Consider the following 46,804-nt stretch of genomic DNA (forward strand, 5'->3'; position numbering starts at 1 on the left):
ATATGTATATATTTTTCCAGCACACCGCTTTCCTCATTAAAAAATACTGGTCGCCATGAGCGAAATATGGGTTGCTAACGGGTCAATATCGACCAAAATACTGTATATAAATACAGACCATGTTTGGCCGCAAAGGATTGCACGATGGACGACATCCCCATTCCCCTACCTACCCGCCCGAGCCGGTTTATGGATCGCTTCAGGGCTTTTATACGCTCACGTCATATGGCTTACAAAACGGAACAGACGTACTGCTTTTGGGTGAAGGACTTTATCCGCTTTAGCGGTATGCAGCGCCCTGAAGACTTGGGCAAGGTGCAGGTCGATGAATGGCTAGGCCATTTGGCTAATCGCCGCTCAGTTTCTATCAACACCCAGAAAACAGCTCTCAATGCTGTTGTATTTTTATACAAAAAATTTCTGAATATTGATCTGGGTGATCTTCAGTTTGAGAGAACCAGTAAAGGGCGGCGTCTTCCTGTAGTGTTTACGCACCAGGAGGCAATGGAGGTTATTGAAAACATGCAGGGCCATCACAAGTTGGCGGCCAGCCTTATGTACGGTTCTGGCTTGCGGGTGATGGAGGCGGTCAGGTTGCGCGTTCAGGATGTGGATTTCGGCCATCAATGCCTGTTTGTTCGTGAAAGCAAAGGGGAGAAGTGGCGTCGAACCCTGTTGCCGCGTTCGCTTTTGCAGCCACTGCAGGCTCAAGTGGAATTTGCACTGGCCTTGCACCGGCGTGATCTGGAGGAAGGTTATGGCGAGGTGTATTTGCCCGGCGCGCTCGCGAAGAAGTATCCCCGAGCGGCGACAAGCCCCGGCTGGCAGTATGTGTTTCCAGCTCCGGAGAGAGCTACGGATCCACGCAGTGATGTAATTCGTCGCCACCATATCGGAGAGCAGCAGGTACGCAGGGCGGTGGCAAATGCATTGCGTGTTACCGGCATTCGCAAGAAGGCGAGTTGCCATACGTTCCGCCACTCGTTTGCCACAAATCTGCTGGCAAAAGGTACCGACATACGTAACATCCAGGAGCTTTTGGGGCATACCGACGTCAATACCACCATGATTTACACCCATGTGGTCGGCGTGCATGAGCGCGGCGTGGTCAGCCCACTGGATTGAGGCAATAAAAAACCCCGCAGTGCGGGGTTTTTTATTGGTTTGGCTGGAGGCCGGCTTACATCATGCCGCCCATGCCACCCATACCGCCCATGCCGCCCATATCAGGCATTGCGGGCTTGTCTTCCGGGATGTCAGCAACCATGGCTTCGGTGGTGATCATCAGGCCGGCGATGGAGGCAGCCGCCTGCAGCGCAGAGCGGGTTACCTTGGCCGGGTCCAGGATACCCATTTCCAGCATGTCGCCGTAAACACCGGTAGCAGCGTTGTAGCCGAAGTTGCCTTCGCCCTGCTTCACCTTGTCTACGACTACGGAAGCTTCTTCACCAGCGTTGGCAACGATCTGACGCAGCGGCATTTCCATCGCGCGCAGAGCAGCGGCAATACCGTGGTTCTGGTCTTCGTTGTCGCCGACAACCTTGATCGCCTGAGTTGCGCGCACCAGAGCGGTACCACCGCCAGGAACAACGCCTTCTTCTACCGCTGCGCGGGTTGCGTGCAGGGCGTCTTCAACGCGGGCTTTCTTCTCTTTCATCTCGACTTCGGTGGCAGCGCCAACCTTGATCACTGCAACACCGCCAGCCAGTTTGGCTACGCGCTCTTGCAGTTTCTCTTTGTCGTAATCGGAAGAGGATTCTTCGATCTGGGCGCGGATCTGCTTAACGCGCGCTTCGATGTCGCTAACAACGCCAGCGCCGTCAACGATCACGGTGTTTTCCTTGGACAGGGTTACACGCTTGGCGGTACCCAGGTGCTCAAGGGTGGCGCTTTCCAGCTCCAGGCCAACTTCTTCGGAGATCACAGTGCCGCCGGTCAGGATGGCGATGTCCTGCAGCATGGCCTTGCGACGATCGCCGAAGCCCGGGGCTTTGGCAGCGGCTACTTTCACGATACCGCGCATGCTGTTCACAACCAGAGTTGCCAGCGCTTCGCCTTCCACGTCTTCAGCGATGATCAGCAGCGGCTTGGAAGCCTTGGCCACCTGCTCCAGCAGCGGCAGCAGATCACGGATGTTGGAGATTTTCTTGTCTACCAGCAGGATGAACGGGTTATCCAGCTCGGCAGTCATGTTTTCCTGGTTGGTGATGAAGTACGGGGACAGGTAGCCGCGATCGAACTGCATACCTTCAACCACGTCCAGCTCGTTCTCGAGGCCAGAACCTTCTTCAACGGTGATTACGCCTTCTTTGCCCACTTTTTCCATCGCTTCAGCGATGATGGTGCCGACGTTCTCGTCGCTGTTGGCGGAGATGGTACCTACCTGGGCGATGGACTTGGTGTCTTCACAGGGAGTAGCCAGGCTGGCAATGTGCTCAACCGCTGCAGCAACAGCCTTGTCGATGCCGCGCTTCAGGTCCATCGGGTTGAAGCCTGCTGCTACAGATTTCAGACCTTCGGTCACGATGGCCTGGGCCAGTACGGTAGCGGTGGTGGTGCCGTCACCAGCGGTGTCGGAAGCCTTGGAGGCAACTTCCTTCACCATCTGTGCGCCCATGTTCTCGAACTTGTCTTTCAGTTCGATTTCCTTGGCTACGGAAACGCCGTCTTTGGTTACGGTCGGAGCGCCGAAGGATTTGTCCAGTACCACGTTACGGCCTTTCGGACCCAGGGTGGTTTTTACTGCGTTGGCCAGGATGTTTACGCCGTTCAGCATTTTCTGACGGGCGTCATCACCGAATTTTACGTCTTTAGCTGCCATGATCTTATTTCCTCAATTCTGTGTGCGATGGAGGTTCGGGGGCTTATCAGCCTTCCAGAACGCCGTAGATGTCGCTTTCGCTCATGATGATCAGCTCTTCGCCGTCCACCTTGAGGGTGTTGCTGTCGGCGTAACGGCCGAACACTACGATGTCACCCACCTTTACGGACAGCGCGCGTACGTCGCCGTTGTCCAGCAGCTTGCCTGCACCCACGGCAACCACTTCGCCCTGATTCGGCTTCTCTTTTGCAGCGCCCGGCAGAACGATACCGCCGGCAGATTTGGCTTCTTCTTCCTTACGGCGCACTACGACGCGGTCGTGTAAAGGACGAATTTTCATGGATTGGCTCTCCATTGAGTTATTTGAGGTTGCAATAACAAGCGGCACCACGCCCTCTCTGGCCGTGGGACCAGCCTCGCTGCAGAGACTGCAGCGGGGCAAAAACTTGAGGTGCAGGCTATTTGAGGGCGGGCGAAGGGATTTCAACAGCGACAGGAAAAAAACTGGGAAAAAATCTTTGGTTGGTACCGATGATCGGCCATTTTGAACAAAAAACAACCAAAAAAGCTGTCAGCGATCGTCCTTGGAGGAGTCATCGCGCGATTCTTTGCGCGGGTTTCGATCTTGGGTTTCGCGCTGATAGTCTCCTTCAATGACGTTACCGCCACCCTGCTCCTGCCGCCCCGCTCCGGGGCCGTAACCCGGATGCACCACAACGATGCGGCTGAGCAGCTTACCGAGCACCAGCTGACGCAATCCGGGTATCAGACAAATAAACCCCAATGCATCGGTGATAAATCCGGGGGTGAGCAACAGGGCCCCTCCCACTGCCAGGAATATGCCTTCGGCCATCTCCCGTGCCGGAACTTCGCCGGCGCGCATTTTTTCCTGCGCGCGCATAAGGGTCGAAATGCCCTGGCGCCGCAATAGCGCCACCCCCACCACTGCAGTTAACAGCACCAGGCCGATGGTAGGCAGCGCGCCGATTTTCTCGCCGACGGTAATCAGCAGCCACATTTCCAGGATGGGCAGGACGATAAACAATACGAGGAACGGACGCATGGTCTTGAACTCCCCCGGGCACACCGCCGCACCACACGGCCCCGGACTATGAATGCCGGCGAATCCCGGCATTTCTAATATGCTTAAATGGAAAAAGCGCAGATCCCGCGAAATCCGGGAAATCGGCGCAAGTCATTGGGTTCGCAGTGTAGCCACTCTCCAGTATGACGCGCAAATGCGCACTGCCAGGCCCATTCCACCACGACACGGATTCAGCCAGCGGCTGGTCGGCACAGCGACGGGATATTCGGCAAGATGGAAAGTGACACCGCCACCAACAATCCGGAAAAAGATATCCGCAGCAAAAGCGCCGCGGTGACGAGTTCTCCCGGGTCACACCTGCTGGCAGAACTATTGCGAGCGGCCGATATCCGCATCAATGGCGACCGCCCCTGGGATATGCAACTGCACCGGACCCAGGCACTGGACGAGATTGTCGCCCGCCACAGCCTGGGCCTGGGTGAAACCTATATGCGCGGCGACTGGTCCTGCGCAGCCCTGGACCAGTTTTTCTGCCGACTGCTACGGGCAAACCTGCAAAACCAGGTCAAACCGTTTCGCCACCTTTGGCGAGTCGCGCGCAGCTACTTCATCAACTTGCAGAGCCAGCGCCGGGCATTCCAGGTGGGAGAACACCACTACGATCTGGGCAACGATTTTTACCGCACAATGCTGGACAGTCGCATGACCTACAGCTGTGGCTACTGGAAGGACGCGGAAAATCTGGAGCAGGCACAGGCGGCGAAGCTCGACCTGATCTGCCGCAAACTCGGCCTGCGACCAGGGATGCGCCTGCTGGATATCGGCTGCGGATGGGGCAGCCTGGTGGGCTACGCGGCGGAGCATTACGGTGTTGAATGCGTGGGGGTTACGGTTTCCCGCGAGCAGAAACAGTTTGTCGACGAGCACTACGCCGAGCGGCCTATTCGCGTCGAGCTGATGGACTACCGCAAGCTCACCGGCAAATTCGATCGCATCGCCAGCGTCGGTATGTTTGAGCACGTGGGCCGCCGCAACCATCGCACCTTTATGCAGGTGGCAAAACGCTGCCTGAATCCCGATGGCCTATTGCTGCTGCACACCATCGGCAAGAACCGGCGCCATTCCACCTGTGACCCCTGGATCGAAAAATACATCTTCCCCAACGGCGATCTTCCCAGTAATGGCCAGATCTGCGATGCCGCGGAAAATCTGCTGCTGGTGGAAGACCTGCACAATTTCGGCTGCGATTACGACAAAACCCTGATGGCCTGGCACGAGAACTTTGAAAATAGTTGGCAACAGTTTGCGGATCGCTTCGGCATGGAGTTTTACCGTATGTGGCGCTACTACCTGCTGTCCTGCGCCGGTGCCTTCCGCGCGCGCCATATCCAGTTGTGGCAATGGCTGCTATCTGACAAGCGCGACGGTGGCGTCGCCAGGGTGAGTTGAATCCCGCAGTTACACGGGATTCAACAGAGGGGAAAGTATGTGCGGACAGATTACATTCTGGCGCCGCCATCTACCTCGATAACTCGGCCGCTGATGTAATCGTTGTCAATGATAAACGCGACGGTACTGGCGATTTCTGCCGGCTCGCCAATACGGCGCAACGGAACCTGCTTCACCAGGCCGTCCAGAATTTCCGGGCGCATCTGCGCCACCATATCGGTGCCGATAAACCCGGGGGCGATGGCGGCAACCCGCACACCGTAGCGGGCCAGTTCCCGCGCCCAGGTCACGGTCATGGTGGCGACACCCGCCTTGGACGCAGAGTAATTGGTCTGCCCCATATTGCCGGCGCGGGACACACTGGAAATATTGACGATCACACCACCCTCGCCCCGCTCCGCCATAATGCCAGCGGCCGCGCGGGTGCAGAGAAATACCCCGGTCAGGTTCACGTCGATCACCGACTGCCACTGCGCCAGTGACATGCGCTCGGTGACCTTGCCGTCCTTCACTTTGAGCAGCATACCGTCGCGCATGATGCCGGCGTTGTTCACCAGTACATTCAGCCCGCCAAAATCCCCGGCAATGGCCGCGAAGGTGCGATCGACCGCGTCCTCATTAGCCACATCCACCACATAGCTGCGCGCTTCCGCACCCAGCGCGACACAGGCGGCAACACTCTCATCGAGACCGGCCTGATTCACATCCAGCAGCGCGAGCCGCGCACCGCGCTCGGCGAGATAAACCGCCATGGACCGACCGAGACCCTGACCGGCTCCGGTAATGGCAATAACACTGTTTGCAACCTGCATAGCAACCTCTAAATTCAGTTGTCGTGGGGCTTTCGGCAGTTCCCTGGACGGGTTACCAGGAATAGCCCACTCCGACGGTCATTTTTGTATCTTCTTTTTCACTTTCCAGCGACGGCGTATTGTCATACTGCCAGGCGTATTTCACTTCCATCAGAATGCCTTTCACCAGTGGAGTACGCACGCCAATTTCCGCATTGCTCTGGTAGTCGGCGCTGCGATCCAGCGACTGCAGCAGCTCCTGGTTGTAATACACCTCGGGGCCAAGCTCGAATTTATAGCGGAAATCCCATGCGGTACGGCCCGCCGCGTAACGCTTGTCGGAAGTTTCACTCAATGTGGGGTCGATGAACTCGTCTTTTACGCTACTCATACCACCCTGAATGGAAAATGCGGCCTTGTCCGTATCGAAAAACAGGTAACCCAGACCGAGACCGACGGTGGTACTGAGATCCAGGTTACGCGCTTCTTCGTGCAGGAAGGCGCTGTTGCCCGCGGCGAACCACTTCTCGGAGAAGATCCAGCGCAGGTCGTAATTGAGGCGATATTTCTCCAGGTTCTCGACTTCGGTGCTGTTCTGGTTCTGGTACTGGGTGACGACCAGGTGGTGGAAGTCACCATTGCGCACATCGAAATTCGCGTTGATATCCCAGTCCTCGCGCTCGCGGTTGCCGTCCTCGAACACACCGGACGCCGCCACGTTGCCGCGGAAAATAATTGGGTCACCAACAAAATTGATATAGGGTTCGGCGTGATCAATCGCGGGGAAGTCCATCACCCAGCCGTCGCCCTCGTCGCAGTACAGTTCCCACTGCTCGCGACGGTGACCCGCCAGTGCGCAGGGTTCATCCCGGCCGGCAATTTTCAGGTCCTTATCGGTTTCCAGCGACAGGATTTTGCCTTTCTCTACGGTAATATCTCCGAAGGTTTCCGACCGCCACACCACGTGATCGCGCTCCACCACCACCAGTTCGCCCTGAATCCGGTCTCCGTTGGCCAGGCTCAGCACACCTGCGCGGGTATTCGGAGCAACGGCGATCAGCAGAGTCATCGTCAGTACTGCAGAAAGCGGGCCGGAAACAGCGGAAAGAAAGCGTAAAGTTCTGGAAACAGCAGAATGCACGAAACAACCTATAGATAGCCTGGAGTTATTAGCTAAAAGTGCGCAATAAATCTGGAAATGAAAAAAATAAAACTTCAGGAACCAGCGGAACGCGGAAAATCAAAAACGAGCCCAATGATGCCACAACTCGCATCTGCCTTGCACTTGCGCAAGTCCCAATGGGACGTGTGGTCACCTATGGAAGTCTGGCGGAATTGGCCGGGTTGCCGAGGGCGGCTCGCCTGGTGGGACAGACGCTGCGCAAGCTGCCAAAAGACACCCGCTTGCCGTGGTACCGGGTGTTGAACGCGCAGGGAAAAATTTCGCTGCCGGAGCCCGGCGCCCAGCGGCAGAAAGAACGGCTGGAAGCCGAGGGCGTGACCTTGATAAACGGCAAGGTGGATCTGGGGATTTACCTCTGGCCCAAAGCGGGAGAACTCTAGTTTATTGACGAGTGTCTACGTAAATACCTTAAACACAGCTAGCTTTGCACTCTCTCCGCTTTTTCGGCAAAGCTTGCAGCCTCCTCATCCTTGTTGCGATACCAGATATAAATCGCAAGCAGCACGGCGGGAATGCCGAGAATCGCCACCAGGATAAAGAAATACGGGTACCCCTCAGCATCCACGACAATACCGGAAAAGCCGCTGATAAATTTGCCCGGCAGCGTCATCAGGGAACTGAACAGCGCGTATTGCGTCGCCGTGTAGGACTGGTTGACCAGGCTCGATAGGAAGGCAATAAATACCGAGTTGGAAATGCCCGCGCTGATATTGTCTGCGCTGATTGCGATCGCCAACCACGTCTTATCCGCGCCCAATGTGGCCAGGTGTGCAAACAAAAGATTCGTAGAGGCCACCATTACCGCGCCGAGTATCAGCGGGCGCAGGATACCGAATCGAACAACCATGGCCCCACCGAGAAAGGCGCCAATCATGGTGCAGACAAAACCAAACAATTTGCCGATCTGAGCGATATCGTCTTTGCTGAAACCGAGGTCCAGATAGAAGGGGTTAGCCATAACCCCCATGGCGATATCACTGACCCGGTAAATGCCAATAAACAGCAGTAACACAATCGCAAACCGGCCATTGCGCTCGAAGAATTCAATAAATGGGCAAGCCACAGAGCGCACGAACCACTCGCTGAGGCGGCTGTGTTTACCACTGCCAAGCACGCGGTCCACCCATTCGTGCTGAAATTCCACCCCCTGGGCGCGAACCTTCTGGTGGTCGGGCTCTGATACCAGCAGTGTGGTGATAATACCGACGGCCATCAGCGCCGCCATGGACATATAGGCGATGCTCCAGTTGGTATATTCGGCAATGAACAGCGCCCCCGCGCCCGCGATCAGCAGCGCCACCCGGTAGCCGAACACGTACATGGCCGCCATGGCGCCCTGGTATTGCTTGTCCACCGCTTCGATGCGGTACGCATCGATCACCACGTCCTGCGATGCCGAGCAGAACGCCACCAGTACGCCGAAACCGAAAATTGCCGGTAGACCGAGTTGTGGGTTGATCTGACTCATGGCGAAGAGCCCGGCGGCTACGCCGATCTGCGACACCAGCATCCAGCTGCGCCGTTTGCCCATGAGATTGGTGAGGAAGGGAATACGCAGGGAATCGATAATCGGCGCCCAGGCGAACTTGATGGAGAAGGTGATGCCAATCCAGGCCGCAAAACCGATGGTGGTACGGCTGACACCGTAATCGCGCAGCCAGGCAGTGAGGGTGGAAAACACCAGCAGCAGCGGAAGCCCTGCGGAAATTCCCAAAAAAAACATTGCCAGCACTTTCGGCCGTGAATAGACCTTGAGCGCCTCTCCCCAAGTCATTTTATTTTGCTGCATGGGCGAGCTCTGTATCCTTCTTGTTTGTGGCTTACAGCCAGCGGCGCGCCGCTCCGCGGAATTCTGACGGCGATCGAGCAGAAAATCAGATGAACCGCAGATCAGCGCCCGTAAATGACTTCCAGTTGTGCTTCCGCCAGTTTATTGGCATTGATGTGATCTGCCACCATCTCCGCGGGGGTGCTTTCATCCAGCGGTAACAGGTCTACCTTGAGTGCGTAAATCCGGAACTGGTAGCGGTGACCATCGCCGCCCTCCGGTGGACAGGCACCACTGTAGCCGTGACCGCGGAAATCTGTGCGCCCCTGGATCGCTTCGGGGATCAGCCCGGATTTGGGCTCACCCGCACCTTCCGGCAGGGACATCAACTCCGCTGGAATATTGAATACTACCCAGTGCCAGCGGCCACTACCGGAGACGGCATCCGGGTCGAACATGGTCAGGGCAAAGCTGCGGGTACCTTGCGGGGCGTCCCGCCAATGCAACTCCGGCGAAATATTCTCACCACTGCAGCCGGTTCCCATATACAACCGCGCCGACGCTATCCGATCCCCATTACCGACAACACTGGACGCCAGGGTAAACACTTCCGCGCCAGCCTGTGCTGCAGGCAACAATAACAGCAACCCCAGCGACGAAAGCCAAAGTGCCACTGCGCGACGGCGCAAAACTGCCAACAGTGTAGCAGCAGACGTATTCAACCATGGCGCCGCGCTTACTCGCATAATCGGCGCGCCCGCTGGCAGCCTACCAGGGTATTGCATACAACACTCCGAGCAATTTTTTGCAGGCTTCCCTTCATTTACCGGTCGGCCAGCAAGCCCGCCACGGCAGCGAAATCCATATTGCCGCCACTCAACACCACTACCACACGCTTGTTGCGAAAGCGCGCGCCGTGTTCCATTACCGCCGCCAGCCCCACTGCGGCGGAGGGCTCCGCCAGCTGTTTGGTGCGGCGCCACAGCAGTTCCAGTGCCGACAGGATACCCGCTTCGGATACCGTCACTATATCGCTGACGCGTTCGCGGATTACCGCAAAATTACGCGCTCCCAGTGTGGTGCGCAGGCCATCGGCAATGGTCTCCGGCACCTGTTCCGTTACCCGCGTGCCGCTGCGGAATGAGCGCTGTGCGTCGTCCGCTCCCGCGGGTTCGGCGCCAAGTACCCTGATATCCGGCGCCAGCGCAGACATCGCCAGCGCGACGCCCGCGAGCAATCCGCCACCGCCCACCGGCGCCACCACCAGATCGGGAGTAAAGCCCAGCTCGCGGCACTGGCCTACAATTTCCTGCGCCACCGTACCCTGCCCTGCAATGATGCGGGCATCGTCAAACGGCGGTACCACATGGGCGCCAGTTTTCGTCACCAGTTCCGCCAGAGTGGCTTCCCGCGCCGCCAGCGTGGGGGCGCAATACAGAATTTCCGCGCCGTAGGCAGCCACCGCGGTTTTCTTTGCCGCCGGGGCATTTTCCGGCATGACCACGGTGCAACGGACGCCCTGTTGCGCAGCCGCCCAGGCCAGCGCCGCGCCGTGATTTCCAGAGGAGTGGGTAGCAACCATCTCTGTTCCCGGCGGCAACTGCAGCACCGCATTGGCCGCGCCGCGCGCCTTGAAGGCACCCACTTTCTGCAGGTGCTCGCACTTGAAATGGACCTCTGCTCCCAACAGCTGGTTGAGGCTTGCGGATGTCATCAGTGGTGTGCGATGAATGTGCCCGTGCAAGCGTTCGGCGGCGGCAAATACATCCGCAGCCGTTGGCAGGTCAGGCGCCTGAATATTCGTATCGATCACGTCTTCCCCAGTGTGCAGGTGTCAGGTAAAACAAAAAACATCCGCAGTATTGTGAGCTTAGCTGCCAAACAGCACATATAGCGCCATGATCGTAAGCCACATCAGCAGTGCGCGGGACAACACGCCCTGCATGGCTTCGAGCTCCGCGCCACACAAGCGCTCACCTTCACTGACCATAGCGCCGGCACTGCATTCACTGCTGTCGATCCCACCCAGGGCGCCCTCAAGATAGCGCTCCATAATGTCTTCGGTACGACTCTCCCGGCAGGTCAGGTGTTCCCGCCAGACTCGATAGCAACCGGCGAAATTGCCGACGATTGCCAGGGTGAACCCCACTACCCGCACCGGCAGCCACTCGATCAGCCACAACCAGCGCGCCGCCAGATCCCGGTCCGCCAAGATGGCGGGCGTCGATTGCCCCTCATCTTCGCTGTGCGCCAGTGCATCGGCGGCAAGCTGGCTCAGGCGATACAGCACCGCACCGGGAATGCCCAGCAGCAGGAACCAGAACAACACCGCGAAAATACGTTCGAATGCACGGTAGGCGGCAGCGCGAAAAACCAGTAAATGCAACGCCTGAGGGTCGGCTAACGATGCCTCCATGGCATCCTCGGGTTTCAATAGCGGTTTAGCCGCGGCCCTCGCCGCTACCATATCCCCCTGGTACCAGCCCCGCAGATATCCGGACATTGCCTCGTTGAAGTTGCCGCGGCCGAAGCTGTACAGTAGTGCCGGCACGCTCACCAGCAATACGCCGAGGCCGCCGAGTGCCGACTCCGCCAGTGCCAGCAGCAGTGCCACCAGCAGCGCCGGGACCAGCACCAGCAGGCCGAAACCGACCCCCTGCCTGTCGCGTACCAGAGTGCGCCGGTAAATAAATTGCTGCCAGTTCGCGAACCAGCCGTCGCGCTGGATGGGTCCGCCAGACCCCCAGATCTGTACCAGTCCCAATGCCAACAGCACGATTAAAAGCGCCATAGCACCCCCACGTCAGTTTCTGATTATCGTTTGGCCGATGAGTCGACCATGTATCTAGCGTCCGTTACCCGTTGACGGAGTTCAGCCCTCGCCCAACCCATCCAGTTTCTCGAAATACAGCGCCCAGTCGAACCCGGGGCCCGGGTCCAGCTTGCGCCCCGGCGCAATATCCGAGTGGCCGGTAATACGCGATTTGTCGATCATCGGATAGGCATCCATGATCGCCAGTGTCACCTCCGCGAGTGACTCGTACTGTGCCGGGGTAAAAATGTCACTATCCAGCCCCTCGAGTTCGATGCCGATGGAGAAATCATTGCAGTTTTCCCGCCCGCAGAATGCCGACTGCCCCGCATGCCACGCGCGCCCGGAAAGCGGCACATACTGGGTAACGCGGCCATTGCGGTCGATCAGCAGGTGCGCTGATACCTGCAGGTTGGCAATTTCGGAAAAGTAGGGATGCGCATCGATATCCAGATGCCCGAGGAAGAACTCATCGATATAGGCGCCGCCGTACTGCCCGGGCGGCAGGCTGATGCTGTGAATGACCAGCAAATCCACTTCCGCACTGTCCGGGCGGCTATTGCAATGCGGACTCGGCACCCGGCGTACGCCAGACAACCAGCCTGATTGGACCTGGTATTTCACAAACACGACTCCACTGGAAATGGGCAGAGGACATTTTATGGAAGCAACGAAGCAACTGCCACTAGCCGTGCCCGATTCTGCAGCGCCATCCCCTGGGGCATCCGCCGGCAGATACCCCAAAATGAAAAGGCCGGAGTAAATCCGGCCTTTTCATTGTGCAAACAGGGCACCTGACACCGCGGCATCCGCCGCAGTTTGGCATCAGACGCTGATCGCCAGCTTGCTTTCACCGCAATTGCCCACCACATGCTGCAGTGCGCGTTCAAACAGCGGCCCCTGCTCCAGCGGCATCAGCTCCTCGTTACGCAACGCGTGCGCGAGTTCCAGGCGCGAGTAAACGCCAACCTTGGCACCCTGGCGATTGACGAACATAAACTGATCAAGATCACTGATGATGGCGGCCAGACGACAGCGCATCGGCAGTTTTTCCGGATGCCGCAACAGGAACCAGCTGTCCTTGAGGTGGTAGGTCTGCTGCCAGTGGTCGTCGCTCTGCGGCAGCACCTTCAGATCGGCGGGCTTAGCGGGACTGGCCTGGGTGACCACCTGCTGGATCTCCTCCACTTCGGGCAGCGCCCTCTGGGTCGGCGGCAGCTCCCGCACGTCGTCGAGCACCACATCCGCCGCGACCGCGATCTCCTGCACCGGTTGCGCAGACATCACCTCATCGGCCACCGGGATCGACAGTACGCTGTCAGCCTCCCGCCGTAGTTCCTGTACCAGGCGCTCGCGAATACGGCGCTCGCGCTCGGATTCCACGCGCTCCCCGAGCTTCTGCCGCTCCCGGTACAGCGCCTCGAGACCGCCGAGCAGCCGCTGGCAATCAGCCCCGCTCAGTGACAGTGACTGCGCGCCCTCTTCCAGGCGCTTTTTCAAGTCCGGCAACAACTGGCGCATCTTGGCACTGCTTTCCGGCATCGGTGCCACCACACTCCAGATAAGGTCGCGGGCGGTCAACACATGCTGGCGCCAGGAACCACTATCGGTGCCCTCTTTCAGGCAGGTGCGGAACAGCACGCTACTCCACACCCGATTCAGCCATTCGTGCACAATTTTGGGCAGTTTGCGCTCTGCGGTCAGCGCTTCGAAGACGGCCGCCACCCGCGCCTTGGCCGCCTCTACCCGGGCCGTACCCTGGGCTTCATCGATGGTGCGCCGTTCCATGACCGCGGCGCGCTTGCGCTCGCGCTTTGAGAATTCGCGGAAGGACTCCAGCAGGCGCACGAAGATCTGCTCGTCCTGGTCGTACTCAGCCAGCACCCCATCCACGATGGCGGATATTTCGCGATACAGCGGGTCGTTGAGGTAGTTTTCTCCCGGCTGCCAGCCGATCGCGGCATCTGCCAGTTCGTTGAGCAGGCGCCGCGCCGGGTGTCCGCCCTTACTGAAAAATGCCTTGTCTGCCACCGCCAGTTTGAGCATCGGCAGCTGCAGGCGAATCAACTGGACCTTGATGGGTTCCGCCAGATTACGGTCCTCGAGCATGAACGAGAACAGCATGTCCACCAGGCGGATAACTTCGCTATCCAGCTCGTGCAGTGACGCACTCTGCTTGCTGGCAATCAGATGTTGCTGTAACAACTCAGTGACATTGACCAGATGCCCGGTGGCACCGGACTGCACCGGCAGAGTCATCTGGAACTGCCCGAGATGTTGCAACAGCGTCGGCGTCGCCATGGGCACAGCGCCAGAGCCGAGCGGCATCAGACCCGGCGTATAACTGCCGGTGCCGGAACCTGCCCCGCCATCGACTGCGCCGCCATAACCCATATCTGGGTAACCCGGCGCAAACCCGGCGGCGGAGAAACCGGCGGGCGCCATACCCTCCGCTCCCTGCGGCCCAGATGGCAATTGGCCGAAAGCCTGTGTTCCGGCTTCAGACAGCGCGCCGGGAGGCAATTGGGTGCGGCGCTGGGGACGGGCCTGCTGGCGAGCCTGGCGGCGCAGCGGGTCTTCAATCGTGGGCAGCACGCCCTGTTCGATCAACAGGCGGTTGCAGGCCTCATACAGTTCGCCCAGGCGATTGACCAGCTGCAGCTCAAACTTTTTGAATACAGTCATGCGCGCGCGCAGCGAAATTTCCACGTCTTCCAGCGCCTCGGCGAAGGCGGCGCAGATGGCGCTCGGGCCGAGGGGCATATTCTCGTCGTAGATTTTGTTTGGCAGCAGCGTATCCAGGCGTAAAGACAGCGCTGCGATGGACTCCGCGTGATCCCGCCTTACGTTAGCCACCATGGTGCGAATGGCAACCTGCTGTTCCAGGTCGTCATTATTCAGCAGCGACAGGGCCTTCAGTGTGCCGGAAGAATTGAGGGACGCATCTTCCCCGGGGTTGTCGTTGCGCGGGGAGTGGAATCGCTCCTCTATACCATCGCAGAAACCATCCAGCAGGTTGCTGTGCTCCACGCGAATAGCGCGGATGGCCTGGAACAGGCGATCCTGTTCATCCTGCAGGTGGGCTTTTTCCGCCATGGTAAACAGTGAATCATCCACCTGGGCGAGGACTTCTTCCGCCCGGGCCTGCAGCCACTGCACCGCTTTCTGATTGACGAGGTTCACGTTTTTCGACAACTGCCGAGGTGTGGAATGGCGGGAACCAGCGCGGGTTCTCTCATAGCCGCCGAAGTCTCTCTTGTCTCCATTCGGAGCACCGCCAGTGATGACAAACAGTTCTTTATTGTTTCTTTCCATATCTTCCATGCTCACCCCAGTTGCCCTCCTGGCAATGGTTTTGAGTGTACCAACCGCAGGGGCCTTTACGGCATCCCCATACCCTGCGGAGGGCGAATGTTTTACAGCATATCGGGCAACTGGTTCTGGTTTTGAAAACCACATCAGTTGTCCAGTACCGGTGGGACGGCGCAGCAATCTGCTCAACCGATCACCCACCTAATTGGCACTAGTTACCAATAAAAATGGAACTTTCGCTCAATATCCTGCAAACATAAACGACACGCAAGTCCCAAAAAGGACCATTATTGGACAATTGGCTTGTATAAAGTTGGATTTTGGAGACTAGACAGGAAAGTCAAGCGCACAATGTGTCAAAAGGCGACGAATATTCGATATTCGCCGCCACACAAACACTCTATGTGGCTAAAACGACGGCCATATGACGAGGCCGTCGGAATGGTTGTTGCACCAAGCTGGGACGCCCCTGCAGATCAGTGCATTTCTCCGCGGGATTTGCGCACGGTACCGATTACGGACTGCAGTGCCCGTTCAAACAACATGCCGTCATCCAGTGGCATCAATTGCGCAGCCCGCAGTGCCTGCGCCAGTTCGATGCGGGTGAATTCCGCCACCTTGGCACCATTGCGATTGACGAAAATGAACTGGTCGATATCTCTGATCACTGCCGCCAGGCGACAGCGGAACTGCTCCTCATCACCGCGCTTCAACTCGAACCAGCTGCCCTGGGCAAGGCGGAAAGTCTGCTGCCAGTGGGGATCATCCTCTGATATTTCCTCGGTTTCCGCCTTTTGCCCCTTGCGCTCGACTTCGGCGACCACCTGCTCGAGATCTTCCATCTGCGGAAGTTCGACGACCTTCTCGATCTCCTCCACCACGCTTTGAGAGGCGACGCGAACTTCCTCACGTACCTCGTCACGCACCTGTTCAAGCACTTCGTCGCGCGCCTCTTGGGCCTTGCGACTGCGCTCTTCGGCGATACGCTGCGCCAGTGCAAAACGCTCGCGGTAAACCTCTTTGAGCCCCGCAAACATGCGCCGCGCTTCAAAGGAGTTGAGCGACACCGCTTCCACCCCCGCTTTCAATCGCTCTTGTAGCGCGGGCAGTAATCCCAGCAACTGCTTGCGGCTGTCCGGCATCGGCGCGTGCACACTCCACACCAGGTCCCTGGCGGTACGCACATCGCGGGCCCAGCTCTCGCTGTCGGTGCCCTCCTTGATACAACTGAGGAACAACATGTTGGCCCAGACCTTATCCAGCCACTCGCTAACCACGGGCGGCAGATCCCGCTCCGCGACCAACGCATCCATCACCGCCGCAACCCGCGCACGGGCAGCCTGGGTCTTGGCGCGACCATCGGCTTCGTCGACGATGCGCTGCTCCAGCTTCTGTGCACGCTTGCGCTCGCGTTCGATGAACTCCCGGAAGGATTCCAGAAGCACGGAGAAGACATTGATGTCCTGATCGAACTCTGCCAGGACCTGCGCGACCACTTCGCTGACTTTTTTGAACAGCGGATCGGATTCGTGTTTGTCTTTTGCCTGCCACCCGGTGCAGGCATCCGCCAGTTCGTTTAGCAGCTTGCGCGCCGGATGTCCGCCCTTGCTGAAAAAAGACTTGTCGGCAATCGCCACTTTGAGCAGTGGCAACTGCAGGCGCCCCAACTGGGTTTTGATTGGTTCGGCGAGGTTGCGGTCTTCGAGGATGAACGAAAACAACATCTCCACCAGTTTGATGATGTCGCTGTCGACCTTGGTCAGCGCCGCGGCCTCGCGCACATCGACCAGGCGCTCCTGAAGCAAGCTGTTGACATTCAGCAGCTGGATTCCGCCATCGCTGTAGCTGCCCGGCAGGTGGCTCTGCAGCGCACCGAGGTGAGACAGCAGGTCCTGAGCCGCCATCGGTGCAATACCCGAATTCACCGGCAACAGGCCATAGCCGGCCGCAGGTACGCTGGCCCCCATGGCCGCGTGGGCTACAGGTTGCGGCCCCGGTTGCGGTGCCGGGCCGCGCGCGGCCGGACGCTGTTGCTGGCGCGCGGCGCGGCGCTGCTGTTTGAGCGAGGGCAATACCCCGTGTTCCACAAACAGGTCATTGCACTGGTCGTAAACGGCTTCCAGATTGAGCATGACAACCTGCTCGAACTTCTTCAGCAGGGTCAGGCGGGCGCGGATATGCATACTCAGCGGGCGCGCCGCCTCGATAAATGCATCACAGATGGCGTCCGGACCGATGGGGTTATTCTTGTCGTAAATTTTGACGGACAACAGGGTATTGAGGCGTAGGGAAATTTCCGCCAGCGGCTCGGCAAAATCCCGCTTGGCGTTGGCAACCATGGTATCTACTGCCACCAGTTGCTCAAGATCGTCGTTGTGTACCAGCGACAGATTGTCAGCGGAGTAGAGTTCATCGGCGCCGTCGGAGGATTCGCGCACCTGGAAGGCTCGCGCCACATTGTCGGCAAAACGCTCCACCACCTTGCGCCGTTCAACCCGCAACAGTCGCAGCGCCTGGAACAAGCCATCCTGCTCCTCCTGGCCGTGCGCCTTCTCCGCCATGGCAAACAGCGAGTCATCCACTTTGGCAAAAACAAGCTTGGCCTGCTCTGCGAACAGTTCACTGGCCTTGTCCCGCACGGCGGCTACCGGCACCGGAAGGTTGGCACCTCTTTTGCTGTCGCGCTGCTCCCGTTGTAAACCCTGGATGGATACCACGTTATCGGAGTCTTTCATTGCCAATTAACCTCGGCCGGCGGCCCCGTCGGGTAGCCGGGTGGTGCAACCGCAGTGGGTCTGGGAACCCATCCGCGAACCTGTTGTTATGTTATGTCGCCGCTGTTGCTGGTCTTGCAACCGCCCGGGAACTGCAACTGGTAAGGTTACAGGAGAGCGAAACAACAGCGTGGTATGACCAAAAATAGTTAATGGTCGATTCTACGGAGTTACGCGCCACTAGCACAACAGCCTCATAATCGGCGCGAATGTTTTTGCGACAGTGGTCACAGCCCCATTTGTACCCGGCGGCAGATGAGATCTGTCAGGGAAGCGACCATTTACCTTCAGGCCCACCCTGTGAATTTGCTAGTATTGCCAGCCACGATATCCGGCCACTTTTCACGCCGGGCCTAATTTACCGAGGTTCCCCATGACACCCGCCGACGCCGCCATCCCCAATTTGCAGCAGGATATCCAGCGCGCCGTAACACATGCGCTGGCGGAAGACATTGGCGATGGCGACATCACTGCACAACTGATTCCGGCCGACCGCCAGGCGCGCGCGCGGGTAATTACCCGCGAGGATTGCGTCTTCTGTGGCAAAGCCTGGGTTGATGAAGTGTTTCGCCAGCTGGACCCGGAGCTGCAAGTGCTCTGGCATGTGGCGGATGGCGACAGGGTCGAGGCGGACAGTACCCTGTTTGAACTGAGCGGCAACGCGCGCACGATACTGACCGGCGAGCGCTGTGCGCTCAACTTTGTACAGACGCTTTCTGGCACCGCCACGACGGCATCGGAGTATGCTGCCCTCGCCGAAGGCTCTGAAATTCGTATTCTCGATACCCGTAAAACCATCCCGGGCCTGCGCACTGCGCAGAAATACGCGGTGCTCTGCGGCGGCTGTCACAACCATCGCATCGGCCTTTACGATGCCTTCCTGATCAAGGAAAACCACATCGCTGCTGCGGGTGGAATCGACAAGGCGGTCAGCCAGGCGCACCAGATCAAGCCCGGTGCACTGGTAGAAGTGGAAGTGGAAAGTTTGCAGGAACTGCAGCAGGCGCTGGACGCCGGCGCCGACGTGATCATGCTCGACGAGTTCACGGATGAGATGACGGCAGAAGCACTGAAGCTCGCCCGCGGCCGCGCAAAAATCGAAATCTCCGGCAGCGTAAACGAGGCGCGCCTGAAGCAGTTGTCCGGGCTGGCCGTCGACTACATATCCTCCGGCAGCCTGACCAAGCACCTGCGCGCCATCGACCTGTCCTTGCGGTTGCTGTCTGATTAACCTGGAAAGTGGAACCCGCGTGTCAGCGGCCGGGTTGGTTGGCCAGCGCTTCGTCGCGGGCCACCCCGCCCGGGTAGCGCACCTGCGGATACCCCGGCATTAAACGGCCTGCCTGCGGGCCTGCCATCGGCTCGACACCGACCACCTCGCGCAAATGGAACCGCGGCCGGCGCTTCACCTCTTCGTAGATTTTCCCCAGATACTCGCCGATCACCCCCAGGCAGAGCAGCTGTACGCTGCCGATAAACAGCACCGGCACCATAATGGACGCCCAGCCGGGCACCACGGAATTGGAAAAGAGCTTCACGAACAACACCCAGACAATCAGCCCCAGCGCCAGGCCGCCGGAGACCAACCCGAGCAGGGTAATGGCTCTGAGCGGTGCAATGGAAAATGCCGTTACCCCCTTCCACGCCAGCGACAGCATCCGCCGCAGCGGATATTTGCTCTCGCCCGCCAGGCGCGGCCTGCGGGAATAGAGCACGCTGGTGGAGCGGAAACCGAGCTCACGCACCATGCCGCGCAGAAACAGGTTGGTCTCCGGGTACTCCAGCAGGGTGTCCACCGCGCGCCGCGACATCAGGCGGAAATCCGCATGATTGAATACCAGATCCACACCGAGATTCTGCATCAGCCGGTAATAGCCCTCCGCGGTCATACGCTTGAACCAGGTGTCAGAACCCCGCTCTTCACGCACCCCGAATACCACCTCAAACCCGGCGCGATAGGCATCCACCATCGCGGCGATATTTTCCGGCCCATCCTGCAGATCCGCATCGATACTTACCACCATATCCTCCCGGGTCAGGGAGAGACCGGCGTACAGCGCATTCTGGTGGCCGCGATTGCATGACAGTGCTACGGCCACGATACGGTCGTTTTCACTGGCGAGCTGTTCCAGTAGCGGCCAGGTGGTATCGCGACTGCCGTCGTCCACGTAATAGATTTTTGAGTCCGAGGCGATACGCCCGCCGACCTCCAGTTCCGTCAGTGTCGCCAGCAATTCTGCGGTGGTCTCCGCAATCACCGCCTCCTCGTTGTAACAGGGGACGACAATGGCCAGGGATGGCGCCGGCGTGCGTGCCGCAGGCTCAGTTACGGATTCCATTGTGGCTCCCGGTAGATCCAGAGTTGATGCAGGAGAAAATTGCCGACCAGCGTGACCAGTGTGGCGATCACCTGCGCCAGCAGGTAGGGCAACAGCGGCAGCGCCAGGGAAAAGCACAGGGTATTGGTGGCAAGCCCGATCACGGCCACCACAACAAACTTCGGCAGGGCCTGTAGATGGCGCGCGCCGCCACCAAAAGTGAAATGGAAGTTCAGCAGGTAATTGAAGACAGCGGCAAATCCAAATGCCAGCGCAGAAGAAGCCACCTCCCCCGCCGCCGCCAGTTCGACCAGCGCCACCAACAGCAGATACTGGATGGCGGTGGCGACACCGCCCACCGCGGCAAAACGCACCGCCCTGCCAAGCAAGCGACCAAACCGGTACGGTGAGGTTGTGCTGTGATCAGACCGCGGCATTGTCTTTTTCCCGCTGCGTGTCCGCCTCAGGCACCGCGACCGCCACAGGCTCAGACCTGGCAGCCACCGTCGTCGCGCCGGCCTCCGCAGGCAACGTCAGGTCTTCGGCTTCACTGTCGCGCCGCGCCCGACGGCGAAGGACACCCGCCAGCAGCACGGCCTGGGTTAGCAATAGCCCTTCCGCGGGTTTGCGGTAGCGCCCTTCGTTGACCGCGATCGGCAGTAGTCCCTGAACCAGGATCCAGGTCGCAATGAGCACCGCAAACAGACGCGCGCTCTGCAAACGGCGCCAGTAAACCGCGGTACCCAGCACCAGTAACAGAGTCAGTGGCGCCCACAGCCAGCGGCTCTGGTGATTTACACTTTCCAGCCAGCGCTCGCGGTTGTTGTCCGGCCAGGAGGTGCCGAAAAACAGGTAGATCAGGTTTTCCCCGGTCAGCGTCAGGTAGCGCTCCAGTGTCCAGGGATATCTGGCCAGCGCACGGGTCCAGTCTTCGCTGCCACTCTCGATACGGATGCGCGCATGCACCGGACCTTCGCGGGAGGTGGTCCAGTCACTGAGAGGTGCGAGGGGCTTTTCGCCGGTGGAGGGGGAGCCGAACCAATAGTTCCACTGCGCGCCCTCACGGCTGTAGTGCACATGGATTTCGCGCTTGCCGGAGCGCAGGTACAGCGCCACCAGCTGCCCGATGCCGTGGGGCGAAACCATGTGCATGGCGGCATAGCTGCGGTAGGCCAGCGGCCCCATCAGCAAGCCGAGAAGCAGCAGGCTGTATCCCGCCTTGGCCACCTTCTGCGACTGCGACAGCCACAGCCAGGAAGTGACGACCGCCGCCAGCGGAATGGCGATGCCGCGGGTCAACCCGGCCAGCGTCCACAACACCACCATCAACAGGAAACTCGCCAGGGTCTGCTTGCGCCGGCAGCGCCAGCTGGCGTAAAGCGCCGCCCCCAGCAGCGGCAGCAGCAGTGTCTCCTGCATGAAATAGCTGTAGATCGTGATCCAGGAAGGCAGCAGCGACAGCGCAGCCCACACCGCTGTCGCCTGCAGGCGCCGCGGAAGCAGTTCGCGGGCAAAGCGATACCAGATCCACGGGGTCAGGCACGCGAGCAGTGCGGTGAAGAAGGCAACCAGCAGCGGTTCACCCAGGGTAAGTTTTGCCAGCACCCCCACATACACCTGGTACATCACCGGGTCTGTGAGGGTCATCGGGTCCCGCCGCAGGGTCTCGGTGCCCTGCTCCCAGTGCCGCTGGGGGTCGCTCCAGATATGGTCCATGGGGTTGTAGGTGAAAACCTGGTCCACCCGCAGCCAGATGCCCAGGGCGATCAGCAGGTAGAGCGCGGCATAGGTCCACCAGCGGCGATCGAGCCGGAATGCACCCGGTGACACGATTCCCCACATATTCAACAGCCACCCGCGCCCACGGCGGCGTTGCCGGTCACCAGCGGTGCCGGCGGCGGCACCTCGCCCCCGCCGTAAAACAGGCGACCGTTACCGAAACGCAGCACCGGGAACCAGCGGCCGACGAAAGCAAACAGCCCCCGCTCGCCGATGTAATTGGCGTAAGCCACATAGGTGGGATCCCAGGAAAGGTGGCGCTCTTCGGTGCGTGCACGCATGAAGTAAATAAAATTCACCAGCAGCAGCAGCAGCGAGTGCCGCAGGGCCTCAGGCACGCTGACACTCACCATGAACGGCATGGAGATCATCCACCAGGAGAGATTCTTGCTGATATACGCCGGGTGTTTGGTGTAGCGATAGGGCCCGTTGGTGAGAATGCCGCGATGGGTGAGGTTGGAAAAGCGGATTCCGAAGGGAATGCTCGCCCACACGTAGATGGCGATCAACAGCAGAATGGTAGAGCCCCAGATGCCATATGCCAGCGGCGTATTCCAGAACCAGTGACCCCAGGCAGGTGCCTCGTCATATTTGAGGTAGGTCCCGGAGAACAGGCTCCAGAATGGCTGGTAGCCGATCAGTGCCACGCCCCAGCCGAGAAAGCTGGGCTCTGCGGTGCGGATATGCGAGTCAAACAGGCGCAGGGTGCACACATAACCGACCGTGACAAACAGCAGATCGATGTAAAACAGGAAGTTGAAGGTGAAATCAAACACCGCCCTGAAGCTGTCGAGAAGACGGGAGAAATCAAACGCCAGCAGAGTGCCGAGGTTGTTGCCCATATACACGAACATCAGTGGCAGGAAGAACAGTTTCACCAGCCAGCCCAGATACAGCTGGCCCACCGCCCTGCCGGAAATTCCCTGGCGCTTGCCCAGCAGCCAGCTGCCCAGCTGCCAGTAGCTGTCCTTGGGCTCGGCCATGGCACCGTCGAGCAGATAGAAATACGGCACCGCCAGCAGCAGCCACCAGGGCAGTGCCGCGCGCACCACCGAGAAATAGTTGTGGTAAAACGAACCGTGGTATTCGGGCAGCAGCCAGTACACAAAGGCCACCGAACCCACCGCGAGATAGAAGCCCAGCAGTTTCACCGCCGTGCGGCGCAGGCTGTAATTCCTGCGCCCGAAATCCAGCCCCGCCGAGGGATTGCGATAGGGTTTGAGGAAAAACCACTCGAGCACAATGATCGGCAGCGCCAGTGCCAGCGCCACAACCACCAGGGCGTGGGTTTTCACGTTCAGATCCTGGCCGTAGGCCCGCAGCCAGAACACCGCCCCCAGCGACACCGCCAGTGCGAGCAGGTTGATCCAGATGCGGGTGGGCGAATCGGGGCAAACTTGCGCAACTGCCGATTCTGGCGCCGTTTTCCTGTGCGCGACGCGGTGTGCGCCGGCTACGTTGTTTTTTATTTTTTTCATAGCCAATCCAACTGTCACTTCGCAATCTCTGGCGACGGCAAGCACGACCTCGAAAATGGTCAGCAAAAAGTGGTCAGGCCAGAAATTACCGTGGCGCCAGTGTACCCGCAAGCCCCGAATTCCGCCACGCCGTGAAACCGGCGGTGGGGTTCATGCGGCGATGGCGAGAATCAGTCCCCAGAATCGTCGCGGAAGTCCTCGCCCGCAGCCTCTCCACCATGATGATGGTGGTGCGCGCCGGGGTGAGCATCTTGCTCTGGAGTAGGATCTGCGACCGGCACTTGATGCTCCGGGGGATGTTCGCTAATGGATCCCTGGCCGGAATCGTGACTGTGGCCAGCATCATGCGCAGGCGTATCAGCCTGTTGGGCACTGTGGCCCCCATGGGAATCGTGTCCACCGTGGGAAGCGTGCCCGCTGTGGGCACCGTGCCCCATCGCGCCCCAGATGGTCCAGATTCCGAACAGCAGCACCAGCGCCGCCATGGACAGGCGCACACCTGGCCGGCGTACAATTTCCCGCAGGCGTGTCGCCGCAAAGCCGGTGGCGAGTACCGCCGGCAGTGTGCCGATCCCGAAGGCGAGCATGGCCAGTGCCGCCTGTCCGCCACTGCCCTGGGCCAGTGCAAAGGTGAGCGCGCTGTAGACGAGACCGCAGGGCAGCCACCCCCACAGGGCACCGAGCGCCAGCGCCTGGGACGTGGATTTGACCGGCAGCAACTTGCGCGACAGCGGCTGCACCCACCGCCACAGCACAGCACCGCCGCGTTCGAGCCAGGTCAGGCCGCGCCACCAGTCCGCCAGATACAGGGCCATGGCAATCAACATCAAGCCCGCCAACAGGCGCAATGGCGCCAGGCTGCTGGCAATGTCCGTCGCCACATAGGCCCCCAGCAAACCGACAAGCAACCCCATCAGGGTATAGCTGGCCACGCGGCCGGTGGAATAACCGAGCAGGCGCGGCCAGGCGGGCTTCTGCCCCGGCACCGCAAGCCCAAGGGCACCGGAGATACCACCGCACATGCCGACACAGTGGCTGCTACCCAGAAAGCCAATCGCCAGGGCCGCGGCGAGGCTGCTCCATTCAGGCATCAATTCTGCTCCCGCGATGGGTCTTGTGGGGAGGGCGCAGACTCGGTGTCACCTCCCTGTGCGGGGATATCCTTGCCGGATGTCCGCGGCGCGTCATCGTCAAACAGGATGCGCCGCCCCTCGGTCTCCAGGTCGTCATACTGACCACTGTTGACCGCCCAGAAGAACAGCTTTACTGCGCCGGCGATAAAGAGAATGACAATGGGGACCAGCAGAAAAATACTGTCCACGATATACCTCAAACGATTTCAGTGGCGGCCGTGGCAAGTCCGGCCATCAAAGCGCCGGCTGCCAACGGGACAGGCGCAACGCGTTGACCACCACGATCAGGGAACTCAGCGACATACCGATCGCCGCCGCCCACGGCGGTACCAGGCCGAGAAATGCCAGCGGCAGCGCCACCAGGTTGTAGAGAATGGCCCAGGCCAGATTCTGGCGAATGATTGTGCGGCACTTGCGCGCCAATTCAAAGGCCCGGGGCAGTGCGCGCAGGTCGCCCTGTAGCAGGATCGCGTCCGCACGCGATTGTGCCAGATCCGCCGCCGACATCATCGCCACCGACACATCCGCACCGGAGAGCACCGGCACATCATTGATGCCATCCCCCACCATCAGCAGTCGCTCGCCGCCCGCCTGCAATGATTGCAGATGAGCAAGCTTCTGCTCCGGCGAGGCGCCCGCACGAAACGTGTCGATGCCGGTAAGCCCAGCCAGTCGCGGCACTTCCGCAGATTGGTCGCCGCTCAGCAGTTCCGCCGCCAATCCCTGATCCTGAAGCTGTGCGACGGACTCCGCAGCGCTCTCACGCACGTCATCCCCCAGCCCCAGCCAGGCCACGGACCCGCTAGAATCGCCCAGCAGCAGCCACTGCCCGGGCTCCGACGGAATCTGCAGCGAAGGTACGGCATCTGCGAAGCCCTCCCGTACAAAGTCGGCGCGCCCCAGGCGGTAGTTCACGCCGCCGCAGAGGCCCGACACCCCGCGACCGGTAACCGAGCGCAGATCCCGTGCAGAGCGCTTTCCAACCCACGGCTGGAACGCGCGTGCCAGCGGGTGACTGCTGTGGGCCTCCAGCGCGGCGGCAATTTCGCGTATATCCATGTCGCTCACACCAGCGCGAAGCGGCACGATTGCGCGCAACCGCGGCTGCCCCTCCGTGAGGGTTCCGGTCTTGTCAAAAATGACCCGGGTGAGCGTTGGCAGCGTTTCCAGCACATGCCCCCGTGCGACCAACAACCCCAACTGCTGCAAGCGCAGGGTCGCCGCAGCCAGCGCCGCCGGCGTTGCCAGCGACAGCGCGCAGGGGCAGGTCACCACCAGCACCGACAGCGCAATCCAGAAGGCCCGCTCCGGCGCTACCTGCCACCAGAACACGAAGGCCGCGACAGCAATAAACAGAACCGCTGCGATAAAACGCCCGGCGAGGCGGTCCGCCAGCGCCACCTGCGCCGGCTTGTCCAGCTGCGCCCGCTCCACCAGCTTTTCGATGGCGGACAGCCGCGTACTTTTGCCGGCGGCCGTAACTTCCACGGTGAGCGAGGAGTCACTGTTTACACTGCCGGCAAAGACCTGGCTGCCAACAACCTTCTGCTGCAGTGCGGACTCGCCGGTGAGTATGGACTCATCAACCCCACTGGCCCCGTCTGTCACCACCCCATCGACCGGAATCGTGTCCCCCGGGCGCAGCAGTATGCGTTCACCAACCTTCAGCGCCGTCACCGGAACAGATTCCACCACCGTGTCATCGCCCGCTACACGGAGCCGCTGCGCCGCCAGTGGCAGCAACTGTGCCAGTCCACCGCTGGCCAGTCCCGCGCGGTGCCGCGCACGCATTTCCACCGCGCGCCCCAGCAGCAGGAAGAAGGTAAACATCGAAATCGATTCGAAATACACCTCACCGGTTTCAAACACCGTGGCGTATACACTGGCGCCGTAGGCGAGACCAATGGCGAGGGAAACCGGCACATCCATTACCAGCTGACCACTGCGCAGTGCCCGCCAGGCGGCGGCAAAAAAGGGTTGTGCCGCATAGCACACCACCGGCGTCGCCACGATCAGCGACACCCAACGGAAGAACAGCTCGAACTCGCGCTCGATGCCCTTGCTGGCGCCAAAGTACAGGGCAATGGCAAACATCATCACCTGCATGGTACCGAGCCCGGCCACCCCCAGGCGGCGCATGGCCGCGCGTCGCTCCTGCAGGATCAGGCGCTCGCTGTTGGCGGCGGTGGCGGGCGCGGGGCGGTAACCGATGGCGGCGAGGGAGGCAAATAACTGGCTGACCGAGATCTGCGCGGGGTCAAACACAATCTGGGCGCGGTGGGTGCTGGCGTTTACCGACACCCGTTCCACGCCGGGGAATGCCAGCAGGTGTTTTTCGATCAGCCACACACAGGCGGCGCAGGTGATGCCACTGACCAGCAGGCTGGCAACTTTCAGCGCCCCCGTCTGCCCTGTCCGGCCCTGCGGCTCAAAATCGCGCACGAACTCGCCCTGCACTTCCGGCAGGTCGTAGGCACTCCAGCGATCACTTTGCGCTGACGATTCCGGGCGCAGGCTGCTCTGCTCGCGGAAGCGGTAGAAGTTGTCCAGCCCACCGGCGACGATCGCGCCGGCGACCGCCTCGCATCCGGGGCAGCACATGGCTCTGCGTGCACCGTCAATCTGGACGAAGTAATTGCTGCCCGCGGCCACCGGCAGTCCGCAGTGATAGCAGTCAGCTGAGGTTGCCGATGTCTCGGGGCGGGAGGGTGTGGCAGTAGCAGTCGTGGCAGAGGATCCTGTCATGGGCTTACTGCACGGCGGGTTTCAGGGGCACTCCATTGCCGAGGTCAAAATTGATTTCCCCTTTGAGCCGCCACTGGGCATTGCGGAATTCTTCCGGATTCAGCTCCGGACTCACCTGCAGATACCAGCGATGCTGCAGAGGCACATGTACCTGCCCGCGATAGCGGCCAATCGACACCTGCTCCAGCACGACGTGATCGTCCAGATCCGCCTCTACCGGGTGACTCAGGGACAGCAGTAATTTTTCCGGGTAATCGATATCACCGCGCAGGTCCAGGGTGACCACCTTGTCTTCCGGCGAAAACAGCAACACACCGGCCATATTCAGCTCGCGCGCATGCTGGTCCTGCTCGGCGCTGTAGTGGTACAGGCGACTCTCCTTGTAATAGGTATCGCTCACCACATCATCGCTGTGGCGCACGGCGATCGACACCATGATGAAGGAAGTGATCACTACCAATACCAGCGGCGCCATCACCAGCCAGAACCACGGCTCGCGGTACCAGGGAGCTGGCGCGTCGGAATTGTTGTTGGCGGTCTGCTGCACTTTTCGTTTAACCATCAAAATTCATTTCTGTGGGATGGCAACTGCGCTCGGCAGTTGCCCCGGGATCATTTGGGCCCGATAAACACCGTCCGGTGGCGGTCTTCAAGCTCGGGGGCATCCTTGGCCTGGATCACGATCTCGATATCGTGCTTGGTTTCCTTCAGCTGCTGTTGCGGCACACTGACGCGGATGGGCACCGAGTATACCTCACCGGGGTTCACCACAATCCCCTGCTGCATCCGCAGTGAGTAGTCGTAACCCTCCCTGCCCTCGATACGGACGCTGAATTCATGGGGCTTCTGGTCCATGTTGTTAATTTTGACCGTGTAGACATTCTGCACCAGCCCTTGGGAGATCCGGTACATACGCGCACCGCGATCCCGCAACACTTCCGCCTGCACCGGGCTTCGCGTTGACACCGCATAGGAGAACGCGCCGATCATCAACAGCAATACCAGGCCGTAGCCAAACAGGCGCGGGCGCGCGAAATTTGTCTTGCCGGTTTCCAGCTCGTCTTCCGAAGTGAAGCGGATCAGGCCGCGGGGATACTCCATCTTGTCCATGACGCTGTTGCAGGCGTCCACGCACAAGCCGCAGTTAATGCACTCGTACTGCATACCGTCGCGGATATCGATATCCACCGGGCACACCTGCACGCACCAGAAACAGTCGATACAGTCGCCCATACCCTGGGCCTTGTAGTCGATGTTTTTCTTGCGCGGGCCGCGGGCTTCACCTCGGCGAGCATCGTAATAGACCGCCAGGGTGTCCTTGTCGTACATCACGGACTGGAACCGCGCATAGGGGCACATGTACTTGCACACCTGCTCGCGCATAAAGCCAGCATTCATATAGGTGGCGAAGGTAAAGAAGGCGACCCAGAACGCACCCTGCGGATGGGCCTTAAAGGTGGCGAGATCCACCACCAGATCGCGAATGCCGTAAAAATACCCGACGAATGCCAGTGCCGTGGCCAGGGAAATAAGCAGCCAAATGAGATGGGTACCGCTCTTGCGCAGCACCTTTTCCGCGGTCCAGGGAGAGGCGTCCAGCTTCATCCGCTTGCTGCGATCCCCTTCGCACACCCGCTCTGCCCAGATAAACATCAGCGTCCACACGGTCTGCGGACAGGTAAACCCGCACCAGACACGACCGAGCCAGGTGGTCACCGCAAACAGCGCAAACGCGGAAATGATCAGCAGCCAGGCCAACAAGAATCCATCCTGGGGGCCGAAAGTGGTCCACAAAATGTGGAACTGGCGCGCGGGGAGATCAAAATGAACCGCCTGGTGCCCATCGATATTGACCCAGGGGATAAAGAAAAATGCCAGTAACAGCGGAAGACCCGTGTACTTGCGAATGCGGGTGAAGACGCCGCGGATATGGCGAATATAGACCTTGTCTTCAGACTCGTAGAGCATGCGATAGCGGACTTCGCCGTCGCCGTCCTGCTCTTCCCGTGTAGGTATTCTGTCGCTCACAAAACCTCACTTCCCGAATTATCCGGATCGGGATATGGCTGCAGTTACATGCAATGAGGCTTGTTATTCTTCCCTGCGGTGCCCTTCCCTGTAAGATGGGTGGCGGTTACACCACCACCCATCCAATCATTCAGTTCGCCCAACCCGAGCTTACTGTTGAACCTCATCCTGCCGAGACAGGCTGTAGACATAGGCCGCCACCAGACGGATTTTGTCCTCGCGCAGTTTCTCCTTCTGCGCCGGCATAACATTGCTGCGACCGCCGCGAATGGTGTGCTGGATCTCTTCGCGAGTGCTGCCGTACAGCCAGATGTTATCGGTCAGGTTCGGCGCGCCCAGTGCCTGGTTGCCCTTGCCGTCCATACCGTGACACGCCATACATACAGTGCCAAAGACCTGCTTGCCCTGTTCAGCCATGGCGGCGTCATGCTCAAGACCGTTCATGGCCAGCACATACTCGGCGGCATTTTTAACACCAGCCTCGCCGATGACCGGACCTTGCGGTGGCATCATGCCCTGGCGGCCGTTATGCAGGGTTTCCAGGATTTTTTCCGGGGAACCGCCGTACAGCCAGTCGCTGTCGGTCAGGTTCGGGAAACCGTAGTTGCCACCACCATCGGCGCCGTGGCACACAGCGCAGTTGTTGGCGAAAATCCGCGCACCCATTTTGAGCGCTTCCGGGCTTTCGGCAATTTTCTCGATCGGCATGTCCACATACTGACCGAACGTTTCCTTGAACTCTGCCTGCGCCTTGGCCTGGTCCGCCTTCAGCGCGCCGACGGAACTCCAGCCACCGATGCCCTTGAAGTTACCCATACCCGGGTAAATCACCAGGTAGATGGCGGAAAACACCAGTGTCAGTACAAACAACAGGAACCACCACTTGGGCAGCGGGTTGTCGTACTCCTCAATGCCATCGTAAACGTGGCCGGTTGTGCGGTTTTCCGGGTCGTCCTGGTCGTTTACCGCGACCTTGCGGTTTGCGAAGAGAACCCAAGTTACCAATCCGAGATTGGCGAGGGTGAGCACAATTACCCAAACACTCCAAAATGTACTCATTTGTCCTGCCCCTGTTCCTGTTTCTTACCGACCTCGTCGCCGGTACTGGTTTCGCGCGTTTGCGCGGCCTTGTCAGAAGTTAGTTCTTCGTCTGCGAACGGCAGCTTGGCATCTTCCTCGAAGCGCTGTTTGCGTTTGGGGGAAAAGGCCCACCAGCAGACTGCCAGGAACGCCACCGCCCCTAGCACCACTGCAATCTGCCGCAGAATATTGATATCCACTGCTCGCCCTCGCTTAGCGCTTCTGCTGCACCAGCGTACCCAGCTGCTGCAGGTAGACCACCAGCGCGTCGATCTCGGTCACACGACCTCCGACAAACGGCTTGGCGGCATTGGCAATGTCTTCGTCGGTGTAGGGAACACCCACGGTGCGCAGTGCGCGCATCTTGGCAGCGGTGTGCTCCCCGCTCACCACATTGTCAAACAGCCACGGGTAAGACGGCATGATGGATTCCGGCACTACGTTGCGCGGATTGTAGAGGTGTGCACGGTGCCACTCGTCAGAGTAGCGGCCACCAACACGCGCCAGATCAGGACCGGTACGCTTGGAGCCCCACAGGAAGGGGTGCTCGTATACGTGTTCCTGCGCCATGGAATAGTGACCATAGCGCTCCACTTCTGCACGCAGCGGGCGCACCATCTGGGTGTGGCACACATGGCAGCCTTCGCGGATATAGATGTCGCGACCTTCCAGCGCCACCGCATCCAGCGGCTTCAGGCCGGCGATGGGCTCGCGATTGTTCTCGACGAAGAACTGGGGAACGATCTCCACCAGCGCGCCGAAGCTGATCGCAACGACGGTGAGGATAATCATCAGGCCGATATTCTTTTCTACGATGTCATGATTCTTCACGATCGATTCCCCTTAAACACTCTTCGCAACCGGCAGGTTTTCGTCGTCACGCACTTCGCCTTCTTTCGGCTCATCGGTGATGGTGCGGAAAACGTTGTAAGCCATCAGAAGCATGCCGGTCACAAAGAAAGCACCGCCCAGCCAGCGGACGATATAGCCCGGGTGACTTGCGATCACACTTTCCACGAAGCTGTAAGTCAGGGTGCCGTCGGCGTTGAATGCACGCCACATCAGGCCCTGGGTAATGCCGTTCACCCACATCGCAGCGATGTACAGCACGGTGCCTACGGTAGCCAGCCAGAAGTGCGCATTGATCAGGCTCACGCTGTACATCTGACGGCGGTGCCACAGTACCGGCACCAGGTGATACAGGGCGCCGATGGAGATCATCGCTACCCAGCCCAGAGCGCCGGAGTGCACGTGGCCCACGGTCCAGTCGGTGTTGTGGGACAGCGCGTTGACGGTCTTGATGGACATCATCGGGCCTTCGAAGGTAGACATACCGTAGAAGGACAGGGAAACCACCAGGAAGCGCAGGGTCGGGTCAGTGCGCAGTTTGTGCCAGGCACCGGACAGAGTCATGATGCCGTTGATCATGCCACCCCAGGACGGCGCCAGCAGGATCACCGACATGATCATCGCCAGGCTCTGGGTCCAGTCGGGCAGTGCGGAGTAATGCAGGTGGTGACCGCCGGCCCAAACGTAGATGGAGATCAGGGCCCAGAAGTGCACGATGGACAGCTGGTAGGAGTATACCGGGCGGCCGGCCTGCTTCGGCACGAAGTAGTACATGATGCCGAGGAAGGCTGCGGTCAGGAAAAAGCCCACCGCGTTGTGGCCGTACCACCACTGGATCATCGCATCGGTGGTGCCCGCGTAAGCGGAGTAGGATTTCAGTGCACTTACCGGAATCGCGATACTGTTGACGATATGCAGAACAGCCACAGTGATGATGAACGCACCGAAGAACCAGTTGGCCACATAGATGTGGGACGTACGGCGCTTCATGATGGTGCCAAAGAACACGATGGCGTAGGCAACCCAGACCAGTGCGATCAGGATATCAATCGGCCACTCCAGCTCCGCGTACTCTTTACTGGAGGTATAACCCAGTGGCAGCGTGATCGCGGCGGCGACAATAACGACCTGCCAGCCCCAGAACGTGAACGGAATCAGCCAGCCGCCCCACAGGCGGGTCTGGCAGGTACGCTGCACAACGTAGTAGGAAGTGGCGAACAGCACGCTACCACCAAACGCGAAAATAACCGCGTTGGTATGCAGCGGACGCAGGCGCCCGAAGTGCGTAAAGGGCTGCCAGATATCATTCAGCGCAGGCCACGCCAGCTGTGCGGCGATGAGTACGCCGACACCCATTCCAACAATACCCCAGACCACCGACATGATGGTGAACTGGCGCACAATGTTGTAGTCATAGTCCGGCAACTTGCCGGCCTCTGCCACTGTTGTCGTCATTGTGTAACTTCCGTTGCTTTTAGAGATTCGTTTCCGTCAAGCGCGAGTGATATCCGCCATTAAAGTAGCGGCTGTTCCCTTCACGGTAGACCGGGGGGGCGCAGAAACGACGATTTAAACGCTTCAATCGTCGTTTCTGACTGATTTAGATCAAGTCTCTGCCTTTACCTGCCGCAATTCGCAGGCGCAGGGCATTCAATTTGATAAATCCTTCGGCGTCTTTTTGGTTGTAGGCGCCAGCATCGTCCTCGAAGGTGGCAATGCGCTCATCAAACAGGCTGTCGGCGGAGCGGCGCCCTACGGCACTCACACTGCCCTTGTAAAGTTTCAGGCGCACTTCACCGTTGACCACCGCCTGAGACTCATCGATGGCAGCCTGCAGCATGCGGCGCTCCGGGGACCACCAGTAGCCGTTGTAAATCAATTTCGCGTAGCGCGGCATCAGCTCATCTTTCAGGTGGGCCACTTCGCGATCCAGGGTGATGGATTCGATGGCACGATGCGCCTTCATCAGAATGGTACCGCCGGGGGTTTCGTAGCAGCCGCGGGACTTCATGCCCACATAGCGGTTTTCCACGATATCCAGACGACCGATGCCGTTGGCGCCGCCGAGCTTGTTCAGCTTCTCCAGCAGGGTCGCCGGGCTCATGCGCTCGCCGTCGATGGCAACGGGATCGCCTTTCTCAAATTCCAGGGTGATATAGGTGGCCTGGTCCGGCGCCGCCTCAGGGCTGACACTCCAGCGCCACATGTCTTCCTCGGCCTCTGCCCACGGCTCTTCGAGCACGCCACCTTCATAGGAGATGTGCAGCAGGTTGGCGTCCATGGAGTACGGGGACTTTTTCTTCTTGTTGGAAAAATCCACCGGAATCTTGTGCTGCTCACAGTACTGCATGAGCTTCTCGCGAGAGGTCAGATCCCACTCGCGCCAGGGAGCGATCACCTTGATACCAGGCTTCAGGGCGTAGGCGCCCAGCTCGAAGCGCACCTGGTCGTTGCCCTTGCCGGTAGCGCCGTGGGAAATGGCATCAGCACCGGTTTCATTGGCGATTTCGATGAGTCGCTTGGCAATCAAAGGACGGGCAATGGAGGTACCCAGCAGGTACTCGCCTTCATAGATGGTATTGGCGCGAAACATCGGGAACACGAAATCACGCACGAACTCTTCGCGCAGATCGTCGATGTAGATCTCCTTCACGCCCAGAGCCTGAGCCTTGGCACGCGCCGGCTCGACTTCTTCACCCTGACCGATGTCGGCGGTAAAGGTAACAACCTCACAACCATAGGTATCCTGAAGCCAGCGTACGATCACCGAAGTGTCGAGGCCGCCAGAATACGCCAGTACCACCTTGTCGATCTTGCTCATTACTATCCTCTGTATAGTGGGCCCGAACATTCGGGCAAAGCCGTCACCAGCAGGCGCAGCACATCCTGAACGGGCGCTGACCACCTGTGAAATGTCTCGATCTGGGGAGATTCTTTTTGGATATGTGCCCAGGAAGTGCGGATAGCCCGCCTTTTTTCGGGGCGGGATTGTAGCGCCTAGAATGGTCCACGACTAGCACCCGACAGAGAGTCGGCAGATTGCACAGTAAGCAAACAGCAGTCCCTGTTTACTTTATATTCAATCTGCCGAACGATGAGGCAATTACCGCAGTTTTCGCAATTTATTGGCGCTTCAGGTAGCATCGGCGCCGCGATCAATCCGGGAGGAATTATTCGGTGGACTCCAGACAACAAATTACCCTGCGCGCACCTGATGACTGGCATATTCACCTGCGGGATGGCGCTGCCCTCGCGCGCACCGTTGGCGATGCCTCCCGGCAATTCCGTCGCGCGATTATCATGCCGAATCTGGTTCCACCGGTGGTCAATGCCGAAGACGCGCTGAGCTACAAGGCCCGCATTGAGGCCGCAGTACCTGCCGGAAATGTATTTACCCCGCTGATGGTCATCTATCTGACGGACAAGACCACGCCCGAGATCGTGCAGCAGGCCCACGCCGCTGGTGTCGTCGCCGCCAAACTGTACCCGGCTGGCGCCACTACCAACTCCGATTCCGGCGTTACCGATATCGCCAATATCTACCCCGCGCTGGAAGCCATGCAGTCCTGCGGCATGAAGTTGCTGCTGCACGGAGAAGTCACCACCGCCGATATCGATATCTTCGATCGCGAGCGCGTGTTTATCGAGAATATTCTCGGCCGCGTGGTAGAGGACTTCCCGAGCCTCAAGATCGTGCTCGAGCACATTACCACCGCGCATGCGGCGGAATTTGTGGCAAAGGCGCGCGCAGGGGTTGCGGCAACCATTACCGCCCACCACTTGCTGTACAATCGCAACCATATGCTGGTGGGCGGTATTCGCCCCCACTATTACTGCCTGCCGATCCTGAAACGCAGCATCCACCAGGACGCGTTGATTGAAGCGGCTACCAGTGGCAGCCCGAAATTCTTCCTCGGCACCGATTCCGCCCCTCATGCACAGGGTAAAAAAGAGGCTGCCTGTGGCTGCGCCGGTTGCTACACCGCCTTCAGTGCCATCGAACTGTACGCCGAGGCCTTCGAGCGCGCCGGTAAACTGGACAAGCTGGAGGGTTTCGCCAGCGAATTCGGTCCGGATTTTTACGACCTGCCACGCAACAGTGACACCATTACCCTGGTGCGTGAGCCCTGGACCCTACCCAGCGGGCTGCCGATGGGCGCAGACGCACTGATTCCGCTGGCCGCGGGCGAAACGCTTAACTGGCGACTGCTCTGACAGCAGCCGCGACAATCTACGAAAGACGAAGTACCAGGAAACCCCGTGACTCCAGCAGAAGCTCCCACAGGCCCCAAATCCCTCTTGGCTCAGCGATTCCGCGGTTTCCTGCCGGTCGTGCTGGATCTCGAGACCGCGGGCTTCAATGCCCGCACGGATGCCCTGCTGGAGGTTTCCGCGGTCATCCTGAATATGGATGAAGAAGGCACCCTCTACCCGGAGGAGACCCACAGCTTCCATATCGAACCTTTCGAGGGCGCGAACATCGAGCAGTCGGCACTGGATTTTATCGGTGTCGACCTGGAGTCACCGGAGCGCGACGCCTGGCCGGAAGAGATTGCGCTGCCAGAGCTGTTTCGCCAGATTCGCCGGGCGATCAAGAGTCACAGCTGCACCCGCGCCATCATGGTGGCGCACAACGCGCATTTCGATCTCGGCTTCATCAACGCCGCCGTCAACCGCTGCGGGCTGAAGCGCAACCCGTTCCACCCCTTCTCCTGCATGGATACCGCCACGCTGTCCGGTCTTGCCTACGGGCAGACCGTACTGGCGAAGGCCTGCCAGACGGCGGGGATCGCTTTCGACAACAGCGCCGCGCACTCCGCCGAATACGATGCGGAAAAAACCGCTGAGCTGTTCTGCGGTATCGTCAATCGCTGGCGCGACCTGGGCGGCTGGCCGCTGTTAACGCAACCGGAAGACGACACGACCTCAGACGAGTAACCCGCGCTGCGGCGCGGGTTACTACCTTGGTCGCATGTTCTCCGCTACCGCGCCCCGCTAGGCTGAGGCGGCCTTTAATAACAATAGCGGTGCATGTAATGAACAGGACCAAACAGCCCAAGTTGCTGACTTTAGGCTTGGGGCTATCCCTGACACTGGCTGCCGGTGGTGCAAATGCTGGCAGCTGGCAGCAGAACGTCTCGCTCGGGGGGTTCGACAAGGTCCACATCTACACCCCGGATAGCACCTCCCCCATCGGCAAGGGCCGATCCCTGCTGGTGGTCCTGCACGGGTGTACACAGTCCATCGACGCCTACCTGACGGCAAACCTGCAGGAGGCTGCGGACGCATACGGTATGGTTATTGCCGTTCCCGACGCCATGAACAAGGCCGGCTACGGCTGCTGGTCCTACTGGGAAGACAACCGCTCCCGCACATCCGGCGATTACAAAAACCTGATCGAGCTGGCCAACACTATGAGTGGTGATGCCAGCCGCAATATCGACCCGGACCAGGTGTACATTGCCGGCCTTTCCTCCGGTGCCGTATTTGCCAATACCGCCGCCTGTATTGCCCCGGACGTGTTTGCCGGCATGGGGATCAGTGCGGGGCCGAGTGTGGGCACCAGCCCCAGCGGCGCCATTCGCAATTGTGAAACGGCAGATGTTGCCAGCCGCTGCAGCAGCTACGCAGGCAGCTATTCCAGCCATTTCAGCACCCAGATATCCTCAATAACCCACGGCACCAGCGATACGGTCGTCGACGACTGCTACAACTCCCAGAACGCCGAGGGTATGGCGGAGCTGTACGGCGTTGAGCAAGCGCCGGGAAGCAACACCATTAGTGAGGGTGCTCACACCGCCACCGAAACCCTGTGGCAGGACGGACGGGTTTCCATGCTGTGGCTGAACGGTGTGGACCACTCCTGGTCTGGCGGACAGGGCGCAAGCGGCAGCTATGTGAGCGCCGAAGGCGTCAATTATGCGAGCTATCTCGGCCAGTTCTTTGTCGACAACAACAAACGCGTAAACCGCAATCCGTAAGCCCAAACCAGACCCTTCCCGGGGCGTCAATAGCCTCGGGTGATTTTTTGCACAGATTGCGGTATTATCTTGCGCTCATACATGAATAGTGGACAAAAAAGTGGCTAAGAAAGCATCCAGCGTGAACAAGCGGGGCAAGGAAACCGTGTCGACCGAATCACGCGAAGCAATTGAAGCGCAAGTTCAGGCATTCCTCGCCAACGGCGGAAAAATTGAACAGATCCCCAAAGGTGTCAGCGGGCAGACCAATACCTCAGGCCCCAAACACATTACCCTCGGTAAAAAGCCCCGCGCCTGACCCCCACCTGGGCTCTCATTGAAAAAACGCAGCGCTGACGCTGCATACGGACAAGAAAAAGGCGGGTATGACCCGCCTTTTATCCGAAAACCGAGAGCTATCCCAATCAGGGCATTTCATCCAGTTCTGCACCTTCCTTGACGGGCGGCATCAGGTCTTCCTTGGTGGTATTCATCGCCATCAGGATGTTCGCGGCCACGTATACCGACGAGAAGGTACCGATCACAACACCGACAATCAGGGCCAGGGAGAAGTTGTGAATCAACTCTCCACCAAAGAATTGCAGTGCCCAGAGCACCAACAGGGTGGTGAACGAGGTCATGAAGGTACGGCTCAGGGTCTGGCTCATGGAGATGTTGATCACCTCCTCCGGGCTTGCCTGACGCACCTTGCGGAAGTTTTCCCGCACACGGTCATACACTACGATGGTGTCGTTGATCGAATAACCGATCACCGCCAGAACCGCTGCCAGCACCGTCAAGTCAAAATCCAACCGCAAGATCGCAAAGAACCCGAGCACGATAATGACGTCGTGAATCAGCGCCACAACCGCACCTACCGCGAACTTGTACTGGAAGCGAAGCGCTACGTAAGCCATCACCACCGCTAGCGCAAACAGCATCCCCAGGCCACCGTCGTCACGCAGCTCTTCACCGATCTGCGGACCGACCATTTCCACCCGGCGCAGGTCAATTCGACCGTCGCTGTGCTGGCGAAGAGCTCCCACAACCTTGTCACCAATGGAATTGTTGGCCTCCGCATCACGGGCGTTCTGCTGAGTCTGGGCTTCCGCTACTTCCGGCGGCAGCTTGATCAACAGCTCCCTGTCGGAACCGAAGCGAACCACTGCAGCGCCCTTGAAGCCGGCGTTTTCCAGTTGCGCGCGCACATCTTCAATTTTCGGGGCATTTTGATACCCCACTTCGATCTGGGTACCACCGGTAAAATCCAGCCCCAGCTTCAGGCCATTCATGGCCAGCGCAACAATGGAAACAATCACCATCCCCAGGGAGATGGCCGCCGCAAGCTTGCGCCAGCGCATGAAATCGAACACGCGCTTGCCCATATATTCGGTAATTCGGCCGTTTTCTTCTTTGGTTGTACTCATCGCCGCGCCCTCAAATCCAGAGTTTCTGAACACGGCGACCGCCGTAGAACAAGTTGATCAATGCCCGTGTACCCATAATCGCACTGAACATAGAGGTCAGGATGCCGATAGACAGGGTCACCGCAAAGCCCTGCACAGGACCAGAGCCGATCGCATACAGGATCACCGCAACGATCAGGGTGGTGATGTTCGCATCGACGATTGCGCTGTAGGCGTTATCGAAGCCGGCGCTGATCGCCGATTGTGGTGAAAGCCCGTTGCGCAACTCCTCCCTGATCCGGGAGAAAATCAGCACGTTGGCGTCCACCGCCATACCGATCGTCAGCACCATACCGGCGATACCTGGCAGGGTAAGCGTTGCACCGAGAATCGACATCACCGCCACCAGCAGCACCATGTTCACCGCCAAAGCAATAGTGGCGGCGAGACCGAATACCCGGTAGAAAATCAGCATGCACAGCACCACGGCCAGCATACCGATCTTCACAGAGGTCACCCCCACCTCAATGTTGTCTGCACCCAGGGACGGACCGATGACCCGCTCTTCCACAAAGTACATTGGTGCCGCCAAGGCGCCGGAACGCAACAACAGGGCCAGTTCCTGGGCTTCCGCGGGACTACCCAATCCGGTGGTACGGAACTGACGCCCCAGGGGGCTCTGCACCGTGGCCAGGCTGATAATTTTCTTGTCGTCGGTACGCTTCTGGACAATGACTTCGTTGCCCTGCGCATCCACCTGCTTCTCGGGGGTGAAGCGGCTCTCCACAAACAGGGTGCCCATGCGGCGACCAACATTTTTCCAGGTCGCGCGGTGCATCATCTCTCCGCCGCGGGAGTCCAGGGTGATATTCACTTGTGGAAAACCGCTCTCGTCATATCCCACCCGCGCATCAGTTACGCGTTCACCGGAAATGATGATCTTGCGCTCCAGCCAGGCGCCACCGTAGGCCGCGCGCTCCTGCTCGTTGCGGTACTCGAAGTATTCCTTGTTGGTGACCAGCGCATCGGGCTTGGCCTCCATGCGGTATTCCAGGTTCGCGGTCTTGCCGATGATACGCTTGGCCTCGGCGGTATCTTGCACACCGGGCAGTTCAACTACGATCCGGCTGCGCCCCTGGCGCTGAACGATAGGCTCGGCAACACCCAGCTCATTGACCCGATTGCGCAAAGTGGTCAGGTTCTGGGTTACTGCATAATCTTCCAGCTGCTTGATTTCCTGTTCGGAAAGTGTCGCCCGAACCTCGAGGTTGTCGCCGCTGCCAGACTCGGTGAACTGGAGTGTCGGGAATTCCTTGCGCAGGGTACGCATACCCAGCGATCTCAGCTCCTCGTCGCGAAAGCTGGCCACGATTTCGCGATCACCTTCCAGCTCCACACCGCGGTAACGCGCTTTGGCGGCGCGCAACTTGTTTTTTACATCCGCGACATAGCCTTCCATATTGGTTTTGACGATGGAGTTGGTGTCCACTTCCATCAGGAAGTGAACCCCACCGGCGAGGTCCAGACCGAGCTTCATTGGGCTCGCGCCCATTTTATCCAGCCACTCCGGGGTAGTGGGAGCCAGGTTGAGCGCAACTACATAGTCGCTGTACCCCAGTGCTTCCTGAATGGCGCGCTTCGCTGGCAGCTGTTCTTCGATGGACTTCAAGCGCAGCAGCACAGATTTTTCCTGCACCTCGCCACCAAAGTACGCAATACCAGCGTCATTCAGTGCTTTCTCGGCGCGACCGAGCACATTTTGATCAACCTTGAGCGCGCTCGACTGTCCGGAAATCTGCACCGCGGGGTCGGGGCGATACAGGTTCGGCGCCGCGTACAGCAGCCCCAACCCGGTAATGATCAGGATCAGGAAATATTTCCAGAGGGGGTAGCGATTCATGCTTTTCTCATTGTTGGAATGGCCCGCTGGGCGGACTCGTTTTTAGCAATATCCGTGGATATGCGGGCTAACTCTTATATTTACAAGGCCAATTCGCGGTCGCAGCGAGCGGATTGGGCCCTCCCCGGCTTCGCACCGGTGGTAAAAGGCGGTCGCTGATTATACGGGGATAAAAAGTCGGTACAAATGCACCAACCCGCCGCTCACCCCAGCGGCGGCACTTCTCGTCCCAGTCCGCGATAGAAATCGGCCACGAACGTATCCAGGTCGCCGGCATCCAGCGCATCGCGAATCATCTGCATCAGGCGCTGATAGTGCCGCAGGTTGTGAATCGTATTGAGCTGGGAGCCGAGAATTTCCCCACATTTGTCGAGATGATGCAGGTAACTGCGGGAAAAGTTCTCGCAGGTGTAACAGTCGCACTCTTCTTCCAGGGGGCGCGTATCGTGGCGGTGTACCGCATTGCGAATCTTGACGACGCCGGCGAAGGTAAACAGATGGCCATTGCGCGCGTTGCGGGTGGGCATAACGCAATCGAACATGTCGACACCACGGCGCACCGCCTCGACGATGTCCTCCGGCTTGCCAACGCCCATCAGGTAGCGCGGCTTGTCTTCCGGCATTTTGTAGGCCAGGTGGTCGAGCACCTTGATCATATCTTCCTTGGGCTCACCCACCGAGAGTCCACCGATCGCATAGCCGTCAAATCCCAGCTCGGTGAGCCCGGCGAGGGAGACGTCGCGCAGCTCCGGATACATCCCACCCTGGACGATACCGAACAGTGCCGAAGGGTTGTCGCCGTGCGCATCCTTGGAGCGCTTGGCCCAACGCAGTGACAACTCCATGGATTTACGCGCCTCGTCGGTCGTGGCCGGGTAAGGGGTACATTCATCGAAGATCATCACGATATCCGAACCCAGATCACGCTGTACCGCCATGGACTCTTCCGGCCCCATGAATACCGGGCTGCCATCTACCGGAGACTTGAAAGACACGCCCTCCTCGGTGATTTTGCGCATCTGCCCCAGGCTGAACACCTGAAAACCGCCGGAGTCGGTCAGGATCGGCCCGTGCCACTGCATGAAGTCATGCAGGTCGCCATGGGCCTTGATGACCTCGGTGCCGGGGCGCAGCATCAGGTGGAAGGTATTACCCAGAATGATGTGGGCGCCGATGGCCTCCACATCCCGCGGCAACATGCCTTTGACCGTGCCATAGGTACCCACCGGCATGAATGCCGGGGTCTCTACCACACCGCGGGGAAATTTCAGCCGACCGCGCCGGGCTTTTCCTTCGGTGCTGTCCAGCTCAAACTGCATAAAACACTGGCGACTCACAGGGTTCTCCTCAAATGAATTCCGGGCGCTGTAAATAAAGGGTCTACGGCCTTACTCAGCGCACCCGACTTCCGCAGGATCCACAGCGGGATTGCGGTCGATCAGCATGGCGTCGCCATAACTAAAGAAGCGGTATTTTTGATCCACCGCCTCACGATAGGCGTGCATCGCATGCCGGTAGCCGGCAAAGGCACTGACCAGCATCAGCAGCGTGGATTCCGGCAGGTGAAAATTCGTGATCAGGCGATCAACCACCCGGAACTCATAGCCGGGATAGATGAATATTTCGGTTTCCCCCACTGTCGGCTGCAACGTGCCGGAGGCCGCCGCGCTTTCCAGCGCCCGCACGCTGGTCGTCCCAACCGCCACCACCTTGCCGCCGCGAGCGCGGCAATCTGCCACAGCCCGGCACACAGCTTCCGACACATCCAGCACTTCGCTGTGCATCTGGTGGGAATAGATGTCGTCCACCCGCACAGGCTGAAACGTGCCTGCGCCCACGTGCAGGGTCACAAATGCGGTTTCGACACCTTGCGCGCGCAACGTCTCCAGCATTTCTTCGTCGAAATGCAACCCGGCGGTCGGTGCCGCCACAGCGCCGGCGTTGCGGCTATATACGGTCTGGTAGCGCTCGCGGTCCGCGTCGTCATCTGGCCGGTCGATATAGGGTGGCAGCGGCATATGCCCGAGGCGCTCCAGAACCGGCAGCACGCCCTCTTCGGGGAATTCAAGCTCAAACAGCGCATCGTGACGCGCCACCATCTGCAGCGGGGTATCGTCTTCCAGCAGGATTTCGCTGCCGGGCTTCGGCGATTTGCTGGAACGCACATGTGCCAGCACTCGCCGGTCATCCAGCACCCGCTCCACCAGCACTTCCAGCTTGCCGCCACTGGCCTTACGGCCAAAAAGCCGGGCCGGGATCACCCGGGTATCGTTAAATACCAGCAGATCGCCCGGCGCCAGCAGGCTGGGCAGATCGGCGAATTGGCGGTGGGTAAGCTCGCCGCTCGGGCCGTTGAGGCACAGCAAGCGGCTGCCGCGGCGCTCTTTGGTCGGCGTGCGGGCTATCAACTCATCGGGAAGCTCGAAATGGAAATCCTGGCGGCGCATGCAATCAGTTTAGGTGGACAATTAACGGGCGCGAAGAGTAACGGAATCCGCCGGCTTCGCCAAATCTGGTTGACCGGCAACCGGCCATCGCTATAATCAACACCCTCGCCGAGGCACCTGAAAGCACATTCGCCTCGAGCCATTGCCAGAGTGGTGAAATTGGTAGACACAGGGGATTCAAAATCCCCCGCCCTTAAAAGCGTGCCGGTTCGAGTCCGGCCTCTGGTACCAAATAAAAAGGCCTGCATTTGCAGGCCTTTTTTGTTATCGGGGCAAATCACGCACCAACGAGGTCAGGGGGTTTCGTCAGTGCACCCTACCTTTTGATAGGTAATTTGCTCGGCCGGGCCATATCCAGCGTCAATTGCGGCATCGAGTGCATTCCCTCTGATCAAGTGCAGCAATATACGCCCTGTTGGCTCTCCGCACCCTGCCACAAAAACCTGATCCGTACGAAAACCGCAGTGGGATTCATGTACCGCCACACCGCTCTCTGTCAGCTTGGCACGGCTCTCATCCAGTGACATTTCCTCACCCAGACACTGCTTAACCCGGCGATGCCGAAAGACCCAGATCAAGGGACTCGGTTCCGCCGACTTCTCCGCCTGATCCTGAGATTGGGCCATCAGTGGAAGTAACACTGTTTCATGACCTGCGACCAACTCTACTTTTTTGGCAACACTCTGCCCAAAGGCCCCTACCGATATTAAAAGGCCGATCGACATCAGAACAAATTTGCACTCAAACTTCATGCTTCCTCCATCAGGCTCGGGGGATTCTTCGGCATCGCAACCAGCCGCCCAGCCGGGCTTTAGCGGCCATACCAATTCGTCCACGACCAGCCAGTACTCCCGTCGGGTATTGCCGAATTCCCATGAGCAAAGGTGCTCCCACATTGAAGGATAGCAACGGTCAATAAATGTTGCGGTGGTAACTTTTTGATTCCATAGATTCCTGGGATAGCGAGCGCGGACAGCTATTCGGCGCCCCCGTAGACGGCCATTACGTGGTGATGGTGAGTGCAGACGGAGGACGTCACTGGCAACTCATGCCGCAGGAGGCACTACCGGACGAGCTTGCGCATCGCGGCGGATACCTGGTCGGCGACAAATACCAGCGCCAGAATGACCACCACGCAGGCTGCAGTATTTTGGTATTCGAACAGCTTCATCGTGGTAATCAATTCGAATCCAATGCCACCCGCCCCGACCATGCCGAGAATGGTGGACACACGTATATTGGATTCAAGTCGGTACAGGATCACGCCCAGCCACACCGGCAACACCTGAGGAATGATCGCAAAGCGAATGATCTGCGCGCGACTGCAACCCGCCGCCTCCATGGCTTCCACCGGTCCGCGATCCACTTCTTCCATGGCCTCGGCAAAAAACTTTCCCAGCATACCGGCACCGTGCACAGCGAGCGCCAATACCCCTGCAAAAGGTCCCAGGCCGACCGCGGCAACAAAGATCAGTGCGAGGATGATCTCGTTCACCCCTCTGGCAACATTCAGTACCTGCCGCGAAAAGTGATAGATCGCCAAGTTAGCCGACAAGTTTCGCGCAGCCAGAAAACTGACCGGCACTGCGAGCACCACCGCGAAGAAGGTACCCAATATGGCAATCTGCATGGTCTGCAATGCCGGCTGTAACAGGTTGTCGGTTATGTACGTCGTGTTGGGCGGCAGCATGCGCGACATAAAATCAGCAATCCAGGGCAGCCCGGCGGTGAGCGCACTCAGGCTGAACCCTGTGCTTTTCAATAACCAGCCGAACATAAAGATCGAGAGCGCAAAGACCGAAAACTTGAAAACCAGCGGGTAACACCATGCATTCTGCAATGCACGCGCACGATTGGGGACATACTTGTACGAAAGCAACTGCATCATTCGGTTACCCTGCACAAGCGATATTGGTAAAAGAAGCGGTATCGGCTTCCCGCTCTGACCGAACCGGCGGCGCAATGTTTTCGACATCTATTCCGGGGTAGATACGCTTAATCACCTCAGATGTTGCCTTTTCTGGCGCCCCATCAAAGACCACTTCACCATCGGCCAACCCGATTATTCGCGTGGAAAATTCGAGTGCAAACTCAAGTTGATGCAGGCTGCACACGACGGAGATCCCCTCTTTCATACTTGCATCCCGCAGGCAGCAGAGGATGCGCCTGGCGGTTTGAGGGTCGAGACTGGCGATCGGCTCATCCGCCAGGATCAGTTCTGGTTGCTGCGCCAACGCCCGCGCAATGCCCACACGCTGCTGCTGACCGCCACTTAAACTGTCCGCGCGCTCCTGCGCTTTGCTTTCCAGACCAACAGCGGCCAAGGCTCTCAGTGCAATTTCCACATCGTGGGGTGGAAAAAATTGCAGTAGGGAGGGAATCAGCGGGACTCTGGACATGCGTCCAACGAGAACATTCTTGAGCACACTGAGCCGGCCGCTCAGATTGAACACCTGAAACACCATCGCGACGCGCTGGCGCAGGCGACGCAGATTTTTTTGGCTCCTTGAGTCAAACAATTCACCATCAAGATACAGGGTGCCTGACGTCGGCACTGTCAGTCGATTCAGGCAGCGCAGCAAGGTGGACTTTCCAGCTCCAGAGCGCCCAAGTATGACAACAAACTCCCCCGCACCTACCTTGAAGCTGATATCTTTCAGCACAAAATCAGCGCCATCAAATTTTTTATACAGATTCCGGACTTCTATCATATTCTCGCCTCGCCGCATTTACTGTCTGGCGAGCGCTTCTGCTTTTCGCACAATGTCATAGGCCTGATGGTCGGTCGCCCGATAACCAGAAATTCTCCCCTGGTCACCGAAGGGGATATCGCGAATACTAAAAAATACATCGCGAATGCGCGCCTTAAATTGTTCGGGCAGGTCCTTTCGCCAGACCATTGGGGATTCGGGAATTGCTTCTGAGCGCCAGATAATGCGCAACTCACCTGGTTGAATCTTCCCATTTTGCACAGCCAGATCGAGAATCCGATCCGCTACCGCTGCCGCATGGACCTGGCCATGCTTTACTGCAAGCAGGCTACCATCGTGCCCCCCACTGTAAACCACATTTTTCAGGTCCTTGCGGATATCGATACCCGCCTCTTTCATTCCCACCATGGGGTACACGTAACCGGATGTGGAAGTGGGGGCGACGAAAGCGAAGTTTTTTCCACGCAATTGTTCGATATTTTTGATATCCGAATCAGCTCTCACCACAATCTGACTGTGGTAAGCCAAACCGTTTTCGGTTTCCGCGACGGCAAAGGGCTCAACCTCCGCAACCTGTGCCGCTTTCACATACGAAAAAGGCCCCATATACGCCACGTCCACATGCCCGGCTCGTAATGACTCAATTACGCCGTTATAGTCACCGGCGACAAAGCCCTCGACCTTTATTCCCAGTTTTTCTTCCAGTTCCGCCAACAAATGTTCTGACTGGCGAATCATCGCCCGCGAATCTTCCGCGGGAACCAACGCTACACGCAACACCTCTGGCACTTGTGACACCGCGTCGACAAACATCAACAGCGAAACCAGAAAGGTTACCAACTGTAATTTTTTCTTCATTCCTCAATTCCTTAACACCCGAAAGTATTCTGGCGCGACCCTCTTGAAGACCGAGAAAAAACTTTCAGTCACTGCCACTCACTACTCAGCTGGAAAATCATTTTTAAGCGATCAAAAAAACTGACTAAAGCAAACATCAAGGTCGGAAATCAACTGG

42 protein-coding genes and 1 tRNA gene are annotated in these 46,804 nt (G+C 59.0%); 9 read left to right on the plus strand and 34 right to left on the minus strand.

Translation table 11 applies throughout. The features are described from left to right. Nucleotides 1-144 precede the first annotated feature (144 nt). On the plus strand, nt 145-1,125 hold the full coding sequence (locus VIL80_RS11585) for an integron integrase (RefSeq protein ID WP_332036265.1): 981 nt from the start codon (nt 145-147) through the stop codon (nt 1,123-1,125). A gap of 55 nt (nt 1,126-1,180) precedes the next feature. On the opposite strand, the gene groL is transcribed toward VIL80_RS11585, so the two are convergent. The 3 genes from groL to VIL80_RS11600 all read right to left on the minus strand — a co-directional run bounded on the left by groL (nt 1,181) and on the right by VIL80_RS11600 (nt 3,884). Beyond that, nucleotides 1,181-2,821 carry a chaperonin GroEL gene (gene groL / locus VIL80_RS11590; RefSeq protein WP_332036266.1) on the minus strand — a complete coding sequence of 547 codons (1,641 nt, stop codon included), beginning with the start codon at nt 2,819-2,821 and terminating at the stop codon, nt 1,181-1,183. A gap of 46 nt (nt 2,822-2,867) precedes the next feature. Then, nucleotides 2,868-3,161 carry a co-chaperone GroES gene (locus tag VIL80_RS11595; RefSeq protein WP_332036267.1) on the minus strand — a complete coding sequence of 98 codons (294 nt, stop codon included), beginning with the start codon at nt 3,159-3,161 and terminating at the stop codon, nt 2,868-2,870. 231 nt (nt 3,162-3,392) lie between these two features. Further along, nucleotides 3,393-3,884: an FxsA family protein gene (locus VIL80_RS11600; RefSeq protein WP_332036268.1), complete on the minus strand. Its 492-nt coding sequence runs from the start codon at nt 3,882-3,884 to the stop codon at nt 3,393-3,395. Between the two features lie 255 nt (nt 3,885-4,139). Between VIL80_RS11600 and cfa the strand changes: the two genes are divergently transcribed. Further along, nucleotides 4,140-5,315 (plus strand): cyclopropane fatty acyl phospholipid synthase, encoded by a 1,176-nt coding sequence (gene cfa / locus VIL80_RS11605; RefSeq protein WP_332036269.1) that lies wholly within the window; start codon nt 4,140-4,142, stop codon nt 5,313-5,315. Nucleotides 5,316-5,365: 50 nt separating this feature from the next. Here cfa and VIL80_RS11610 read toward each other — a convergent pair whose 3' ends face one another. Together VIL80_RS11610 and VIL80_RS11615 are read right to left on the minus strand one after the other, a co-directional pair. After that, nucleotides 5,366-6,127: an SDR family oxidoreductase gene (locus tag VIL80_RS11610; protein WP_332036270.1), complete on the minus strand. Its 762-nt coding sequence runs from the start codon at nt 6,125-6,127 to the stop codon at nt 5,366-5,368. Between the two features lie 52 nt (nt 6,128-6,179). Continuing rightward, complete coding sequence (locus VIL80_RS11615) at nt 6,180-7,175, minus strand: DUF481 domain-containing protein (protein ID WP_332036271.1); 996 nt, start codon at nt 7,173-7,175, stop codon at nt 6,180-6,182. 110 nt (nt 7,176-7,285) lie between these two features. On the opposite strand from VIL80_RS11615, the gene VIL80_RS11620 reads away from it, so the two are divergent. Next, the gene (locus tag VIL80_RS11620; RefSeq protein WP_332036272.1) at nt 7,286-7,669 is read left to right on the plus strand and encodes an MGMT family protein; all 384 of its coding nucleotides are present in this window, start codon (nt 7,286-7,288) and stop codon (nt 7,667-7,669) included. A 38-nt stretch (nt 7,670-7,707) separates the two neighbouring features. On the opposite strand, the gene VIL80_RS11625 is transcribed toward VIL80_RS11620, so the two are convergent. The 7 genes from VIL80_RS11625 to VIL80_RS11655 form a co-directional block, all read right to left on the minus strand. Continuing rightward, nucleotides 7,708-9,078: an AmpG family muropeptide MFS transporter gene (locus tag VIL80_RS11625; protein WP_332036273.1), complete on the minus strand. Its 1,371-nt coding sequence runs from the start codon at nt 9,076-9,078 to the stop codon at nt 7,708-7,710. A gap of 101 nt (nt 9,079-9,179) precedes the next feature. Beyond that, nucleotides 9,180-9,731 (minus strand): YbhB/YbcL family Raf kinase inhibitor-like protein, encoded by a 552-nt coding sequence (locus tag VIL80_RS11630; RefSeq protein WP_332036274.1) that lies wholly within the window; start codon nt 9,729-9,731, stop codon nt 9,180-9,182. A gap of 149 nt (nt 9,732-9,880) precedes the next feature. Then, nucleotides 9,881-10,870 (minus strand): threonine ammonia-lyase, encoded by a 990-nt coding sequence (locus VIL80_RS11635; protein WP_332036275.1) that lies wholly within the window; start codon nt 10,868-10,870, stop codon nt 9,881-9,883. A gap of 57 nt (nt 10,871-10,927) precedes the next feature. Then, on the minus strand, nt 10,928-11,848 hold the full coding sequence (ampE, locus tag VIL80_RS11640) for a regulatory signaling modulator protein AmpE (protein WP_332036276.1): 921 nt from the start codon (nt 11,846-11,848) through the stop codon (nt 10,928-10,930). 81 nt (nt 11,849-11,929) lie between these two features. Beyond that, on the minus strand, nt 11,930-12,493 hold the full coding sequence (ampD, locus tag VIL80_RS11645) for a 1,6-anhydro-N-acetylmuramyl-L-alanine amidase AmpD (RefSeq protein WP_332036277.1): 564 nt from the start codon (nt 12,491-12,493) through the stop codon (nt 11,930-11,932). Between the two features lie 201 nt (nt 12,494-12,694). Next, the gene (locus VIL80_RS11650; protein WP_332036278.1) at nt 12,695-15,184 is read right to left on the minus strand and encodes a DUF1631 domain-containing protein; all 2,490 of its coding nucleotides are present in this window, start codon (nt 15,182-15,184) and stop codon (nt 12,695-12,697) included. Between the two features lie 473 nt (nt 15,185-15,657). Next, a complete protein-coding gene (locus VIL80_RS11655; RefSeq protein ID WP_332036279.1) occupies nt 15,658-17,916 on the minus strand; it encodes a DUF1631 domain-containing protein in 2,259 nt (752 codons plus the stop codon). Nucleotides 17,917-18,328: 412 nt separating this feature from the next. Between VIL80_RS11655 and nadC the strand changes: the two genes are divergently transcribed. Further along, nucleotides 18,329-19,186: a carboxylating nicotinate-nucleotide diphosphorylase gene (nadC, locus tag VIL80_RS11660; RefSeq protein ID WP_332036280.1), complete on the plus strand. Its 858-nt coding sequence runs from the start codon at nt 18,329-18,331 to the stop codon at nt 19,184-19,186. A gap of 22 nt (nt 19,187-19,208) precedes the next feature. Here nadC and VIL80_RS11665 read toward each other — a convergent pair whose 3' ends face one another. The 14 genes from VIL80_RS11665 to VIL80_RS11730 all read right to left on the minus strand — a co-directional run bounded on the left by VIL80_RS11665 (nt 19,209) and on the right by VIL80_RS11730 (nt 34,186). Further along, the gene (locus tag VIL80_RS11665; RefSeq protein ID WP_332036281.1) at nt 19,209-20,294 is read right to left on the minus strand and encodes a glycosyltransferase family 2 protein; all 1,086 of its coding nucleotides are present in this window, start codon (nt 20,292-20,294) and stop codon (nt 19,209-19,211) included. Continuing rightward, nucleotides 20,282-20,710 carry a GtrA family protein gene (locus VIL80_RS11670; RefSeq protein ID WP_332036282.1) on the minus strand — a complete coding sequence of 143 codons (429 nt, stop codon included), beginning with the start codon at nt 20,708-20,710 and terminating at the stop codon, nt 20,282-20,284. Before VIL80_RS11670 ends, VIL80_RS11665 begins: the two co-directional genes overlap by 13 nt. Further along, nucleotides 20,697-22,115, minus strand: a complete 1,419-nt coding sequence (locus VIL80_RS11675) for a glycosyltransferase family protein (RefSeq protein WP_332036283.1) — start codon at nt 22,113-22,115, stop codon at nt 20,697-20,699. Before VIL80_RS11675 ends, VIL80_RS11670 begins: the two co-directional genes overlap by 14 nt. A 2-nt stretch (nt 22,116-22,117) precedes the next feature. After that, nucleotides 22,118-23,530: an isoprenylcysteine carboxylmethyltransferase family protein gene (locus VIL80_RS11680; RefSeq protein WP_332036284.1), complete on the minus strand. Its 1,413-nt coding sequence runs from the start codon at nt 23,528-23,530 to the stop codon at nt 22,118-22,120. Between the two features lie 170 nt (nt 23,531-23,700). After that, the gene (locus tag VIL80_RS11685; RefSeq protein ID WP_332036285.1) at nt 23,701-24,621 is read right to left on the minus strand and encodes a sulfite exporter TauE/SafE family protein; all 921 of its coding nucleotides are present in this window, start codon (nt 24,619-24,621) and stop codon (nt 23,701-23,703) included. Then, nucleotides 24,621-24,851, minus strand: coding sequence for a cbb3-type cytochrome oxidase assembly protein CcoS (gene ccoS, locus VIL80_RS11690; RefSeq protein WP_332036286.1), 231 nt, complete (start codon nt 24,849-24,851; stop codon nt 24,621-24,623). The genes VIL80_RS11685 and ccoS overlap by 1 nt, the downstream gene beginning before the upstream one ends. A gap of 46 nt (nt 24,852-24,897) precedes the next feature. Next, nucleotides 24,898-27,408, minus strand: a complete 2,511-nt coding sequence (locus VIL80_RS11695; RefSeq protein ID WP_332036287.1) for a heavy metal translocating P-type ATPase — start codon at nt 27,406-27,408, stop codon at nt 24,898-24,900. A gap of 4 nt (nt 27,409-27,412) precedes the next feature. Next, nucleotides 27,413-27,970 (minus strand): FixH family protein, encoded by a 558-nt coding sequence (locus tag VIL80_RS11700; RefSeq protein WP_332036288.1) that lies wholly within the window; start codon nt 27,968-27,970, stop codon nt 27,413-27,415. A 50-nt stretch (nt 27,971-28,020) separates the two neighbouring features. After that, nucleotides 28,021-29,436, minus strand: coding sequence for a cytochrome c oxidase accessory protein CcoG (gene ccoG / locus VIL80_RS11705; protein WP_332036289.1), 1,416 nt, complete (start codon nt 29,434-29,436; stop codon nt 28,021-28,023). 150 nt (nt 29,437-29,586) lie between these two features. Next, nucleotides 29,587-30,495: a cytochrome-c oxidase, cbb3-type subunit III gene (gene ccoP / locus VIL80_RS11710; RefSeq protein WP_332036290.1), complete on the minus strand. Its 909-nt coding sequence runs from the start codon at nt 30,493-30,495 to the stop codon at nt 29,587-29,589. After that, on the minus strand, nt 30,492-30,716 hold the full coding sequence (locus tag VIL80_RS11715) for a cbb3-type cytochrome oxidase subunit 3 (protein WP_332036291.1): 225 nt from the start codon (nt 30,714-30,716) through the stop codon (nt 30,492-30,494). The genes ccoP and VIL80_RS11715 overlap by 4 nt, the downstream gene beginning before the upstream one ends. A 13-nt stretch (nt 30,717-30,729) precedes the next feature. Continuing rightward, nucleotides 30,730-31,347, minus strand: a complete 618-nt coding sequence (gene ccoO / locus VIL80_RS11720; RefSeq protein ID WP_332036292.1) for a cytochrome-c oxidase, cbb3-type subunit II — start codon at nt 31,345-31,347, stop codon at nt 30,730-30,732. Nucleotides 31,348-31,359: 12 nt separating this feature from the next. Further along, nucleotides 31,360-32,820 carry a cytochrome-c oxidase, cbb3-type subunit I gene (gene ccoN, locus VIL80_RS11725; RefSeq protein WP_332036293.1) on the minus strand — a complete coding sequence of 487 codons (1,461 nt, stop codon included), beginning with the start codon at nt 32,818-32,820 and terminating at the stop codon, nt 31,360-31,362. 145 nt (nt 32,821-32,965) lie between these two features. Next, nucleotides 32,966-34,186, minus strand: a complete 1,221-nt coding sequence (locus tag VIL80_RS11730) for an argininosuccinate synthase (protein WP_332036294.1) — start codon at nt 34,184-34,186, stop codon at nt 32,966-32,968. Between the two features lie 356 nt (nt 34,187-34,542). Between VIL80_RS11730 and pyrC the strand changes: the two genes are divergently transcribed. The 4 genes from pyrC (at nt 34,543) to VIL80_RS11750 (ending at nt 37,644) form a co-directional block, all read left to right on the plus strand. Then, nucleotides 34,543-35,580, plus strand: coding sequence for a dihydroorotase (gene pyrC / locus VIL80_RS11735; RefSeq protein WP_332036295.1), 1,038 nt, complete (start codon nt 34,543-34,545; stop codon nt 35,578-35,580). A gap of 45 nt (nt 35,581-35,625) precedes the next feature. Further along, the gene (gene rnt / locus VIL80_RS11740; RefSeq protein ID WP_332036296.1) at nt 35,626-36,303 is read left to right on the plus strand and encodes a ribonuclease T; all 678 of its coding nucleotides are present in this window, start codon (nt 35,626-35,628) and stop codon (nt 36,301-36,303) included. A gap of 98 nt (nt 36,304-36,401) precedes the next feature. Beyond that, nucleotides 36,402-37,346 (plus strand): extracellular catalytic domain type 1 short-chain-length polyhydroxyalkanoate depolymerase, encoded by a 945-nt coding sequence (locus VIL80_RS11745; protein WP_332036297.1) that lies wholly within the window; start codon nt 36,402-36,404, stop codon nt 37,344-37,346. Between the two features lie 100 nt (nt 37,347-37,446). Next, a complete protein-coding gene (locus VIL80_RS11750; protein WP_332036298.1) occupies nt 37,447-37,644 on the plus strand; it encodes a PFL_1563 family small protein in 198 nt (65 codons plus the stop codon). 106 nt (nt 37,645-37,750) lie between these two features. Here the strand turns inward: VIL80_RS11750 and secF are convergent, their stop codons facing one another. The 4 genes from secF to queA form a co-directional block, all read right to left on the minus strand. After that, nucleotides 37,751-38,752: a protein translocase subunit SecF gene (secF, locus tag VIL80_RS11755; protein WP_332036299.1), complete on the minus strand. Its 1,002-nt coding sequence runs from the start codon at nt 38,750-38,752 to the stop codon at nt 37,751-37,753. 10 nt (nt 38,753-38,762) lie between these two features. After that, a complete protein-coding gene (gene secD, locus VIL80_RS11760) occupies nt 38,763-40,631 on the minus strand; it encodes a protein translocase subunit SecD (RefSeq protein ID WP_332036300.1) in 1,869 nt (622 codons plus the stop codon). Nucleotides 40,632-40,834: 203 nt separating this feature from the next. Next, a complete protein-coding gene (gene tgt, locus VIL80_RS11765) occupies nt 40,835-41,950 on the minus strand; it encodes a tRNA guanosine(34) transglycosylase Tgt (RefSeq protein ID WP_527250114.1) in 1,116 nt (371 codons plus the stop codon). Between the two features lie 69 nt (nt 41,951-42,019). After that, nucleotides 42,020-43,078 carry a tRNA preQ1(34) S-adenosylmethionine ribosyltransferase-isomerase QueA gene (gene queA, locus VIL80_RS11770; RefSeq protein ID WP_332036302.1) on the minus strand — a complete coding sequence of 353 codons (1,059 nt, stop codon included), beginning with the start codon at nt 43,076-43,078 and terminating at the stop codon, nt 42,020-42,022. Between the two features lie 144 nt (nt 43,079-43,222). Here queA and VIL80_RS11775 point away from each other — a divergent pair. Beyond that, nucleotides 43,223-43,309, plus strand: a tRNA-Leu gene (locus VIL80_RS11775). Between the two features lie 62 nt (nt 43,310-43,371). Here the strand turns inward: VIL80_RS11775 and VIL80_RS11780 are convergent. From VIL80_RS11780 to VIL80_RS11795, 4 genes are all read right to left on the minus strand, one after another. Further along, nucleotides 43,372-43,914: a hypothetical protein gene (locus VIL80_RS11780; protein ID WP_332036303.1), complete on the minus strand. Its 543-nt coding sequence runs from the start codon at nt 43,912-43,914 to the stop codon at nt 43,372-43,374. Nucleotides 43,915-44,141: 227 nt separating this feature from the next. Beyond that, the gene (phnE, locus tag VIL80_RS11785) at nt 44,142-44,966 is read right to left on the minus strand and encodes a phosphonate ABC transporter, permease protein PhnE (protein ID WP_332036304.1); all 825 of its coding nucleotides are present in this window, start codon (nt 44,964-44,966) and stop codon (nt 44,142-44,144) included. Nucleotides 44,967-44,970: 4 nt separating this feature from the next. Further along, the gene (gene phnC / locus VIL80_RS11790; RefSeq protein ID WP_332036305.1) at nt 44,971-45,789 is read right to left on the minus strand and encodes a phosphonate ABC transporter ATP-binding protein; all 819 of its coding nucleotides are present in this window, start codon (nt 45,787-45,789) and stop codon (nt 44,971-44,973) included. Between the two features lie 18 nt (nt 45,790-45,807). After that, entirely contained in the window at nt 45,808-46,647 is an 840-nt protein-coding gene (locus VIL80_RS11795; RefSeq protein ID WP_332036306.1) for a phosphate/phosphite/phosphonate ABC transporter substrate-binding protein, read from the minus strand. Nucleotides 46,648-46,804 lie beyond the last annotated feature (157 nt).

This window comes from Microbulbifer sp., assembly GCF_036563125.1.
Lineage (GTDB): Bacteria > Pseudomonadota > Gammaproteobacteria > Pseudomonadales > Cellvibrionaceae > Microbulbifer.

Coding starts and splice junctions, on each gene's coding strand:
- VIL80_RS11585 (WP_332036265.1), top strand. CDS start 145: ATGGACGACATCCCCATTCCCCTACCTACCCGCCCGAGCCGGTTTATG.
- groL (WP_332036266.1), bottom strand. CDS start 2,821: ATGGCAGCTAAAGACGTAAAATTCGGTGATGACGCCCGTCAGAAAATG.
- VIL80_RS11595 (WP_332036267.1), bottom strand. CDS start 3,161: ATGAAAATTCGTCCTTTACACGACCGCGTCGTAGTGCGCCGTAAGGAA.
- VIL80_RS11600 (WP_332036268.1), bottom strand. CDS start 3,884: ATGCGTCCGTTCCTCGTATTGTTTATCGTCCTGCCCATCCTGGAAATG.
- cfa (WP_332036269.1), top strand. CDS start 4,140: ATGGAAAGTGACACCGCCACCAACAATCCGGAAAAAGATATCCGCAGC.
- VIL80_RS11610 (WP_332036270.1), bottom strand. CDS start 6,127: ATGCAGGTTGCAAACAGTGTTATTGCCATTACCGGAGCCGGTCAGGGT.
- VIL80_RS11615 (WP_332036271.1), bottom strand. CDS start 7,175: ATGACTCTGCTGATCGCCGTTGCTCCGAATACCCGCGCAGGTGTGCTG.
- VIL80_RS11625 (WP_332036273.1), bottom strand. CDS start 9,078: ATGCAGCAAAATAAAATGACTTGGGGAGAGGCGCTCAAGGTCTATTCA.
- ampE (WP_332036276.1), bottom strand. CDS start 11,848: ATGGCGCTTTTAATCGTGCTGTTGGCATTGGGACTGGTACAGATCTGG.
- VIL80_RS11650 (WP_332036278.1), bottom strand. CDS start 15,184: ATGGAAAGAAACAATAAAGAACTGTTTGTCATCACTGGCGGTGCTCCG.
- VIL80_RS11655 (WP_332036279.1), bottom strand. CDS start 17,916: ATGAAAGACTCCGATAACGTGGTATCCATCCAGGGTTTACAACGGGAG.
- nadC (WP_332036280.1), top strand. CDS start 18,329: ATGACACCCGCCGACGCCGCCATCCCCAATTTGCAGCAGGATATCCAG.
- VIL80_RS11665 (WP_332036281.1), bottom strand. CDS start 20,294: ATGGAATCCGTAACTGAGCCTGCGGCACGCACGCCGGCGCCATCCCTG.
- VIL80_RS11670 (WP_332036282.1), bottom strand. CDS start 20,710: ATGCCGCGGTCTGATCACAGCACAACCTCACCGTACCGGTTTGGTCGC.
- VIL80_RS11675 (WP_332036283.1), bottom strand. CDS start 22,115: ATGTGGGGAATCGTGTCACCGGGTGCATTCCGGCTCGATCGCCGCTGG.
- VIL80_RS11680 (WP_332036284.1), bottom strand. CDS start 23,530: ATGAAAAAAATAAAAAACAACGTAGCCGGCGCACACCGCGTCGCGCAC.
- VIL80_RS11685 (WP_332036285.1), bottom strand. CDS start 24,621: ATGCCTGAATGGAGCAGCCTCGCCGCGGCCCTGGCGATTGGCTTTCTG.
- VIL80_RS11695 (WP_332036287.1), bottom strand. CDS start 27,408: ATGACAGGATCCTCTGCCACGACTGCTACTGCCACACCCTCCCGCCCC.
- VIL80_RS11700 (WP_332036288.1), bottom strand. CDS start 27,970: ATGGTTAAACGAAAAGTGCAGCAGACCGCCAACAACAATTCCGACGCG.
- ccoP (WP_332036290.1), bottom strand. CDS start 30,495: ATGAGTACATTTTGGAGTGTTTGGGTAATTGTGCTCACCCTCGCCAAT.
- ccoN (WP_332036293.1), bottom strand. CDS start 32,820: ATGACGACAACAGTGGCAGAGGCCGGCAAGTTGCCGGACTATGACTAC.
- VIL80_RS11730 (WP_332036294.1), bottom strand. CDS start 34,186: ATGAGCAAGATCGACAAGGTGGTACTGGCGTATTCTGGCGGCCTCGAC.
- VIL80_RS11745 (WP_332036297.1), top strand. CDS start 36,402: ATGAACAGGACCAAACAGCCCAAGTTGCTGACTTTAGGCTTGGGGCTA.
- secF (WP_332036299.1), bottom strand. CDS start 38,752: ATGAGTACAACCAAAGAAGAAAACGGCCGAATTACCGAATATATGGGC.
- secD (WP_332036300.1), bottom strand. CDS start 40,631: ATGAATCGCTACCCCCTCTGGAAATATTTCCTGATCCTGATCATTACC.
- tgt (WP_527250114.1), bottom strand. CDS start 41,950: ATGCAGTTTGAGCTGGACAGCACCGAAGGAAAAGCCCGGCGCGGTCGG.
- queA (WP_332036302.1), bottom strand. CDS start 43,078: ATGCGCCGCCAGGATTTCCATTTCGAGCTTCCCGATGAGTTGATAGCC.
- phnE (WP_332036304.1), bottom strand. CDS start 44,966: ATGATGCAGTTGCTTTCGTACAAGTATGTCCCCAATCGTGCGCGTGCA.
- phnC (WP_332036305.1), bottom strand. CDS start 45,789: ATGATAGAAGTCCGGAATCTGTATAAAAAATTTGATGGCGCTGATTTT.
- VIL80_RS11795 (WP_332036306.1), bottom strand. CDS start 46,647: ATGAAGAAAAAATTACAGTTGGTAACCTTTCTGGTTTCGCTGTTGATG.